47 protein-coding genes (1 of these 47 running past the window's edge) are annotated in these 57,671 nt (G+C 57.2%); 37 read left to right on the forward strand and 10 right to left on the reverse strand.

Translation table 11 applies throughout. From position 1 onward, the window contains the following. Positions 1-194: 194 nt before the first annotated feature. The 3 genes from J122_RS16025 to dnaA are packed head-to-tail and all read right to left on the reverse strand — an operon-like array spanning position 195 to position 4,110. Positions 195-1,466, reverse strand: coding sequence for an ABC1 kinase family protein (locus tag J122_RS16025; RefSeq protein WP_061333174.1), 1,272 nt, complete (start codon positions 1,464-1,466; stop codon positions 195-197). A gap of 18 nt (positions 1,467-1,484) precedes the next feature. Continuing rightward, positions 1,485-2,588, reverse strand: coding sequence for a DNA polymerase III subunit beta (gene dnaN / locus J122_RS16030; RefSeq protein ID WP_058090925.1), 1,104 nt, complete (start codon positions 2,586-2,588; stop codon positions 1,485-1,487). Positions 2,589-2,643: 55 nt separating this feature from the next. Then, positions 2,644-4,110 carry a chromosomal replication initiator protein DnaA gene (gene dnaA, locus J122_RS16035; RefSeq protein WP_061333175.1) on the reverse strand — a complete coding sequence of 489 codons (1,467 nt, stop codon included), beginning with the start codon at positions 4,108-4,110 and terminating at the stop codon, positions 2,644-2,646. A 642-nt stretch (positions 4,111-4,752) separates the two neighbouring features. On the opposite strand from dnaA, the gene rpmH reads away from it, so the two are divergent. The 7 genes from rpmH (at position 4,753) to J122_RS16060 (ending at position 11,943) form a co-directional block, all read left to right on the forward strand. Next, positions 4,753-4,887: a 50S ribosomal protein L34 gene (rpmH, locus tag J122_RS21260; protein ID WP_008172542.1), complete on the forward strand. Its 135-nt coding sequence runs from the start codon at positions 4,753-4,755 to the stop codon at positions 4,885-4,887. Positions 4,888-4,902: 15 nt separating this feature from the next. After that, positions 4,903-5,301, forward strand: coding sequence for a ribonuclease P protein component (gene rnpA / locus J122_RS21265; RefSeq protein WP_072675874.1), 399 nt, complete (start codon positions 4,903-4,905; stop codon positions 5,299-5,301). Further along, entirely contained in the window at positions 5,301-5,555 is a 255-nt protein-coding gene (gene yidD, locus J122_RS21270; protein ID WP_082780614.1) for a membrane protein insertion efficiency factor YidD, read from the forward strand. Before rnpA ends, yidD begins: the two co-directional genes overlap by 1 nt. 5 nt (positions 5,556-5,560) lie before the next feature. Beyond that, positions 5,561-7,255, forward strand: a complete 1,695-nt coding sequence (gene yidC / locus J122_RS16045) for a membrane protein insertase YidC (RefSeq protein WP_061333177.1) — start codon at positions 5,561-5,563, stop codon at positions 7,253-7,255. Positions 7,256-7,328: 73 nt separating this feature from the next. Continuing rightward, positions 7,329-8,699: a tRNA uridine-5-carboxymethylaminomethyl(34) synthesis GTPase MnmE gene (gene mnmE, locus J122_RS16050; RefSeq protein WP_061333178.1), complete on the forward strand. Its 1,371-nt coding sequence runs from the start codon at positions 7,329-7,331 to the stop codon at positions 8,697-8,699. Between the two features lie 119 nt (positions 8,700-8,818). Then, positions 8,819-11,011, forward strand: a complete 2,193-nt coding sequence (locus J122_RS16055; protein WP_061333179.1) for a TonB-dependent receptor domain-containing protein — start codon at positions 8,819-8,821, stop codon at positions 11,009-11,011. A 182-nt stretch (positions 11,012-11,193) separates the two neighbouring features. After that, entirely contained in the window at positions 11,194-11,943 is a 750-nt protein-coding gene (locus J122_RS16060; protein ID WP_061333180.1) for a substrate-binding periplasmic protein, read from the forward strand. Between the two features lie 67 nt (positions 11,944-12,010). Here the strand turns inward: J122_RS16060 and J122_RS16065 are convergent, their stop codons facing one another. Continuing rightward, complete coding sequence (locus J122_RS16065; protein ID WP_061333181.1) at positions 12,011-13,831, reverse strand: acyl-CoA dehydrogenase C-terminal domain-containing protein; 1,821 nt, start codon at positions 13,829-13,831, stop codon at positions 12,011-12,013. Between the two features lie 298 nt (positions 13,832-14,129). Between J122_RS16065 and J122_RS16070 the strand changes: the two genes are divergently transcribed. From J122_RS16070 to glmS, 19 genes are all read left to right on the forward strand, one after another. Next, positions 14,130-14,645 carry a DUF3833 domain-containing protein gene (locus J122_RS16070; protein ID WP_264753584.1) on the forward strand — a complete coding sequence of 172 codons (516 nt, stop codon included), beginning with the start codon at positions 14,130-14,132 and terminating at the stop codon, positions 14,643-14,645. Between the two features lie 29 nt (positions 14,646-14,674). Beyond that, positions 14,675-15,769: an efflux RND transporter periplasmic adaptor subunit gene (locus J122_RS16075; RefSeq protein WP_061333183.1), complete on the forward strand. Its 1,095-nt coding sequence runs from the start codon at positions 14,675-14,677 to the stop codon at positions 15,767-15,769. Positions 15,770-15,772: 3 nt separating this feature from the next. After that, positions 15,773-18,919: an efflux RND transporter permease subunit gene (locus J122_RS16080; protein ID WP_061333184.1), complete on the forward strand. Its 3,147-nt coding sequence runs from the start codon at positions 15,773-15,775 to the stop codon at positions 18,917-18,919. A 97-nt stretch (positions 18,920-19,016) separates the two neighbouring features. Further along, positions 19,017-20,312 carry an MFS transporter gene (locus J122_RS16085; RefSeq protein ID WP_061333185.1) on the forward strand — a complete coding sequence of 432 codons (1,296 nt, stop codon included), beginning with the start codon at positions 19,017-19,019 and terminating at the stop codon, positions 20,310-20,312. Between the two features lie 351 nt (positions 20,313-20,663). Continuing rightward, positions 20,664-22,550, forward strand: a complete 1,887-nt coding sequence (gene mnmG, locus J122_RS16090) for a tRNA uridine-5-carboxymethylaminomethyl(34) synthesis enzyme MnmG (RefSeq protein ID WP_061333186.1) — start codon at positions 20,664-20,666, stop codon at positions 22,548-22,550. 1 nt (position 22,551) lies between these two features. Beyond that, complete coding sequence (rsmG, locus tag J122_RS16095; protein ID WP_061333187.1) at positions 22,552-23,187, forward strand: 16S rRNA (guanine(527)-N(7))-methyltransferase RsmG; 636 nt, start codon at positions 22,552-22,554, stop codon at positions 23,185-23,187. 31 nt (positions 23,188-23,218) lie between these two features. After that, positions 23,219-24,013, forward strand: a complete 795-nt coding sequence (locus J122_RS16100; protein WP_061333188.1) for a ParA family protein — start codon at positions 23,219-23,221, stop codon at positions 24,011-24,013. A gap of 60 nt (positions 24,014-24,073) precedes the next feature. Continuing rightward, positions 24,074-24,949: a ParB/RepB/Spo0J family partition protein gene (locus J122_RS16105; protein ID WP_061333217.1), complete on the forward strand. Its 876-nt coding sequence runs from the start codon at positions 24,074-24,076 to the stop codon at positions 24,947-24,949. A 203-nt stretch (positions 24,950-25,152) separates the two neighbouring features. Continuing rightward, positions 25,153-25,560 (forward strand): ATP synthase subunit I, encoded by a 408-nt coding sequence (locus tag J122_RS16110; RefSeq protein WP_082780615.1) that lies wholly within the window; start codon positions 25,153-25,155, stop codon positions 25,558-25,560. Positions 25,561-25,578: 18 nt separating this feature from the next. After that, a complete protein-coding gene (atpB, locus tag J122_RS16115; protein WP_061333190.1) occupies positions 25,579-26,448 on the forward strand; it encodes a F0F1 ATP synthase subunit A in 870 nt (289 codons plus the stop codon). An 85-nt stretch (positions 26,449-26,533) separates the two neighbouring features. Continuing rightward, the gene (gene atpE / locus J122_RS16120; protein WP_058090906.1) at positions 26,534-26,761 is read left to right on the forward strand and encodes a F0F1 ATP synthase subunit C; all 228 of its coding nucleotides are present in this window, start codon (positions 26,534-26,536) and stop codon (positions 26,759-26,761) included. A 96-nt stretch (positions 26,762-26,857) separates the two neighbouring features. Next, complete coding sequence (locus tag J122_RS16125) at positions 26,858-27,328, forward strand: F0F1 ATP synthase subunit B (protein ID WP_058090905.1); 471 nt, start codon at positions 26,858-26,860, stop codon at positions 27,326-27,328. Positions 27,329-27,340: 12 nt separating this feature from the next. After that, on the forward strand, positions 27,341-27,877 hold the full coding sequence (locus J122_RS16130; RefSeq protein ID WP_058090904.1) for a F0F1 ATP synthase subunit delta: 537 nt from the start codon (positions 27,341-27,343) through the stop codon (positions 27,875-27,877). Between the two features lie 28 nt (positions 27,878-27,905). Further along, complete coding sequence (gene atpA, locus J122_RS16135) at positions 27,906-29,450, forward strand: F0F1 ATP synthase subunit alpha (RefSeq protein WP_058090903.1); 1,545 nt, start codon at positions 27,906-27,908, stop codon at positions 29,448-29,450. 70 nt (positions 29,451-29,520) lie between these two features. Further along, positions 29,521-30,381, forward strand: coding sequence for a F0F1 ATP synthase subunit gamma (atpG, locus tag J122_RS16140; RefSeq protein WP_061333191.1), 861 nt, complete (start codon positions 29,521-29,523; stop codon positions 30,379-30,381). Positions 30,382-30,435: 54 nt separating this feature from the next. Continuing rightward, positions 30,436-31,830: a F0F1 ATP synthase subunit beta gene (gene atpD / locus J122_RS16145; RefSeq protein WP_058090901.1), complete on the forward strand. Its 1,395-nt coding sequence runs from the start codon at positions 30,436-30,438 to the stop codon at positions 31,828-31,830. Between the two features lie 38 nt (positions 31,831-31,868). Further along, positions 31,869-32,291 (forward strand): F0F1 ATP synthase subunit epsilon, encoded by a 423-nt coding sequence (locus J122_RS16150; protein ID WP_061333192.1) that lies wholly within the window; start codon positions 31,869-31,871, stop codon positions 32,289-32,291. Between the two features lie 150 nt (positions 32,292-32,441). Continuing rightward, a complete protein-coding gene (gene glmU, locus J122_RS16155) occupies positions 32,442-33,806 on the forward strand; it encodes a bifunctional UDP-N-acetylglucosamine diphosphorylase/glucosamine-1-phosphate N-acetyltransferase GlmU (RefSeq protein ID WP_058090899.1) in 1,365 nt (454 codons plus the stop codon). Positions 33,807-33,836: 30 nt separating this feature from the next. Next, a complete protein-coding gene (gene glmS, locus J122_RS16160; protein ID WP_061333193.1) occupies positions 33,837-35,669 on the forward strand; it encodes a glutamine--fructose-6-phosphate transaminase (isomerizing) in 1,833 nt (610 codons plus the stop codon). Positions 35,670-35,701: 32 nt separating this feature from the next. Here glmS and J122_RS16165 read toward each other — a convergent pair whose 3' ends face one another. The 3 genes from J122_RS16165 to J122_RS16175 all read right to left on the reverse strand — a co-directional run bounded on the left by J122_RS16165 (position 35,702) and on the right by J122_RS16175 (position 40,932). Then, on the reverse strand, positions 35,702-37,846 hold the full coding sequence (locus J122_RS16165; RefSeq protein ID WP_061333194.1) for a TonB-dependent siderophore receptor: 2,145 nt from the start codon (positions 37,844-37,846) through the stop codon (positions 35,702-35,704). Positions 37,847-37,918: 72 nt separating this feature from the next. Then, the gene (locus tag J122_RS16170) at positions 37,919-38,830 is read right to left on the reverse strand and encodes a helix-turn-helix domain-containing protein (RefSeq protein ID WP_061333195.1); all 912 of its coding nucleotides are present in this window, start codon (positions 38,828-38,830) and stop codon (positions 37,919-37,921) included. Between the two features lie 26 nt (positions 38,831-38,856). After that, a complete protein-coding gene (locus tag J122_RS16175; RefSeq protein ID WP_061333196.1) occupies positions 38,857-40,932 on the reverse strand; it encodes a TonB-dependent siderophore receptor in 2,076 nt (691 codons plus the stop codon). Between the two features lie 387 nt (positions 40,933-41,319). Between J122_RS16175 and nhaB the strand changes: the two genes are divergently transcribed. After that, positions 41,320-42,825, forward strand: coding sequence for a sodium/proton antiporter NhaB (nhaB, locus tag J122_RS16180; protein ID WP_061333197.1), 1,506 nt, complete (start codon positions 41,320-41,322; stop codon positions 42,823-42,825). A gap of 83 nt (positions 42,826-42,908) precedes the next feature. Continuing rightward, on the forward strand, positions 42,909-43,745 hold the full coding sequence (locus J122_RS16185; protein ID WP_058090889.1) for a substrate-binding periplasmic protein: 837 nt from the start codon (positions 42,909-42,911) through the stop codon (positions 43,743-43,745). Between the two features lie 17 nt (positions 43,746-43,762). On the opposite strand, the gene J122_RS16190 is transcribed toward J122_RS16185, so the two are convergent. Further along, positions 43,763-44,668: a response regulator gene (locus J122_RS16190; protein WP_061333198.1), complete on the reverse strand. Its 906-nt coding sequence runs from the start codon at positions 44,666-44,668 to the stop codon at positions 43,763-43,765. Further along, a complete protein-coding gene (locus J122_RS16195) occupies positions 44,655-48,038 on the reverse strand; it encodes an ATP-binding protein (protein ID WP_061333199.1) in 3,384 nt (1,127 codons plus the stop codon). Before J122_RS16195 ends, J122_RS16190 begins: the two co-directional genes overlap by 14 nt. Positions 48,039-48,348: 310 nt before the next feature. Between J122_RS16195 and urtA the strand changes: the two genes are divergently transcribed. The 9 genes from urtA to J122_RS16240 all read left to right on the forward strand — a co-directional run bounded on the left by urtA (position 48,349) and on the right by J122_RS16240 (position 57,257). Next, a complete protein-coding gene (gene urtA, locus J122_RS16200) occupies positions 48,349-49,617 on the forward strand; it encodes an urea ABC transporter substrate-binding protein (protein ID WP_061333200.1) in 1,269 nt (422 codons plus the stop codon). 80 nt (positions 49,618-49,697) lie between these two features. Beyond that, positions 49,698-50,624, forward strand: coding sequence for an urea ABC transporter permease subunit UrtB (gene urtB, locus J122_RS16205; RefSeq protein WP_061333201.1), 927 nt, complete (start codon positions 49,698-49,700; stop codon positions 50,622-50,624). Positions 50,625-50,633: 9 nt separating this feature from the next. Next, a complete protein-coding gene (gene urtC / locus J122_RS16210; protein WP_061333202.1) occupies positions 50,634-51,839 on the forward strand; it encodes an urea ABC transporter permease subunit UrtC in 1,206 nt (401 codons plus the stop codon). Continuing rightward, positions 51,839-52,597: an urea ABC transporter ATP-binding protein UrtD gene (gene urtD, locus J122_RS16215; protein ID WP_061333203.1), complete on the forward strand. Its 759-nt coding sequence runs from the start codon at positions 51,839-51,841 to the stop codon at positions 52,595-52,597. The genes urtC and urtD overlap by 1 nt, the downstream gene beginning before the upstream one ends. Before the next feature lie 2 nt (positions 52,598-52,599). After that, positions 52,600-53,289 carry an urea ABC transporter ATP-binding subunit UrtE gene (gene urtE, locus J122_RS16220; RefSeq protein ID WP_061333204.1) on the forward strand — a complete coding sequence of 230 codons (690 nt, stop codon included), beginning with the start codon at positions 52,600-52,602 and terminating at the stop codon, positions 53,287-53,289. Between the two features lie 169 nt (positions 53,290-53,458). Further along, the gene (locus tag J122_RS16225) at positions 53,459-54,505 is read left to right on the forward strand and encodes an aliphatic amidase (protein ID WP_061333205.1); all 1,047 of its coding nucleotides are present in this window, start codon (positions 53,459-53,461) and stop codon (positions 54,503-54,505) included. Between the two features lie 15 nt (positions 54,506-54,520). Continuing rightward, a complete protein-coding gene (locus J122_RS16230) occupies positions 54,521-55,564 on the forward strand; it encodes an AAA family ATPase (RefSeq protein ID WP_061333206.1) in 1,044 nt (347 codons plus the stop codon). A gap of 101 nt (positions 55,565-55,665) precedes the next feature. Then, a complete protein-coding gene (fmdA, locus tag J122_RS16235) occupies positions 55,666-56,898 on the forward strand; it encodes a formamidase (RefSeq protein WP_061333207.1) in 1,233 nt (410 codons plus the stop codon). 5 nt (positions 56,899-56,903) lie between these two features. Then, complete coding sequence (locus J122_RS16240; protein ID WP_061333208.1) at positions 56,904-57,257, forward strand: FmdB family zinc ribbon protein; 354 nt, start codon at positions 56,904-56,906, stop codon at positions 57,255-57,257. A 60-nt stretch (positions 57,258-57,317) separates the two neighbouring features. Here the strand turns inward: J122_RS16240 and J122_RS16245 are convergent, their stop codons facing one another. Then, a protein-coding gene (locus J122_RS16245; protein ID WP_061333209.1) for a DUF3047 domain-containing protein crosses the window boundary here: on the reverse strand, positions 57,318-57,671 show its final stretch. The gene runs 372 nt beyond the window's last position; the window shows 354 of its 726 coding nt (coding positions 373-726); its start codon lies beyond the right edge, outside the window — the gene reads right to left on this strand; the stop codon is at positions 57,318-57,320.

Below are 57,671 nucleotides of genomic sequence, written 5' to 3' on the forward strand. Positions count from 1 at the left end.
CCCTTGCCGTCCGGCTAGTGGTTCCCCTTGCCGGGCCCACAGGGGACTTGCACCCCCAAGTCATCCGGCCAGCACCACCTGTACCGGAACAGCGCCCGTCAAGGCGCTACGCGCCATGCCTGGCGCACCAAAAAAAAGGCAATGCCGGAACGCGACATTGCCTTAGTGTACAAGATGCGTGGCGGCGACGCTCGTCAATGAAGCATGGTCAACCGCTCATCCATAAACACATCCATCTCCGGTGCGAGAATATGCACATACCGATCAAAATAGAGGAACTGTTTCAGCAACAGCGCAAATTCCCGCGGAAAGTGCAGGCCATGACTTTCGCCCACCTTCACCATATCCATAAGAATGTTGTTGACGTCATCTTCCGCCTGACCCATTTCATAGGGAACGTCGTCCGGAACCATTCGATCCATCTGACGATACAGGCGTTGCAGATCGGCAGAGAGCTCATCCACCCTTACCGTGCGACGGGTGACACCAATCCGGATCATGGCATCAGCCATACCGTCGAAGTTACCGACCATGATCGCGGAGATGAAATCGCTCACCGCCTGCCAGGTGTCCGGCCTGATGCGCCCGACAATACCAAAATCGATAAACCCGACGCGCCCGTCCTTCAGCACCATCAGGTTGCCAGCATGCACATCCGCGTGGAAAAACTCACACTGGGTCAGGCTGGCGAACCAGGTGTTCATGGCGGTAATCAGGGTACGTTCGGGATCCTTCGAAAAACCGCGAATGCTTTCGAGATCCGTCAGCGGAACGCCATAGAAACGTTCCATGGTCAGGATCCTGCGAGTACTACATTGCTCATATACCCGGGGCACGGTCGCGTCGTCGTTATGGGTATTCAGCAAGAATTCCCGGAACACCTTCAGATTATTGGCTTCCTTGATGAAGTCACATTCTTCCATCATGGTCTGCTGAATTTCTTCAACAATGCCAGACAGGGATGTCCACGACAGCTTCGGCGCCAGGGTTTCCAGAATCCGCGCCGACAGGTACAGAAAGTTCAGGTCCGTCAGCAGAATATTTTCCACGCCAGGCTTCTGAACCTTGATAACCACGTCTTCGCCAGTCACCAGTTTCGCCGCATGAACCTGCGCAATAGATGCCGACGCCAGAGCCACCGGATCGATTTCCGAGTACACCTGATCAATCGGCCGCCCGAGTTCCTCACGAATAATGCGCTTGATCACGCCAAATGGAAGACTGGGGGTTTTATCAAGACAATACTGAAACTCTTCCACGTACTCTTTTGGAAAGAACGTGGGGGAGCTCGCTATAAACTGACCAAGCTTGATATAGGTGGCCCCAAGATTCTCAAACGTCTGGCGCAGCAGTTTCGGGGTAGGGGGGCGATCGCCCCGAACCCAGTTCAGACCGGTACGGCCAAGCACCGACAGTGTTTGACCAACCCTGAAAGCACCTTTGATTCCGTTCGTTACGGCACCCATTAAATTCCTCCGGAAAGGTTACAGCCGCATCGGCATGACCACATACAGGCAGCTGTTATCGTTCTCTGCTTCGATCAATGCGCTGCTGTTGGGATTGGACAGGGTAATCTTCACCTGCGCCTCATCCAGCGCATTCATCACGTCAATCAGATAACCTACATTAAAACCGATCTGAAGGGATTCGCCCTGATAGTCCACCGGCAGCGCATCTTCGGCCTGTTCCTGGTCCGGGTTGTTGGCGAACACCTGCAGCTCTCCCGGCGCCAGGTTCAGGCGCACACCGCGGATATTCTCATGAGACAGAATACCGGCCCGCTGCAAGGTGTTCTTCAGCGTTGCCCTGTCAGCGAGCACCACCTTATCGCCACCCCTGGGGATAACCCGGTTGTAATCCGGGAACTTGCCTTCAATCAGCTTGGAAGTGAAGGTATACGCACCCACCGTCGCACGCAGATGATTGTCGCCAATCACCAGGGTCACCGGCGATTCCACGTCGTCCAGCAGGCGGGCGAGCTCCAACACGCCTTTTCTCGGCACAATCACCTGCCGGGGTTCCGGGCACCCGGTCTGCAGATCGGAATGTGCCATCGCCAGGCGGTGACCATCGGTTGCTACTACCCGTACATGGCCGCTGTCGACTTCCAGTAGCAGACCATTGAGGTAATAACGAACATCCTGCTGTGCCATGGCAAACGCCGTCGCGTCCAGCATGCGACCGAGTTCTTTCTGCGGAAGCTCCAGGCGGAAGCTTTCCGGCTCGTCTTCCACATTGGGGAAGTGCTCGGCCGGCAGGGTCGACAAGGTAAAATGGGAGTTGCCTGCACGCACGTGCAGACGGTCGCCTTCAAGCGCCAGATCAATCGGGGCTTCGTCACCCAGTGCCCGACAGATATCAGACAGCTTCCTGGCCGGTACCGTGATCCTGCCCGGTTGGTCCACGTGGACCGGCGTAACCCGCCCGACCAGCTCAACTTCCATATTGGTACCGGTGAGTGTCAATGTGTTGTCTTCAGCTTCCAGCAACACGTTGGACAAAACCGGCATGGTCTGTTTCTTTTCCACAACGCCAGCAATGCTTTGCAGAGGAGTAAGAAGGGATTCACGGCTTATGGTCAGTTTCATGGCACTCGGCTTCAGTTGTCGGAAGTGAATGTTGTTGGTTGATCGCCACCCGGGGTCAGGTGGTCAGCAATCGCATAAAGTTCTGGTAGTCCTCGCGGATTCCAGGGTCCGTTTCCTGGAGTTCCACAATCTTCTTACAAGCATGCAACACCGTGGTGTGGTCACGGCCACCAAAGGCGTCGCCGATTTCTGGCAGGCTGTGATTGGTCAACTCCTTGGCCAGGGACATGGCCACCTGACGGGGCCGGGTCACCGTCCGGGTGCGGCGTTTGGACAATAGATCGGCCACCTTGATCTTGTAGTACTCCGCCACCGTGCGCTGGATGTTATCGATACTGACCTGCTTTTCATGCAGCGCCAGCAGATCCTTCAGGCTTTCCCGGATAAATGGAGGGGTAATCTCAGACCCGGTGAAGTGAGCATTCGCTATCACCAAACGAAGCGCGCCTTCTAACTCTCGAACGTTTGATCGAATCTTCTGAGCAATAAAGAATGCCGCCTCGCTGCTCAGTTTCACATTAGCCTGCTCGGCCTTTTTCATCAGAATCGCCACCCGGGTTTCCAGCTCCGGCGGCTCCACCATTACCGTCAGACCCCAGCCAAACCTGGATTTCAATCGCTCTTCCATATCGACGATTTCTTTCGGAAACCGATCACAGGTCACGATGACCTGCTGGCCACCTTCAAGCAGCGCATTAAAGGTATGGAAAAATTCTTCCTGTGAGCGCTCTTTCCGGGCGAAGAACTGAATATCGTCAATCAGCAACGCATCCACAGATCGATAGTAACGTTTGAACTCGTTGATGGCGTTCAGCTGCAGAGCCTTGACCATATCCGCAACAAACCGTTCAGATCGAAGGTAAGCGACTTTCGCCTTGGGATTACGGCGGACGATTTCATTACCGATGGCATGCATCAGGTGGGTTTTACCAAGACCGACACCGCCGTACAGGAACAGCGGGTTATAGGCTCCGCCGGGGTTCTCAGCCACCTGCATTGAGGCCGCGCGGGCCAGCTGGTTGGACTTACCCTCAACAAAGGTCTCGAAGGTGAAAGTCTCATTCAGAAAGCTCTGGTGCTTGATGTCACCTTCCACTTGAACCGGACGGCGCTCGCCATTGATTTTCTGCGCACTGCGGCTAACACCGGCAGAGGTAGAACCCGCGACAGTTGCCGCGACACTCTTCTCTTCCTCGGTTACCCGCTGCCCGATTTCGTCTGCCAGACTAGCCGGCTTCCGCTCAGCCACCGAGCGCACCACCGGTTCACTTTCCCGGGGCGCCGACCCTACTTTCATCTGAACCCGCGGCGCCTGGCCACCGTTGAGGTCCTTCAGAACTTCCTCTATACGGCGCAGATACTTTTCATTAACCCAGTCCATCACAAAACGGTTCGGCGCAAACAGCATCAGCTGGCCCTCTCGGAGATCCGACTGGAGGGGTCTCAACCAGGTATTGAACTGTTGCGCGGGAAACTCATCCCGGAGTACTTCAAGACATTGATGCCACATACTGTTAGGCACGACCGCCTGCTCCCGAAACCTGACTGTTCTCACATCGGAAAAGGCTTTTCCCGACGCTCAAGGTGACCCCGGATTCTACCCCGCCGTGGCCCACAGTAAAAGGCCAACAATCACTGTCATAAACAGCCTGTGGAAACATTTCTCCTCATCTTTCAGAAAGTTCCAGACCTATCTACAGGCTTGTGTACAGAAATGCCCTGAAAAAAAGTTACCCACAGGTCCTTGTGCACAGACCGCCCCCAACCCTGTGTGAAAGCCTTGGACCAAACCATGAATAACTCGGGCCTTCCTCGAAACACCGGGTTATTCACAATTCCACACCCTCTCGTCCACAGAGCTTACGGCCACCTGTCACCGTACTTGTCATTAATTCAAGCATTTGTTGTTGAAGGAAAAAACAGACTTTCCCACAGATATCAAGGTGCCTAATAACAGTAATAAATAATCTTTGAAAGAATTTAAAAAAGACCTATAGATTTTATTAGTCAGGCCTTCGGCTTGTACCCATACCGAAAAATTCACTTCCCCGATGCACAGTCATTGAACTTGCTAGCAGATTTGACTAGAATGCCGCTCCTGTTTTGGCTGTCTATTTTCCAGCCAACGACCAATGTCCATTGACGAATTTGTGAGAACATCACCATGAAAAGAACATTCCAACCGAGCGTCCTGAAGCGCAAGCGTGTTCACGGCTTCCGTGCCCGTATGGCGACTGCTAACGGCCGTAAGGTAATCTCTCGTCGCCGTGCCAAGGGCCGCGCACGCCTGTCAGCGTAACCTGATGTTTGCCTCATGAAGGCCTTGACGTTTCCGAAGTCACACAGACTGTTGCGGCCTTCGGACTACAGCAAGGTCTTCGATGATGTGCAGCTGAAAGTTCCGCACAGGAATTTTCTGATCCTGGCAGCTCCAAATAATCTGGGCCACGCCAGGGTCGGACTCATTTTCTCCAAAAAGAATCTCAAACTGGCGGTCCAGAGAAATCGGATAAAACGCCAGGTTCGAGAAACTTTCAGGCATCAGACGGATCTACCGGACCTCGACATTATTGTTCTTGGTCGGCAAGGACTCGCTCAACTGGATAACGCCTCAGTCATATCGTCGCTTAACGATCTTTGGCGCCGTCTCAGAAAGAAGTACCATCAGTCCTCAGTTGATCAAACGACTGTGAATTCAAAAGGTACGGGTTAATGCGACAGATTCTGTTACTGCCTATCCGGTTCTATCAGTACGCTATCAGTCCCATGATGGCCAGCCATTGCCGGCATTTCCCAACCTGCTCCCAGTACGCGGTTGAAGCTATTCAACACCACGGAGCAGCCAAAGGCTCGTATCTGGCAACCCGCCGATTATTAAGGTGTCATCCCTGGGCCGAAGGCGGTTATGATCCCGTACCGGGCACAGAGACCCAATATTCTCCGACCAACACTCAAACCAGAAACTAACGTTTATGGATATTCAACGCATCGTTTTGTTTGCCGGCCTGGCTATTGTCAGTTATCTGATGGTGCTTGCCTGGAATGAGGACTACAACCAGCCCCGTACTGAACAGGTCACCCAGGTAGAAACCTCGGGGTCGGACGGATCTGTTGATGACATGGTTCTGCCGGAAAGTGCTTCCCGGACAGACGATGAGTTTGTCACGCCGGAAACCGGCGAACTCCGGTCCACCTCCTCTGACGGCGAACAAAGTGTCGGCGACCAGTTCATCACGGTAGTGACCGACGTACTGGAACTGACCATCGACCGTGTTGGTGGCAATGTCATTGCCAGTTCCCTGCTTCAGTACGATGAATCGCTCGACAGCGAACAACCCCTGACTCTTCTGACCAACACCCAGAACCGTACCTATATTCTGGAAAGTGGCTTGATCGGGCGCAACGGCCCCGATGGTCGCAGTGCCGGTCAGGCACCGGTTTACCAGGCAGAAGCATCCCGTTTCGAGCTGACCGATGGCCAGGATGAACTGATCATTGACCTAAAACTGACCACAGACGATGGCGTTGATATCACCAAACGCTACCGTCTTGCCCGGGACAGCTATGAGATTGATATCCGTTACCTGATCAACAACCAGTCCGATACCGACTGGCAAGGTAACTTCACCGGCAAAATCGTAAGGGACGAGGCTCCTGACCCAACCTCCCAGACCACTATGGGTATCAAGGCCTACCTTGGCCTGGTCATCAGCACGCCTGACGATCCCTATGAAAAATACGATTTCAGCGACCTGGGCAAACAACGGGTTAACGAACCGGTCACTAATGGCTGGCTGGCGTTCCTGCAGCACTACTTCATTACCGCCTGGGTTCCGGACCGTGATAAAACAGCCCAGTTCCAGACCACCCGCCGGGATCAGTTGCATGTGATGGGTTTTGTCTATCCAGCAACCGCGGTTGCCCCCGGGCAGACTGTTGAGGTAGGTGCCACTGCTTACGTGGGCCCCAAAATCATTGATCGTCTGGAAGCCCTGGCTCCTAACCTGGACCGTACCGTTGACTTTGGCTGGCTGTTCTTCATCTCCCTGCCGCTGTTCTACATCCTGGAATGGTTCTATGGCCTGGTGGGTAACTGGGGTGTGGCCATTATTCTGCTGACCGTTCTGGTAAAAGCCGTGTTCTTCCACCTGTCAGCAACCAGCTATCGCTCCATGGCAAAAATGCGGGCCGTCGCGCCACAACTCACGCGCCTGAAAGAACTCTATGGTGACGATCGCCAGCGGATGTCCCAGGAGATGATGGCCCTGTACAAGCGGGAAAAGATCAATCCGCTGGGTGGCTGTTTGCCGATACTGGTACAGATGCCGGTGTTCATTTCGCTCTATTGGGTACTGTTCGAGAGTGTGCAGCTGCGCCATGCGCCGTTCATGTTGTGGATAAACGATCTGTCCCAGATGGATCCGTACTTTATCCTGCCAATTCTGATGGGCATCAGTATGTTCATCCAGATGAGCCTGAACCCGACACCACCAGACCCCATGCAGGCGAAGATCATGAAGCTGATGCCACCAGTCTTTACGGTGTTCTTCCTGTGGTTCCCGGCTGGTCTGGTACTGTACTGGCTGGTGAACAACATTCTTTCGATCTCCCAGCAGTGGTACATTACCCGCAAGATTGAAGTGGAAATGGCAGGCAAGAAACACTGAGTGATCAGTTGCACTGACCTGACAAAGGCTCCCCTGTGGAGCCTTTGTCATTTCTAATCAGGATAAACACACCATGCAGGCAACCACAGACACCATCGCAGCCATTGCCACCGCACCAGGCCAGGCGGGTGTGGGTATTGTTCGGGTTTCAGGGCCAAAAGCCGTTGAGATTGCCCGGAACATGCTCGGTTTTGAGCCCCGGCCCCGCTACGCCCATTATGGACCTTTTCACGATAGCCGGGGCGAACTGATCGACGAGGGCATCGGGCTGTATTTTCCGAACCCTCATTCGTTCACCGGTGAAGACGTGTTTGAGCTGCAGGGGCACGGCGGTACCGTGATCCTCGATATGCTGTTGCGGGAAGTCTGTAGTCAGGGCGCCCGTCTGGCACGGCCTGGTGAGTTTTCTGAGCGGGCGTTTCTGAATGACAAACTCGACCTGGCCCAGGCTGAAGCCATTGCCGACCTGATTGAAAGCAGCTCAGAGCAGGCAGCCCGTTGCGCCGTGCGCTCCATGCAAGGTGTGTTTTCCAGACGGATTGATGAACTGGTCGATGCGGTTACCCACTTGCGTATCTACGTGGAAGCGGCCATCGACTTTCCGGAGGAAGAAATCGATTTTCTCGCCGACGGCAAAGTGGCGGTTGATCTGCAAGGCCTGTTGCAACAGGTGGAACAGATCCTGTCGGAAGCCCAGCAGGGCACCATTCTGCGGGATGGCATGAAGGTGGTGATCGCCGGTCGTCCCAATGCCGGAAAATCCAGCCTGCTCAATGCCCTGGCCGGCCGCGAAGCGGCCATTGTCACCGCCATTGAAGGCACCACCCGGGATGTCCTGCGGGAACATATCCACATTGATGGCATGCCGTTGCACATCATCGACACCGCCGGCCTCCGGGACAGCCCGGACGAGGTGGAACAGATCGGTATTGCCCGGGCCTGGGATGAAATACGCCAGGCGGATCGCATTCTGTTGATGGTGGATGCCACCACCACCGATAAAACCGAACCCCATGAAATCTGGCCAGATTTTATTGACCAGCTCCCGGCCAGTGCCCCGGTCACGGTTATCCGTAACAAAGTGGATTTGTCGGGTGAGCCGGTGGGCATCAGTGCCGAACCCCACCAGACCGCGCCGGTTATTCGCCTGGCGGCCAAAGGGTCGGAAGGCCTGGACACCCTCCGTACGCACCTCAAGGAATGCATTGGCTTTGCCAGTACCACCGAAGGCGGCTTTCTGGCCCGCCGACGCCACCTGGATGCCCTGGAACGCGCTCGGGATTCCCTTCTTCAGGGACAGACCCAACTGGAAGGCTATGGCGCCGGGGAACTCCTGGCTGAGGATCTTCGGGCGGCCCAGGACGCCTTGGGTGAAATCACCGGCCATCTCACGCCCGATGACCTGCTGGGCAAGATCTTCAGCAGCTTTTGCATCGGCAAGTAGCCCCGGTCAAGGGTTCCATCTTCCGGGACACATCGTCCCGGTTAAATCGTTGTAATTATCAAATGAGAAATAATATCATTCGCTCCTGATTTTCAGTCTTGATCTTCAAGGAGTGACTCATGGTATTCAGGCCCTCAATTCTGGCCGCGTCTGTTGCGGCTGTTAGCAGCACCTTTTCTCTACACAGTGTTGCCCAACCGACGCAACTGGATGAGCTGGTTGTTTCGGCATCGGGCTTTGAGCAGAAGGTGACCGATGCTCCGGCCAGCATCAGTGTGATCAGCCAGCAGAACCTGCAACAAAGCCAGTTCTCCAATCTGGCGGAAGCCCTGGAAACCGTGGAAGGCGTGGATGTACGCCAGAGCACCGGCAAGACCGGTGGGCTGAACATCAGTATTCGAGGCCTACCGAGTGAATATACCCTGATACTGATTGACGGCCGCCGCCAGAATCCTCCGGGCAACGTCACTCCCAATGGCTTTGGTGATACCTCCACCAGCTTCATTCCGCCTTTGTCGGCGATTGAACGTATCGAAGTAATCCGCGGGCCCATGTCAACGCTATACGGTTCCGATGCCATTGGTGGCGTGGTGAATATCATTACCAAGAAGGTGTCCGATGAGTGGATTGGCTCGGTCACGCTCGAGCACACCTTCCAGCAACACCGGGAATACGGCGATAACGGTAAAGCCAGTTTCTACACCAGTGGACCGCTGATCGACAATCTGCTCGGGCTTGCGGTACGCGGCAGCGTGTTTGATCGATCGGCGGCGGATCTGAGTTTCGACGACGGTAGCGAGGCGCCCAAGCGGGGTGTTGCACCGGTGGATGGTCGTAACCATAACCTTGGTGCAAGGTTGACGCTGGTGCCGGTTCAGGGCCATGAGTTCTATCTGGATGCCGAACAGGGGCGCCAGGTGTACAACAATGACAGTTGCCAACTGGGTACCCTGGATGGGCAGAACCGGGCCTGCAACGCTGACACCAACACCGCCAATGGCTATCGGGACGAGCTACGGTTCAACCGTGACCAGATTGCCCTGGGCCATGCCAGCCAGCTGGGCTTTGGCACCTGGAGCAGTGATCTGACGTACAACGTGACCGAAACCAAAGGCCGGACCATTCCGGGTACCATAGGTACGCCTTACGATGCGCCCTATCAGAATCTGATTGGTGGCCAGGATCGCAAGCTGGAATCGGAAGATACCGTGTTTGATACCCGGTTGGTTGCGCCCGTCACCGCCAACCACATCGTGACGCTGGGGGCACAGTACCGTGATACCCGACTGGAAGACAGCGTTGCCAACACCACCTTCAAACAGGAATCCTGGGCGGTGTTTGCCGAGGATGAATGGTATCTGAGAGACGATCTGGCCCTGACGCTGGGAGGGCGTTACGAAGATCATGACGCTTTCTCCGGCCATTTTACGCCCCGGGCTTATCTGGTGTGGAACACGTCACCCAGCTGGACCCTCAAGGGTGGTGTCAGTCAGGGTTATAAAACCCCTGACATCAATGATTTGCACAATGGCATCAACGGTGTCACCAGCCAGGGTGAGGTGCTGACCATAGGCACACCGGACCTGGAACCGGAAAAAAGCACCAACTACGAGGTAGGCGCCTACTTTGACAACCTGCAAGGTTTCAAAGCCAACGCCACGGTATTCTTCACCCAGTTCAAGGACAAGATCGACAGCGGAGCGCCGGTGACCATCAGTGGTGACCCTAGGATTCCGGACGGCACCTACGACCAGCTGGATAACATCGGCAAGGCTGAGACCCGGGGTATCGAGCTGGCGTCCAGCTGGCGCTTTGCTCCGGACTGGAGTATTCGCGGCAACTATACCTATACCGACACTGAGCAGAAGAGTGGTGACAACAAAGGGGCACCTTTGACCAACACGCCGGAGCATGTGGTGCATGCGCGCCTGAACTGGCAGGCGTCTCCGCAGCTGGATCTATGGTTGTCCGGCGAATACCGAGGTGAGCGTACCCGCTACCTGAAGAACCGTGAGAATTTCACCGCAGAAGAAGCAGCGGTGTTTGACCAGGTGGGTGACCTGAGCGCCTATGCGCTCTTCCACCTGGGCGGCGCTTACCAGGCCAGCGAGCGGGTAAAACTCACCGCCACCGTTTACAACCTGTTCGACAAGGAGTTCCTGTCTGGCAGTGAGTACTCGTATGTGGATAACAATGGCAACCAGGTGGATGCCTGGGCTTCGGATTATGTGTATATCTTCCGTGGCATGGCCAGCGGCGGAACGGTAGAAGAAGGTCGCCGTTTGTGGCTCTCCGCAACCGTCGATTTCTGAGTTATCCACAGTTATCCACAACCCCAGGCCGCCGGCATTCGCCCGGCGGCCTGACGAATTCCCTTACGAAAACAAACAGTTTAGTTGTAAAACAACGTCAAAGCGTCGGGTAAACTCCGCCTACGTCTATTGGTGCCGCCAGTTTGGCGGTTTCATGCCATTCGAGTTAAAGGAGATAACCTGTGCGTAACCTGCTGTGCGTTACTGCGGTCGTTTTTGCCCTGTTTACGGCATCATTGCCGGCCGTGGCGTCTGAGCGTATCTATATCTATACCGAGAACTTCCCTCCCTACAACATGAGTGCCACGGGGCGTGCCTTCGAGCATAACGAAGATGGCATTGATGGTCTGTGCACAGAAATGGTCAAGGCCATTCTCGAGCACTCCGGGCTGGATTACGTGATCAAGCTGCGCAACTGGGATTTTGGCTATAACCGTGCGCTGAACAAGAAGAATCATGGCATCTACTGCACCACCTACACGGAAAACCGGGCTTCCCAGTTCAAATGGGTAGGGCCACTGACCACCAACCTGTGGACCATTTTTGCACCCCCCGGTACGGACTTGCAGATTGACAGCCTGGAAGATACCCGAGGCATGCTGTACGCCGGATACCGTGGTGATGTGATGACCGAGTACCTGCTGGAGCGCGATTTCCGGGTATCGGCCATGGACAGCGATGACCTTAACCCCAAACGTCTGGAACTGGGCCAGGTTGACCTGTGGATTGCAGACCGGCTGGCAGGACCTTACTTCGCCTCCCAACAGGACGTTGAAGGCCTGGAACCGGTGTTTTCGTTCAATAACACCGAACTGTACCTGGCGATGAACCTCGAGACTTCAGAGGAAGTGATTCGCAAGCTACGCCAGGGACTGGAGACCATTCGCAACAACGGGATGTACGAGGCCATAGAGACCAAGTGGGGGCTGTGAGCGGCGGTTACTGCTGATACAAAGAAAAAGTCCCGGGCAAGGCCCGGGACATAAAGTTACCGGGTAATCACCCGGTAAAGGCCATATTTTCCGGCTCCACCTGCATCAGGTTGCGAGTCGGGCTGAGCATGCTGGTGGCGTGGGCCTGGGCCCGTGGCAGCAGACGCTCGTAGTAGAACTCGGCGGTTGCCAACTTGGTCTGGTAGAAGGCGTCGGATTCGTCGCCGCTATTTTCCAGCTTGTCGGCGGCCACCGCAGACTGGCGCAACCACATATAGGCCATGGTGACGTAACCGCTGTACATCAGGAAGTCGTGGGCCGCAGCACTGACTACGTCGCGGTCTTTGCGGGCCGCCAGCATCACCCGGACAGTCAGCAGGTTCCACTGGGCCGTCAGTTTCAGCAGCTCGATGGCCATTGGGCGCAGCTGTTTGTTGGTCAGGTGCTTGCGGGCGAAGTTGGCAATCTTCAGGGTGAATTCCCTGACTGCGCCGCCCTGGGTCATCAGCAACACCTTGCGGCCCAGCAGGTCCAGTGCCTGGATGCCGGTGGTGCCCTCGTAAAGCGTGGCAATGCGGGTATCACGAACGATCTGTTCCATGCCGTGCTCGCGGATGTATCCGTGGCCACCGAACACCTGCACACCCAGATTAGCGGCTTCGTTGCCCAGCTCGGTCAGGAAACCTTTCAAGATCGGGGTCAGGAAACCCAGTTTGTCGTCGTATTTTTCGGCGTTTTCGGCGTCGCCCACGGTGTGTGCCTCAACCATATGGTCGGCCAGCCTGGCAGAGTAATACAGCATGGCGCGGCCACCTTCGGCGATGGCTTTCTGTGTCAGCAGCATGCGCCTTACATCCGCGTGGTGAATCAGGCTGTCGGCCACCTGGTCTGGCTCTTTCTTGCCAGACAGCGCGCGCATGGAACGGCGCTCTTTGGCGTAGTCCAGCGCCCACTGGTACGACAGTTCAGCCGGGCCAACGCCCTGAATGGCAGTGCCGATACGGGCCGTGTTCATAAAGGTGAACATGCACTCCAGGCCCTCATTTTCCGGGCCGATCAGGTAGCCGGTGGCGCCGTCGAAGTTCATCACGCAGGTGGCCGAGGCCTTGATGCCCATTTTCTTTTCCAGGCTGCCGCAGTTCACGCCATTGCGTTCGCCCACGCTGCCATCCGCAGCCGGCAGGAACTTGGGCACGATAAACAGGCTGATGCCACGGGTACCCTTGGGCGCATCCGGCAGGCGCGCCAACACAATGTGGACAATGTTCTCGGTCAGATCGTGCTCACCGGAGGAAATGAAAATCTTGGTGCCGGTCAGCTTGTAGCTGCCGTCCGCCTGTGGTTCGGCCTTGGTCTTCACCTGGCCCAGGTCGGTGCCGCATTGGGGCTCGGTCAGGCACATGGTGCCGCCCCAGCGGCCCTCGGTCAGAGGCACCAGGTAAGTCTGTTTCTGGTCTTCCGAGCCGTGCAGGAAGATGGTGTTCATGGCACCGAGTGACAGCCCCGGATACATGGAGAACGACCAGTTGGCGGTGCCCATCATTTCCTGTTTGAACAGACCCATGGACGCCGGCAGGCCCTGGCCGCCATATTCTTCCGGGGCTGACAACCCCTGCCAGCCGCCCATCACGTACTGGTTGTAGGCATCTTTGTAGCCTTTGGGCGTGGTGACTTCGCCGTTTTCCAGGCGGCAGCCTTCTTCATCACCGCTCTGGTAGATTGGGCTCAGCACTTCCTCACAGAAGCGCCCGCACTCGGTCAGAATGGCGTCTACAATATCCGGTGTTGCGTTCTCTCCAGAGGCCAGGGTCTGGTAGTGGCCCGGGTAGTCGAATACGTCGTTCAGCAGAAATTTCATGTCACGCAATGGCGCTTTGTACACTGGCATAACCCATCCTCACAGTCTGTTATCGCAATCCGGTCGGGCCCGAGGCCCGTTATGACTGCTGTTTTACGGCATTCACTTGCGGCTGCCATTGACGGAAAGCGCTTGTCTGCATGTCAGAATGGACAATTGGCTCAAATGACGCATTTCATATCTGCCTGATCGGATCTTGCTCCTGGCCCGTAAATCACAACTCGACGACGCCTTAGCCAAGGCCATCTAGCGGAGTGTAAAAGTCATGCAAAACAGGGAAATTCGACTTAAAGCCGGTGGTGTCTGGTCAGTTGCTCTTATACTGTTGATGGTATCTGTGCTGGCAGGCTGTGCTGGCCCTTCACTGGACGATTATCGCGACGCACAACCGGAGCTGATCCCCCGGGAATTTTTCCAGGGCGAACTTTCTGCCCGTGGAGTAGTCAAGAACTTCTCCGGTAAGGTCATTCGTACCTTTGACGCCGATATTGTGGCCACCTGGAGCGATGAGGGCGTTGGCACCCTGGATGAAGTATTCCGGTTCGACGACGGAGAGGTTCAAACCCGGGTCTGGACGCTGACCCCGGCCGGCGACAGCTACCATGCCGAGGCTGGCGACGTAGTCAAACCCGGCACCATGCGCTGGCAGGGCAACGCCATCCATATGAATTATGTACTAAGGGTGTCATACGGCGATGGCACCATAGACGTCCGGATGGACGACTGGATGTACCTGATCACACCAGACACCCTGATCAACCAGACCACTATGAGCAAATGGGGTGTCGAGGTTGGTGAGGTGGTGCTGGTTATCCAGAAACTGGGGTACGGGGACGACTCGTAACATTTATATCTGAAAGGTTAGCAAAACCCATGTGGAAACAATGGCTGATCGCTGTGGTTCTGGTTGCGGTGGTAGCTGCAGGGGCTGGTATTTACCTGAACCTGGAGTCAGGAGACAGTGGCCAGAGCGGTGGCGAGGCTCAGGCCAGTGCCGTCAATGTGGTAACACCGGAACGGCAACGGGTTCGTGACACCGTTGGCGCCGTGGCAAATCTGCGAGCCCTGAACTCGGTAGAGTTGACCACTGAGGTGAGCGGTCGAGTGATGGAACTGAATCTGCAGCCAGGCGCTGCGGTAGCCCAAGGGGCTGTTCTGCTCCGGTTGGATGATCGCCAGGCCCGGGCTGACCTTGCCGTTATTGAGGCACAGCTGGCTGATGCCCGGCGCCAGTATGAACGGGCCCAGAGGCTGCGAGCCAATAACAGTATCTCTCAGTCCCAGGTCGATGAACTCAGAACCGCCGTCGACGTTGCCATTGCTCAGCGAGAGGCTGCGAGGGTCCGGTTACAGAACCATCGGATCGAAGCGCCGTTCGCCGGTGTGGTCGGGCTTTCGGATATCAGCGTTGGGGCATTTCTCCAGGCAGGCACCACCATCACCACCCTGGATACCAATGACAAGATGGAACTGAACTTCGCTGTTCCCGAGCGATTCATTGGTCAGGTCAGGATTGGGCAACGAGTTCGGGCTACCTCCCCTGCGTTTCCGGGCGAAGTTTTTGAGGGGGAGCTGATAGAACTGGCTACCCGGATCAATGAGCTGAGCCGGACACTGTCTGTTCGGGCATTGATCGACAACTCTGAGGGCCGCCTGCGACCCGGCCAATTCATGTCCGCGTCTCTGACGTTGCAGGAACGAGAAGGCCTGGTCATACCGGAACAGGCGGTCATGATCCGGGGTGATCAGAAATATGTATTTGTGGCAGAAGATGGTGTTGCCCGCCGGGTGTCGGTGCGCACGGGCTCGCGAATGCCTGGCCTGGTTGAGGTGGTGGAAGGCCTGGAGGTCGAGGACCAGGTGGTGGTCACCGGCCAGGATCGCCTGAGTACCGGTGACCGGCTCAGGCTGCTGGAGTCTGATCTGGCAATACCGGATAACCGGTTTATTTCCAGCCGGGAGTCCTGATCTATGGTCCTCTCCGATATTTCCATCAAGCGCCCGGTATTCGCTACGGTTCTCAGCCTGCTGATTGTGGTGTTCGGGGTGGCGGCACTGATGGAACTGCCCGTTCGGGAGTATCCTGACATTGACCCACCCATTGTGTCGGTGTCCACCGACTACACTGGTGCTGCGGCTGAAGTGGTCGATACCCAGATCACCCAGGTGATTGAAGGTGCGATCAGTGGCATTGAGGGTATTCGTTCCATCGAGTCATCCACTGAGCAAGGTGAATCCCGAACGTCCATCGAATTCAACACTTCTCGCGATATCGATGTTGCAGCGAACGATGTCCGCGATGCAGTTGCCCGTGTGGCCAACCAGTTACCCGATGAAGCAGATGCCCCCAGGGTTCGTAAGGCGGACTCCGATGCCCGGCCGATGATGTGGGTAACGCTGCTCAGTGATGTATGGGACAGCGCAGAACTCAGCGATTTCGCCGATCGGGTGCTGGTCGACCGGTTGTCGGTGCTCGATGGTGTAGCCGATGTTCGAATTGGTGGCGAGCGCCGATACGCCATTCGGGTGTGGCTCGACCGGGAGCGCCTGGCGGCCAGAAACATCACGGTGGCGGAGGTAGAGCGCGCACTCCGGGACAACAACGTTGAATTACCGGCGGGGCAGGTGGATTCGTCTACCCGCAACTTCACGGTAAGGGCGGAAGGTCGCTTGTCCAGTGTTGAAGAGTTCCGCAACCTGGTGGTGCGCCGTGACGGCAATGATTTGCTGCGGTTGGGCGAAGTCGCCAATATCCAGATGGGTGTGGAATCTGACATCAGTCGGTTGCGGGCCAACGGGAAAACCGCCATTGGCCTGGGCATTATCCGGCAATCCAAAGCCAATACCGTGGCGGTATCGGATGCGGTGCGTGCCGAACTTGAGCGGATTCGGGACACGCTTCCACCGGAAGTCTCACTTGCGGAAAGCTACGACGAATCCATCTTTATCCGTGCCTCCATCAAAGAGGTGTTGATCACCCTGGGCATCGCCGTGTCTCTGGTGATTCTGGTGATTTTCCTGTTCCTGAGATCCTGGCGGGCCACGTTGATACCGGCCGTGACCATACCGGTGGCGGTGATCGGGGCGTTTATCGGCCTGGGTTTCCTGGGGTTTTCCATCAACGTGCTTACGTTGCTGGCGATTATCCTTGCCATCGGCCTGGTGGTGGATGATGCCATCGTGATGCTGGAAAACATCCAGCGGCGCATTGATGAAGGAGAACCACCGCTGTTGGCAGCCTATCGCGGTGCCAAGCAGGTGGCTTTCGCGATCATTGCCACCACACTGACACTGATTGCTGTGTTCGTGCCCATTTCGTTTATGGGCGGCAACGTTGGCCGGCTGTTCGCCGAGTTTGGCTTCACCCTGGCGGCTGCCGTGATCTTTTCAAGCCTGGTTGCGCTGACGCTGGCCCCGATGCTGTGCTCGAAATGGCTCCAGCACAGCCCGGAATCCGAAGAAGGCCACCGCCTGTGGGCATTCAGCGAGAAAGTGCTCAATGGCCTGACCAATGGCTATAAAAAACTGCTGACATTCTCCCTGAATCAGCCGGGTTTGTTGTTGGGCCTGGGTGTGGCTGGCCTGATCATCGCCACCGTCATTTTCCCGCGCCTGCCGCAGGAACTTGCGCCTACGGAAGACCGGGGGGTAATCATCATGCCCACCAGCGCCCCGAGGGGGTCGACCGTTGAATACACCGACCACTTTGTCCGCCAGGCGGAGACGCAATTACTGCCGTACCTGGACGAAGGCATTGCTGCCCGCTTCCTGTCGATTGTCGGTTTCCGGGAGGAAGAAGATAACGCCTTTATGATCATGGGCCTGACCCATTGGGATAACCGCGACATCAAACAGCAGCAGGTAACCAGTGACATCCGGCAGAAGCTGGCGGATATTTCCGGTGTACGGATTAACGTGATCAACCCGCCGGGCCTTGGCCAGCGAGGCTTCAATCAGCCTGTTGAATTTGTGGTGGCCGGGCCGGATTACGAATCGGTACAGGCCTGGAGTGAAGAGATCGTCGAACGGGCGAAAGAGAACCCGAACCTGATCAATGTGGATACCGATTTTGAGCTGACCCGGCCGGAGCTGCGGTTGAATATTGATCGGGACAGGGCGGCGGACCTGGACATTACCGTTCAGGATGTTGGTCTGACCCTGCAAACCATGCTGGCTTCCCGGAATGTGACCACCTATGTGGATCGGGGTCGCGAGTACGATGTCATCATTCAGGCTGACGACGCCAACAGGGCAACGCCGGGGGATCTTGAGCAGATCTTTCTGCGGCCGCGAGAGGGCGGCGAGCTGATTCCAATCAAGGCTCTGGTATCGGTGGAAGAAATCGGCGCCAATCCGGATCTGCGGCGTATTGATCGACTGCCGGCGGTGGTTATCAGTGCTTCCCTGGCGGATGGTTACGATCTGGGCTCGGCGCTGACCTACTTGAATAATCTGGCTGTGGATAACCTGCCGCCGGAGGCCCGGCTCAGCTACAAGGGCCTGTCCCGGGAGTTTCAGGATTCGTCCGCCGCTATCTATCTGACCTTCGGCCTGGCGTTTATCATCGTGTTCCTGGTGCTGGCGGCCCAGTTCGAGAGCTGGATTCACCCGTTGATCATCATGTTGTCCGTGCCGCTGGCCGTGACCGGGGCGCTCATTGCGTTGGCCTGGTCTGGGATCAGTCTGAACATTTACAGCCAGATCGGCATTATCATGTTGCTTGGGTTGATGGCCAAGAACGGCATATTGATTGTGGAGTTTGCCAACCAGTTGCGGGACAAGGGTTACGAGGTGCGAGACGCGATTCTTGAGGGTGCCACCCTGCGTTTCCGTCCTGTTTTGATGACCACTATTTCCACAGTGTTCGGCGCCGTACCACTGGTCATTGCTACCGGCGCCGGTGCGGAAAGCCGGGCGGCCATCGGTATGGTGATTCTCGGTGGGCTGGTGTTCGCCACGACGCTGACGCTGTTCATCATTCCGGTGTTGTACAACCTCCTGGCGCGATTCGCCAAGTCGTCCAACGCGGTGGAAAAGGAGCTGGAGCGCCTGGCGTCCGGGTCCGCCGGAGGGTCCGGATTGGCGGCAAACCCCGGCAAGCGGGCTGACGACTTCTGAACCAGGGGCGGCCGGGTGTTATCCGGCCGCCCCTCTGGTATAACAGGCTTTTTAGCCTTAGAAGCGTCGACAAACTTGTGCCAGGGAAGCAGCTCGTATGGGTCAACACAGTCAGTTCCGGTTATTGGGCCAACGGCGGTTTTTGCCGTTCTACCTGACCCAGTTCTCCGGCGCCTTTAACGACAACCTCTACAAAAACGCCCTGTTGCTTCTGATTACCTTTCAGGCCGGTGGTCTGATGGGGTTGTCTGTGAATGTGGTGGTCAACATCGCTGCGTTCCTGTTCATCCTGCCGTTCTTCCTGTTTTCCGGTATCGCCGGCCAGATGGCTGACCGCTATGAAAAGGCCGTGATCATCCGCAACGTTAAAGCCGCGGAAATTGGCATCATGCTGGTGGCCGCCACGGGCCTCTGGTTTGGCTGGTACGAGTTGCTGCTGGTGTTGTTGTTCCTGATGGGGGTGCAGTCCACCTTCTTCGGTCCGGTCAAGTATTCGATTCTGCCCCGAGTGCTGACCGATGACGAACTGGTTGGCGGCAATGGCCTGGTCAGCATGGGCACCTTTGTCGCGATCTTGCTGGGCACCATTGCTGCGGGCTTGATCATGGGGGCTGACCAGGCGGCGAAAGTCACCGCCGTTGGTGTGGTGGTAATGGCGGTGCTCGGATATCTTGCGGCCCGGCAAGTACCCAATACCCGGGATGAATCGCCAGGTGTTCGGGTCCGGTTCCGGCCGCTGCTGGAAACCTGGCGGCTGATGTCGGTGGCGGCGGAACGTCGCCAGGTACTGTGGGCGATTCTGGCCATCTCCTGGTTCTGGTTTCTGGGCGCCGCCTACCTGACCCAGTTCCCCAACTTCGCCAAAACCTGGCTGGCCGGGGATGAAACCGTGGTTACCCTGTTGCTGGCGATGTTTATCGTGGGTATTTCCATCGGCTCCATGCTGTGTGAGCGGCTGACCAAACACCGGATCACCCTGTCGCCGGTACCCTGGGGGGCGCTGGGCCTGACGCTGCTGGGCATCGACCTGTTCTTCGCGGTACCCGCAGACCCCAGCCCCTCTACCTGGCTGAGTCTGATCACCGAGCCTGTGTATATCCGGGTATTGCTGGATCTGGTGGGGATTGGCATCTGTGGCGGGCTGTTTATCGTGCCCCTGTACGCCTTTATCCAGCACGAAACCCCGGATCACAAGCGGGCGCGCATCATCGCTGCCCTGAACGTGATCAACTCCCTGTTCATGGTGTGCAGTGCCCTGGCAGGCATCGTGGTTCTGGGTGTGTTTGAGCTGGGAATCCCCGGGTTTTTCCTGATGTTGTCACTGACTAACGGGTTGGTGTGGGTGAGTGTGTTGGGGCTGAGGCGCCGGGCCGAAAAATCTGTGGATAATTAATTGGAAAACCTACGGATAAGCCCGGAATAAAACTTTTTATTGCTATAAAAAACAGATAGTTGCCATCATTTTTAAGCGTTGAAAAAGTGATCAGGTATGTGGATAACTTTCTTGAAAACTTTTCTGAGAAGCTGCTGACAACTGACTGAAAAGCAAAAAGTTTCGGTTTTTACCTAGCCTAAGCCCCGGGTTTATCCACCGGAATTCTGGGCTCCCGCCGCCGGGATGCTTTTCGCCGGGGCGATATCTGGTTAAAATTTGCACATTCAGACTGCAATTTCGCCGGCGAGGCGTTATACTCGCCGCCCTGTTTTCATACCCTTTTTTAAAGCCCGATTTCCGAGGTGTAGTGTGGAGTTTCCGACCCGTTTCGATGTCATTGTCATTGGTGGTGGCCATGCCGGTACTGAAGCCGCCCTGGCAGCCGCGCGCATGGGTTCGCAAACCCTGCTGCTGACCCACAACATTGAGACTCTGGGGCAGATGTCCTGTAACCCCGCCATCGGGGGGATCGGCAAGAGCCACCTGGTGAAGGAAATCGACGCCTTGGGCGGGGCCATGGCCCGGGCTACCGATAAAGCCGGTATCCAGTTTCGTGTGCTGAACAGCCGTAAGGGCCCGGCGGTGCGTGCCACCCGCGCCCAGGCTGACCGGATTCTGTACAAGGCGGCGATTCGCCATACCCTGGAAAACCAGCCCAACCTGACCCTGTTCCAGCAGGCCGCCGATGACCTGATTGTGGAAAACGACCAGGTGGTGGGCGTGGTTACCCAGACCGGTATTCGCTTCAACGCCAAAACCGTCGTGCTGACCACCGGTACCTTCCTCGGCGGCGTTATCCACATCGGTATGCAGCACCACGCCGGTGGCCGCGCCGGCGATGCGCCGGCCAATGCGCTGGCCAAACGCCTGCGGGAGTTGCCGTTCAACGTTGGCCGCCTGAAAACCGGTACCCCGCCGCGCATCGATGCCCGTACCGTGGATTTTTCAGTGATGCAGCAGCAGTGGGGCGACGACCCGACACCGGTGATGTCTTTCATCGGCAGCCGTGACGAGCACCCTGAGCAAATCTGTTGTTATGTCACCCGCACCACCGAAGAAACCCACGACATTATCCGCAGTGGTTTTGACCGCTCGCCCATGTTCGCCGGTAATATCGAGGGCGTGGGCCCGCGCTACTGCCCGTCCATTGAAGACAAGGTCAACCGCTTCGCCGACAAGGATTCGCACCAGATTTTTGTCGAGCCCGAGGGCCTGACCACCAACGAGTTGTACCCGAACGGCATTTCCACCAGCCTGCCGTTTGATATCCAGCTCAAGGCCGTGCGCTCCATTCCCGGTTTTGAAAACGCCCACATCCTGCGCCCGGGTTATGCCATCGAGTATGACTACCTGAACCCCCAGGATCTGCGCCATACCCTGGAAACCAAATTTATCCAGGGCCTGTACTTCGCTGGCCAGATCAACGGCACCACCGGCTATGAAGAAGCCGGCGCCCAGGGCTTGCTGGCGGGCATCAACGCCGCCTTGCGAGCTCAGGAGAAAGCCGAATGGTATCCGCGCCGGGACGAAGCCTACCTCGGCGTACTGGTGGACGACCTGATCACCATGGGGACCAGCGAGCCCTACCGCATGTTCACCAGCCGTGCCGAATACCGGCTGATCCTGCGGGAAGACAACGCCGACCTGCGCCTGACTGAAACCGGCCGCAAGCTGGGGCTGGTGGACGACGAACGCTGGCAGAAGTTCAGTGACAAGTGCGAAGGCATCACCAAAGAGCGCAGCCGCCTGGAAAGCACCCGCATTCACCCGAACACCGAGGCCGGTGAACGTGCCAATGGCTACCTGAAACAGCCGATGACCCGGGACCAGTCCCTGGCCGAGCTGCTGCGCCGCCCGGAAATCGCCTATCAGCACATTGCCGAGATCGGTGCCGATCAGGCAGACGATCCGAATGTGGCTGAGCAGGTAGAGATCGAGATCAAGTACGAAGGCTACATCTCCCGCCAGGCCGATGAAATCGAGCGCCTGCGCCGGAATGAGAACACCGCATTGCCGGTGGATCTGGACTATGAGGTGATTGGGGGCTTGTCGAACGAGATCAAGCAGAAGCTGCAAACCGTAAGACCGGAAACCGTCGCCCAGGCCTCACGCATCCAGGGTGTCACGCCGGCCGCGGTGAGCCAGATTCTGGTGCACCTGAAAAAGCGGGACCTGCTGAGAAAGCAGAGCGCCTGAGATGACTTATCCACAATGGCCAGGCCAGCTGAGCGACGGCCTGGCGGCGATGAATCTGTCCCTCAGCGAAAGCCAGCAGCAACAGTTGCTGGCTTTTCTCGCATTGCTGAATAAATGGAACAAGGCCTACAACCTGACCGCCGTGCGGGATGAGCGGGTGATGGTGTCACGGCAATTGCTTGACAGCCTGAGCATTCTGCCATGGGTGACCACCGACCACCTGCTGGATGTTGGCGCCGGGGGTGGCCTGCCCGGTATCCCTCTGGCCATTGTGTTCCCGGAAAAACGCTTTACCCTGCTTGACAGCAATGGCAAGAAAACCCGGTTCCTGAACCAGTGTGTGCTTGAACTGGGGCTAGGCAACGTTGAGGTAATTCATGGCCGGGCGGAAGACTGCCAGCCGGATCAGCCATTCACCCAGATCAGCAGCCGGGCCTTTACCGCCCTGGAGAACCTGGTGACCTGGTGTGGCCAGTTGCTTGCGAGTGAGGGTGAGTTCCTTGCCATGAAAGGCCAGTATCCGGATGATGAAGTAGCTGCCCTTCCGGCCGGCTGGCAGGTAGAATCCAGCCATTCCCTGAAGGTGCCCGGTGCAGATGGCGAGAGGCACTTGCTGATCGTCACCCGGGCTGAGTAAACCCGCTAACCCCAAGAGCAGGAGGCAAAGCATGGCGCGCGTGATTGCTGTGACCAATCAGAAAGGCGGTGTGGGCAAAACCACCACCTGCGTCAATCTTGCCGCGTCTCTTGCCGCCACCAAACGCCGGGTGCTGCTGGTGGATATGGACCCCCAGGGTAACGCCACCATGGGCAGCGGTGTCGACAAGAATAGCCTGCAGTTGTCCGGTTACGACGTGCTCACCAAACGTGCCAGCGCTGCCGAAGTGATTGTCAGGGCTGAGGCCTCCGGTTTTGACATACTGCCCGCCAACGGCGACCTGACCGCGGCGGAAGTGGAACTAATGAACGAAATCGGTCGGGAGCACCGGCTGCGCCTGACCCTTAACACCGTTCGCGAGAATTACGAATACATCCTCATCGATTGCCCGCCGTCCCTGAACCTGCTGACCGTCAATGCCCTGTCGGCGTCGGATTCAGTGCTCATCCCCATGCAATGCGAATACTACGCACTGGAAGGCCTGGCTGCGTTGATGAACACCGTGGAGCAGATAAAGGAAACGGTGAACCCGAATCTTGAGGTCGAAGGCATCCTGCGCACCATGTACGACCCGCGCAACAGCCTGACCCTGGATGTCTCCGGTCAGCTTAACGAGTATTTTGGTGACAAGGTCTACCGGGCGGTTATCCCACGCAACGTGCGCCTGGCTGAAGCACCGAGTTACGGTATGCCGGCGCTGGCCTACGACCGGGCCTCCAAAGGCGCCATTGCCTATCTGGCCCTGGCCGGAGAAATGGTGCGCCGGCACGGATCGAAAAAGACATCCGCCGCGGTTGCGGTGTAACATAGATCGCCGTCAGGCGACCATGCATCCACCATTTCAACAGGAAGAATGACAACCACCATGGCGGCGAAGAAACGAGGTTTGGGCGAACGCGGTTTGGGGGCACTGCTTCAGGGTTCCAAAGTAAACCTGAACCAGGAACCCGGTAATCACGATGGAGAACTGCGGGACATTCCCGTGGATCTGATCCAGCGCGGACGTTATCAGCCCCGCCGTGACATGGACCCGGCCGCCCTGCAGGAACTGGCCGACTCCATTCGCCAACAGGGCGTGATGCAGCCGGTGGTGGTTCGCCCCATCGCGGAAGGCCGTTATGAACTGATTGCCGGTGAACGCCGCTGGCGCGCTACCCAGATAGCCGAACTGGACCGTATTCCCGCCATTATCCGCGATGTGCCCGATGAGGCCGCCATTGCCATGGCGCTGATCGAGAACATCCAGCGGGAAAACCTCAATCCGATCGAAGAAGCCTTCGCCCTGCAACGCCTGCAGGAAGAATTCGGCCTGACCCAGGCCCAGGTGGCAGAAGCGGTGGGTAAATCCCGCACCACCATCACCAACCTGTTGCGCCTGATTGGCCTCACCGAAGATGTCCGGACCATGCTGGAACACGGTGACCTGGAAATGGGCCATGGCCGCGCCATGCTCACCCTGCCGCCAGAGCAGCAGATGCAGGTGGCCCGCCAGGTGGTGGCCAAGTCGCTGTCGGTACGCCAGACCGAAGCCCTGGTGCGTCGGATTCAGCAGGAGAAGCCCGCGGCCGAAGAAACCGAAAGCAAGGGCCTCGACCCCAATATTCGCGCCCTGCAGGACGACCTTTCAGACCGCCTTGGTGCCCGGGTTGCGATCAACCATGGCAAACGGGGAAAGGGCAAAGTGGTGATCGAATACAGTTCACTGGATGAGTTGGATGGTATTCTGGGCCATATCCGCTAAGTCAGCCGGATAATCGGGAAAAATCATCCTAAAGTCCCGCTTTTCGCATTAAACACCACATGTGGTTGCTCCGGAGGTTGCAGAACACAACTTGTGTTATCTGCTATCAAATCTTGAATCGATCTGGTTAAAACTTGGCCAATTTTTCGGCCGAGTTGTGTTGAACAGCTATCGGTTAACACATATAATTCCGCGCGCTTGGAATGACAGCTGGTGACATGACACGTTCGAAGAAAGCCATCATGCGTTTGCCGCTCCTGAAGTGGCTGGTTATCGAGATGGCGGCTCTGGTCACTATCAGTCTGTTGTGGTTGTTTGAAAGTCGTTTGGCCGGGTATTCCGCGTTTATCGGCGGTCTTATTTTTGTCATACCAAACGCGTATTTTGCTCACCGGATGTACCGGTACCAAGGCGCCCGACACGCGCGCCTGATGGTGGGCAACATGTTCAGGGCAGAAGGCATCAAGCTTGCCCTTACCGCAGTGGGTTTTGCGGCAGTTTTCATCTTGATGGAGCCAGTACATGTGCCGGCTCTGTTATTCACTTTTGCTGTAATGGTTGTTCTCAGTGGCGTGCTGCGCTTCCTGATTCAACCTCAAAGACAGCTATAGACTGGACGTGAGAGCAGTATGGCAGCTGATACCCCAGTAGAATATATACAACACCACCTTCAGAACCTCACTTACGGCAAGCTCCCCGCCGGTTATGAGAGGGTCGATCCCTACACCAATGATGTCACCGTGTTGCAGGAGGCCTCCTGGACGTTTGCGCGTACTTCGGCCGAAGCAACCGATATGGGCTTCATGGCGTTCCACGTGGACACCCTGGGCTGGTCCATCTTTATGGGCATCCTGTTCCTGACCATTTTCCGTATGGTTGCCAAGCGGGCCACCAGCGGCGTGCCCTCCGGGCTCCAGAACGTGGTCGAAATGACCGTCGAATTTGTTCAGACCATCGTTCGTGATGGCTTCCACGGCAGGAACCCGGTCATCGCGCCGCTGGCCCTGACCATGTTTGTCTGGATCTTCCTGATGAACAGCCTGAAGCTGATTCCGGTGGACTTTATCCCCCAGATTGCCCACGCGCTGGGTCTTGAATACTTTAAGATTGTACCGACCACCGATCCCAATGGTACCTTCGGTATCTCCATCGGTGTGTTCCTGCTGATCATCTTCTACAGCATCAAGGTAAAAGGTGCTGGCGGCTTCGCCAAGGAACTGTCCTTCACACCGTTCAACCACTGGGCGCTGGTACCCTTTAACCTGGTACTGGAAATCCTGGGCCTGCTGACCAAGCCGCTGAGTCTTGCGCTGCGTCTGTTTGGTAACATGTACGCCGGTGAGGTAGTGTTCATTCTTATCGCGATTCTGCCGTTCTGGGTGCAGTGGACGCTGAACGTGCCCTGGGCGATTTTCCACATCCTGGTGGTAACGCTGCAGGCCTTTATCTTCACAACGCTGGCGGTGGTTTATCTGAGTCAGGCACACGAAGATCATTAACGGACAGTACAGAAGAAGTTTCGTAAAACCTGGATTGTGAAATCCCAAATTAACCTTTAATAAACTGAAAGCTAAGGAGTTTTAAATGGAAATCGTATTCATCGCAGCTGCTATCATCCTGGGTTCTGGCGCTCTGGCCACCGGTATTGGCTTCGCTCTGCTGGGCGGCAAACTGCTCGAGTCTTCTGCTCGTCAGCCTGAAATGGCTCCGCAGCTGCAAACCAAGACCTTCATCATGGCTGGTCTGCTTGACGCTGTTCCGATGATCGGTGTTGGTATCGCGATGTACCTGATCTTCGTTGTAGCTGGTTAATTACACCCGAGAAGCCAGGGCGCTGCTCACTTGAGTTGAGGACGCGCCCGGTTTTCCGGAAACCAGGACGCAACGAATAGCAAGAGGTATATTGCCGTGAATATAAACCTTACGTTGATAGGGCAAGCGATTGCCTTCGCTATTTTCGTCTGGTTCTGCGTCAAATATGTGTGGCCGCCCATCACGGCTGCCATGGAAGCGCGCCAGAAGAAAATTGCCGACGGCCTTTCTGCCGCAGATCGGGCATCCCTCGATCTGGAACTCGCGCAGGAAAAAGCCTCCAAAGAATTGCAAAAAGCAAAACAGGAAGCTGCAGCCCTGATTGACCAGGCCAACAAGCGTGCCGCCCAGATTGTGGAAGCGTCTAAAGACGATGCCCGCAAAGAAGGCGAAAAGCTTATTGAGCAGGCCAGGGCCGAAATTCAACAGGAGCGTGTTCAGGCTCGCGACGCACTGCGCAAAGAAGTAGCGGTTCTTGCCGTTGCCGGTGCCGAGAAGATCCTGGAAACCTCTGTAGATGCCAAAGCTCACAGCGAGATGCTGGACAAGCTGGCCGCAGAACTCTAAACGAGGGTCATCATGGCACAACTGACTACGTTAGCCCGACCCTACGCGAAAGCCGTATTCGATGCCGCTAAAGAACAGAATGCCGTTGATCAGTGGGATCAGGCACTGGCTTTTGCAGGTCTGGTCGCGGCTGACCAAGAGGTAGCGAACATCCTGGCCAATCCCGGCCTGTCTGAGCAACGCAAGGCGGAACTCTTCGCCGATTGTTTCGAAGAGCCCCTGCCTGAAGCACTCAGAAATTTCCTGTTGATTCTTGCTGAAAACAAGCGTCTGGCGCTGTTGCCGGAAGTTGCTACGCTGTTCAGTCTGTATCGCGCGGATCTCGAGCGCACCGTCAAACTGGCGGTGAACACAGCGTTCGAACTGTCTGCCGACGAACAGCAGAAGTTGATCAAAGCACTGTCCGAAAAGCTGGAGCGCAAGGTTGAGCTTGAAACCGCGGTGGATCAGTCCCTGATCGGCGGCGTGGTAGTACGCACAGGCGACCTGGTTATCGACGCTTCAGTCCGTGGCAAGCTGGCCAGAATGGCCAAGGCTCTGGGCTCCTGATTTCAGCACAAGGTTTGAGGACAAAGGCATGCAGCAACTGAATCCATCCGAGATCAGTGACATCATCAAGAAGAGAATCGAGAAACTCGACATCTCTTCCGAAGCAAAGAACGAAGGTACGATCCTGTCGGTATCTGACGGCATCGTATTGATCCACGGTCTGGCCGACGTTATGTACGGCGAGATGATTGAATTTGCCAACGGCACCTACGGCATGGCTCTGAACCTGGAGCGTGATTCTGTTGGTGCGGTGGTACTGGGCGACTTCGAAGGTCTGGCCGAAGGTCAGAAAGTTCGTTGTACCGGCCGTATCCTGGAAGTGCCGGTTGGTAACGAACTGCTGGGCCGTGTGGTTGACTCTCTGGGTAACCCGATCGACGGTAAGGGCGAGCTGGGTAACAGCCTGACCTCTCCGGTTGAGAAGGTTGCACCTGGCGTTATCGCCCGTCAGTCCGTTGATGAGCCGGTACAGACTGGCTTGAAAGCCATCGACACCATGGTTCCCATCGGTCGTGGCCAGCGTGAGCTGATCATCGGTGACCGTCAGATCGGTAAGACCGCTGTAGCGATTGACGCGATCATCAACCAGAAGAACACCGGCATCAAGTGTATCTACGTTGCCGTCGGCCAGAAGCAGTCTTCCATTGCCGCGGTTGTGCGCAAGCTGGAAGAGCACGGCGCCATGGACCACACCATCGTGGTTGCCGCCGGTGCCGCTGATCCTGCCGCCATGCAGTTCCTGGCTCCGTACTCCGGTACGTCCATGGGTGAATTCTTCCGTGACCGCGGTGAAGACGCTCTGATCGTATACGACGACCTGTCCAAGCAGGCTGTTGCTTACCGTCAGATCTCCCTGCTGCTGCGTCGTCCGCCAGGACGTGAAGCATTCCCGGGTGACGTTTTCTATCTGCACTCCCGTCTGCTGGAGCGCGCTTCCCGCGTTAACGCTGACTACGTTGAGCAGTTCACCAACGGTGAAGTGAAAGGCAAGACCGGTTCTCTGACCGCGCTGCCGATCATCGAAACCCAGGCTGGTGACGTTTCTGCGTTCGTACCGACCAACGTGATCTCCATCACCGATGGTCAGATCTTCCTGGAAACCAACCTGTTCAACTCCGGTATCCGTCCGGCCATGAACGCCGGTATCTCCGTATCCCGGGTAGGTGGTGCAGCCCAGACCAAGATCATGAAGAAGCTCGGCGGTAACATCCGTCTGGCCCTGGCCCAGTATCGGGAACTGGCGGCATTCGCCCAGTTCGCTTCCGATCTTGACGAAGCAACCCGTCGTCAGCTGGAGCACGGTCAGCGCGTTACCGAGCTGATGAAGCAGAACCAGTACAGCCCGATGACCGTTGCGGAAATGGGTACCGTACTGTTCGCAGCAAACGAAGGCTTCCTGGACGATGTTGATGTAAACAAGGTTGTGAAGTTTGAAGCACAGCTGCTGGACTGGATGCGTTCCGAGCAGAAAGAGCTTCTCGACAAGATCGGCCCCGAGGGCAACTTCAACGACGACATCACCGCTGGCCTGAAAGCTGCTCTGGAGAAATTCAAGACCACTCAGAGCTGGTAAATCCACTGGGCCCGCCATTGTGCGGGCCTGCTGGTCCCTTTGAGTGTCTAACTTGAAAAGGCAGTGACTTATGGCCGTCGGAAAAGAAATACGTAACCAGATCGGAAGCATCAAGAGCACGCAGAAGATCACCTCCGCCATGGAAATGGTGGCGGCGAGTAAAATGCGTAAAGCTCAGGACCGTATGCAGGCAACTCGCCCATACGCCGAAAAGATGCTGCAGGTAATCGGACACATTGCCAAGTCCAACAAGGATTACCGTCATCCGTTCATGCAGGAGCGTGAGGTCAAGCGGGTAGGCTACATTGTAGTTTCCTCCGACCGTGGCCTTTGTGGTGGTTTGAACACCAACCTGTTCAAACTGCTCGTTCGCGAAATGCGTGAATGGAAACAAAAGGGTGTTGAGACCGACATCTGCGCCATTGGGCAAAAAGGCGCGTCTTTCTTCCGTAACTACGGTGGCAACGTTGTAGCGGCGGTTACCCATATGGGTGACAACCCGTCTGCAAGTGAGCTGATTGGTAGCGTCAAGGTGATGCTCGATGGTTTCGAGCAGGGCAAGATTGATCGCCTGTACCTTGTGAGCAACGAGTTTGTGAATACCATGACTCAGAGCCCGCATTCGCTGCAGCTGCTGCCATTGCCGGAAGGTGATGACGAGGATGTAGGTCACCAGTGGGATTATCTCTATGAGCCGGATTCACGTCCGATTCTTGACGGGCTACTGCCACGTTATATCGAATCCCAGGTGTATCAGGGTGTGGTAGAGAATCTGGCCTGTGAACAGGCTGCCCGGATGATTGCCATGAAGAGCGCGACAGACAACGCCGGTGGCATCATCGATGAGCTTCAGCTGGCCTATAACAAGGCCCGCCAGGCAGCCATCACCCAAGAGATTTCGGAGATTGTGAGCGGCGCGGCATCTGTTTGATAACGCTCACAAACCTACTGGTTTTATTGACTACTAGATAACGAGGAACCGAGCATGAGTAGCGGACACATCGTTCAGATCATTGGCGCGGTTATCGACGTGGAATTCCCACGTGACTCCGTGCCAAGCGTTTATGACGCACTGCTGCTTGAAGGTGGCGAAACAACTCTGGAAGTCCAGCAGCAGCTGGGTGACGGCATTGTTCGTACCATCGCAATGGGCAGCACCGAAGGCCTCAAGCGTGGCCTGAAAGCTGAGAATACCGGCAAGCCGATTTCAGTACCCGTGGGCACCCAGACTCTGGGCCGCATCATGGACGTATTGGGCCGTCCGATCGACGAGCAGGGCGACATCGGTGAAGAAGAGCGTTGGGCTATCCACCGCAAAGCACCGGGCTACGCCGACCAGGCAGCGTCTGCTGACCTGCTGGAAACCGGCATCAAGGTTATCGACCTGATCTGCCCGTTCGCCAAGGGTGGTAAGGTTGGCCTGTTCGGTGGTGCCGGTGTAGGCAAAACCGTAAACATGATGGAATTGATCAACAACATCGCGAAAGAGCACTCCGGTCTCTCCGTATTCGCCGGTGTTGGTGAGCGTACCCGTGAGGGTAACGACTTCTACTACGAAATGAAGGAGTCTAACGTTCTGGATAAGGTTGCCATGGTTTACGGCCAGATGAACGAGCCCCCAGGAAACCGTCTGCGTGTGGCCCTGACCGGTCTCACCATGGCCGAGAAGTTCCGTGACGAAGGCCGTGACGTTCTGTTGTTCGTTGACAACATCTACCGTTACACCCTGGCCGGTACCGAAGTATCTGCACTGCTGGGCCGTATGCCTTCAGCGGTAGGTTACCAGCCGACTCTGGCGGAAGAGATGGGTCAGCTGCAGGAGCGGATCACCTCTACCAAGAACGGTTCTATCACCTCTATCCAGGCGGTCTACGTACCGGCGGATGACTTGACTGACCCGTCTCCGGCCACCACCTTCTCGCACCTTGACGCGACCGTGGTACTGAGCCGTGACATCGCCTCCAAGGGTATCTACCCGGCGATCGATCCGCTCGACTCCACCTCCCGTCAGCTGGACCCGCTGGTGATCGGCGAGCAGCACTACAACGTTGCCCGTGGTGTTCAGAACGTTCTGCAGCGTTACAAGGAACTGAAAGACATCATCGCGATCCTGGGTATGGACGAGCTGTCTGAAGAAGACAAGCTGACCGTGGCCCGTGCCCGTAAGATCGAGCGCTTCCTGTCTCAGCCGTTCCACGTAGCGGAAGTATTTACCGGTTCCCCGGGTAAGTACGTGTCTCTGAAGGAAACCATCGCCAGCTTCGAAGGCATCCTGAACGGTGACTACGACGACATGCCGGAGCAGGCCTTCTACATGTGCGGTGGCATCGAAGAGGCAATCGAGAAGGCTAAGGCAATGAAAGCGAAAGAAGGCAAGTAAATTACCTTCTTCCCTTTCTGACCCAAGAGGCGTAAGAAATGGCTATGACCGTACATTGTGACGTCGTAAGTGCCGAAGAAAAAATCTACTCGGGCCTGGTGGAGATGCTGATCGCCACCGGAACCGAGGGTGAGCTAGGCATCCAGCTTGGCCATGCTCCGCTGCTGACCGAGCTCAAGCCCGGCTCAGTGCGGATCATCAAGCAGGGTGGCGCCGAGGAGATTCTGTACGTATCCGGTGGTTATCTGGAAGTACAGCCGAACCTGGTGACCCTGATGGCTGATACCGCAGTTCGTGCCAAGGATGTGGACGAAGCGGCAGCCCTGGAGGCCCAGAAGCAAGCCGAGAAGGCACTGGCGAACAAGACAGGCGAGTTCGAGTACTCCCGTGCTGCCGCCGAGCTGGCAGAAGCCGCCGCTCAGCTGCGCACCATCCAGAAACTGCGCAAGCACCTGCGCTAAGCAGGGTTTGTGTCAGGGCCCGGACTGGCCTGACCGTGAACCGCATCCGCAGGTGGATAACCAGCCACACCCGCAAGGGCAAGGCCGGTTATTCACCGGGACGCGGTTTTTTATTTTGAGATTCACCACCAGATTGGAGCGTACCGCCCCATGAGCCCATTACACGTTGTGATCCTGGCGGCCGGCCAGGGCTCCCGAATGAAATCGGCGCTACCCAAGGTATTACACCCGGTGGCCGGCAAGGCCATGCTGCATCACGTGATTGATACCGCAAAGCAGCTGGGGGCGGAGAAAATTCACACGGTAATCGGCCACGGTGCAGATCGGGTGCGGGCATCACTGCACGAACCCTCGGTGAACTGGGTGATGCAGACCGAGCAACTGGGTACCGGCCATGCCGTGGCCCAGGCCTTGCCGGATCTGCCGGACGACGCCCGGGTACTGGTGCTCTACGGCGATGTGCCGTTGACCCGCAAAGACACCCTCGACGCCATGGTCAGTGACCTGGACGATGGCAATCTGGCCCTGCTGACTGTGGATATGGACAACCCTCACGGCTATGGCCGGATCGTTCGTAACGCCGAGGGCCAGGTGCAGGCGATTGTGGAGCAGAAAGACGCCACCGCCGAGCAGCAAGATATCCAGGAGGTAAACACCGGTATCCTGGCCGTTTCTGCCCGGCACCTGAAAAGCTGGCTACCCACGCTATCCAACAGCAACGCCCAGGGTGAATACTACCTGACCGACATCATCGCTATGGCTGTTGACCATGGCTTGTCCGTCACGGTGTCTCAGCCCCTGAACCCGTTTGAAGTGCAGGGCGTGAATAACCGCCTGCAACTGGCGGAGCTGGAGCGTTGGTACCAGCGCCAGCAGGCAGAAAGGCTGATGACCGAGGGAGCTACCCTGGCAGACCCGGCCCGGGTGGATGTACGCGGTGAGCTGACCATTGGTAACGACCTGTGGATTGATGTGAACGCGGTGTTTGAGGGTAAAGTCAGCCTTGGCAGCAACGTGGTGATCGGTCCGAACTGTGTGATCAAGGATTCCACCATTGCTGATGGCGCTGAAATCAAAGCCAACAGCGTGCTTGAAGGTGCGATTGTAGGCGCCAATGCCCAGATTGGCCCGTTCGCCCGCCTGCGCCCGGGTACCGAACTGGCCGCCAATACCAAGGTGGGCAACTTTGTCGAAACCAAGAAAGCGGTAGTAGGTGAGGGCAGCAAGATCAATCACCTGAGCTACGTGGGCGATGCCTCACTGGGTCGTAATGTGAATGTGGGTGCAGGCACCATCACCTGCAATTATGATGGGGTGAACAAGTTCAAAACCGAGATCGGCGACGGTGTGTTTGTGGGTTCCAACACCTCGCTGGTGGCGCCGGTGACAGTGGCGGCCGAGGCCACCATTGGTGCAGGTTCGACCATTACCCGCAACGTCGCTGAAAGCGAACTGGCGGTAGCCCGCGGCAAACAACGGAATATCGCAGGCTGGGAACGGCCCAAGAAAGCGTAACAACCGAATTAACTGACAGGTGATAACAGCATGTGTGGGATTGTAGGAGCGGTTTCCGAACGGGACGTCCAGGGTATTCTGCTGGAGGGGCTCCGCCGCCTTGAATACCGGGGTTACGACTCCGCCGGCATGGCCGTGATCAACGGCAAGCCGGAAGTGCAGCGTGCCCGGGAAGTCGGCAAGGTTGCCGCCCTGGCCGATGCCATCAGTGCCAATCCCCTGGCCGGGCATCTCGGTATCGCCCATACCCGCTGGGCCACCCACGGCGAGCCATCCCAGGTGAACGCCCACCCGCACATGTCTGGCGATCGCCTGGCCATTGTCCACAATGGCATCATCGAGAACTATCAGGAACTGCGGGAAGAGCTGAAAGCCGAAGGCTTTGAGTTCACCTCCCAGACCGACACCGAAGTCGTTGCCCATCTGATCGGCAAGAACTACAAGGCGGGCGGAAGCCTCTATAACGCCGTCAAGACTGCCATTAGCCGCCTGCGCGGCGCCTTTGCCCTGGCCGTGGTCCATGCCGACGAGCCGGACCACATGGTGGTGTGCCGTGAAGGCAGCCCGCTGGTGGTGGGTGTGGGTATCGGCGAAAACTTCATCGCCTCTGACCAGCTGGCGCTGCTGCCGGTCACCGACCGGTTCATGTTCCTGGAAGAAGGCGACATCGCCGATATCCGCAAGGACAAGATCGAGATTCACGATCGCGAAGGCCAGGCGGTTGAGCGCGCCATCAACCGTTTCGAACACGGTGCCGATTCCGCCGACAAGGGCGAGTACCGCCATTACATGCTCAAGGAAATCTACGAGCAGCCGAAAGTGATCAAGGCCACCATGGAAGGCCGGATTACCGCTACCCGGGTGCTGGAGCAAGCCCTGGGTACCGATGCCGAAAACCTGCTGGAGAACGTGCGCCACGTCCAGATCATCGCCTGTGGAACCTCTTATCATGCCGGCATGGTGGCCCGTTACTGGATTGAAGACCTGGCCGGCGTACCCTGTTCCGTGGAAGTAGCCTCCGAGTTCCGCTACCGCAAGCATGTGATCCAGCCGGATACCCTGTTCCTGTGCATTTCCCAGTCCGGCGAAACCGCCGATACCCTGGCGGCTTTGCGCCAGGCCAAGAAAGCAGGTTTCCGCGCGGCATTGGCGATCTGCAACGTACCGGGCAGTTCGCTGGTGCGGGAATCCGACCTGGTGATCATGACCCAGGCCGGCCCTGAAATCGGCGTGGCGTCCACCAAGGCGTTCACCACCCAGCTGACCGCCCTGCTGATCTTCACCCTGGCCCTGGCCCGCCACAACGGCCTGAATGCCGAGCGGGAAGCCGACATCGTGAAGGCCATTCACCTGTTGCCGGGCCAGGTCAACGATGTGCTGGCCCTGGATGGCGAAATCGAGGAGATGTCCAAGGCCTTCATGGACAAGAACCACAGCCTGTTCCTGGGCCGGGGTTCCCAGTACCCGGTCGCCATGGAAGGAGCTCTCAAGCTCAAGGAAATTTCCTACATCCACGCCGAAGCCTATCCGGCTGGCGAGTTGAAGCACGGCCCCCTGGCTCTGGTAGACAGCGAAATGCCCGTGGTGACCGTGGCCCCCAACAACGACCTGGTGGAAAAGCTGAAATCCAACCTGGAAGAAGTGCGGGCCCGCGGTGGCGAACTGTTTGTGTTCGCCGACAAGGCTGCAGACGTGAAGCCGGAAGAGGGCCTGCACGTGATGCAGATTCCCTCGGTGCACGAAATCACCGCGCCCATCGTCTACACCGTGCCACTACAGTTGCTCTCCTATCACGTGGCGGTACTCAAGGGCACCGACGTGGATCAGCCGAGGAATCTGGCCAAGAGTGTGACGGTCGAGTAGCCCCGACCGCCTGGACGGCTGGGCACCGAGAATCAGAACGTGTAGGAAACGGAAGCTTCCACCGTGCGCTCCTCACCAAACCAGCAGTTGTTGGCGTCAAAGCAGCTGTAGTAGCGCTCGTCGGTAAGGTTGTTCACGGACAGGCCCAGTTCGGCACCGCGGAGGCTGTGAGAGACGCGTCCCAGGTTGTAGCGCAGTGCGATATCGACCAGTGTGGCGTCCGGCACGTTCCCCTCGTTCGTCGCTGCGTTGTATTCCGCCTCGCCGATGTAGCGGGCGCCAATGCCTGCCACCAGGCCATCCAGTGGGCCGTTATAGAAGCCATAGTCCGCCCAGACCGACAGCAACTGGTCGGGCACCCACACGGGCGTCTGGCCTTTCAGGCCGGTGTTGTCCTTGGTCACCTCCACACTCTGCAGCGTGTAGCTGGCGGTCACCAGCAGACTGTCGATGGGCTGGGCCTGAGCCTCCAGCTCGATGCCCTGGGAGCGCACTTCCCCCGCCTGGACCTGGTCCAGAGGTCCGCCATTGGGGTCGCGGGTGGGCACGTTGTCCTTGGTGATCTGGTAGAACGCCAGGTTGAGTGAAGTGCGTTGATCCTGGGACTGGTATTTTACCCCCAGCTCCCACTGGTCCCCCTTGGAAGGGTCGAATTCGTTGCCGTTGCGATCACTACCGCTTTGCGGCTCGAAACTCTCGGCGTAGTTGAGGTAGGGCGAGAGACCGTTGGCGCCGCGATACATCACGCCGGCACGTGTAGAGACGTTGTCCTGGTCCAGTTTGCTGTTCACAGGCGCGCCGTATTTGCGGCCGGACTCTTCCCCGGTGAAGTCGTCCCAGCGCACGCCGCCGATCACCACGAAGCGGCCCAGCTCAATCTGGTCCTGCAGGTACACGCCAAGCTGCTTCTTGCGGATGTTGAAGTCCGAGGACAGAGCCGTATTCTCGATGTTTATGGTGCTTCTGGATATCTGATAGTAGTCCGGATAGAACAGATCGATGGCCGGTGCGGCAGTGTCTTCATAGATAACGTCGGAATCGAGACTCAGGTAGTCCACGCCAACCAGAATGTTGTGCCGGGCCCGGCCGGTCTGGAAGCGCCCCGAGAACTGGTTGTCCACCGTAAACCCGGTGGTTGCCTCGTCGGTCAGGTAGGCCTGGCGTTGCAGGGTGCGTCCGTCCTGGCTGAACGGGTCGTTGGGGAATCGGTAGGTGTAGGTATTGGTCTGGAATGCCTCGGCATCGGTATATCGGAAGTTCTGCAGGAAGTTCCAGTTGTCATTGATGTTGTGGTTGACCTTGTAGCCGACCAGCAACACCTCTTTATCAAATTCGTTCCAGTTGGCGTCGCCGGAGAAGGCATCCTGCGGGAGGTCTCCATTCGGGTTGGGCAAGAACAGGCCGGAAGCGGGCAGGGTGGTGTAAATGCCCATAGCCGGATCTTTCTGGTAGTAGAGGTTGAAGTTCACCAGGGTGTTGTCACTGACCTGCCAATCCACGGAAGGCGCGATCATGTGGCGCTCTTCCTCAGAGGTTGCGGCCTGGCCATCCCGGGTGCGGGTCAGGCCAACAAGGCTGTAGGACAGGTTGGAATCGCCCAGTTGACCGCGGCTTTCAATGGACGCCTCGGCCAGATTGCGGGAACCGCTGGCAACCTCAATTTTGTTGAAGTGCTCTGAGGACGGCTGTTTGCCGATCAGATTCACCATACCACCGGGCGGCATGGACCCATACAGAGTGGAGGTGGGGCCACGAAACACCTCAACCTGCTCCACGGCTTTCAGATCAATCTGGGGCTGCAGATTCCAGTCGTTGTACAGCAGCTGCAGGCCATCGTAATAGTTCTGGTAATTGATGAAGCCGCGGATGCTGAACAGGTCCAGCCGGCCGACGGCGCCTCCGCGAAGTTCGGTGTTCACGCCCGGTGCATAGCGCAGTGCAGTGGCCACGGAATCGGCATCGCGCATTTCCAGGGCCTGTTGATCCAGTACTGAGATACTCTGGGGAGTGTCGCCCGGCGCCAGTGCCGTCTTGGTGGCAGTGTTCCTGTAGGTTTCGCCGTAAACCGTCATGGTGTCCAGCTCCATGGGTTCATCGGTTTGAGCGACGGCCAACGGGCTGCCAGAGAGACTAACGGCAATAGCAAGTAATGACGGTTTGATCACGTGTGAGGGCATGTCGGGTCCTGTTTAACGTGGGAACGATTAAGTGCGAATCATTCCCATTATATTTATCTGGCTGAACAGGACTTAACCGATTGGTGCATGCCGGGCAATGAATGGCTCGTTGAGGGTGACCGGAATCCAGTATTCCATGGCCACCTCGGGCGCGTTGGCGTCAAAGTCAGGCGGGTACACTTCCAGGTCGTAACCGTAGACGGCATTGCAACCTGCGTGCGGAAGCCAGGCCGTGAAGAACCACTTCAGGATTTCCGAGAGGGACTGGATTGGTCCCTGGAAGGAGATCACCACGTAGTTCTGGGCGGGTACTTTAAGGGTCTCGGTGTCGGCGTCTTGGATCTCTGTCTGAACGCCAGCCAGATAGCGGAATTCGGACTCCGGCCCCCGGGAGAGATCGAGAACACCGAACCTTGGCTGTTCAGCCGGCAGCCTCTCACTCTCTATGAGTGATGCCCAGAGGGCGGGAACCTTGGTGCCGAAATCAGGGTTGGATGAGAACAGCCCCCGGATCCTGTCGGAGCGGCCTGATACGCTAAACGCCGGTTTCGAATCCAGCCGTATGGCGGGCACCCGTGCCCTCCACGCGGCGTCTGGAAGCTTAGCCGGGTCAAGGCACAGTGGCGTGGTGAGCAGGCAGGGCAGGCCGCGCCGGCGATATTGAGCCGGCGGGCAGCCAAAATGCTGTTTGAAGCTGCGGGTAAAGCTGATGTCAGAACTGAAACCGCAGGCCAGGCCGATATCGATAATCCGCTGTTCGGTGAAAAGCAGCATTTCCGCCGCCAGGCTCAGCCGCAGCTCCCGGACGTATCGACCTACGGACTGTCCGGTCTGTTCCGAGAACACGCGGTTGAACTGCCAGCGGGACCAACCGCCTATCCTGGCAAGGCTGGCCACGGCCAGAGGCTTGTCCAGGTTCAGGTGAATGTGTCTGAGAACCTGCTCGATCCTGCCAAGCTGGCCATACCGGCTTGAAATCGTCATCACAGGTCCCCGCCGGGCAGTGCCGGTTACCAGCGATAGCTGAGGCTGGCTACTACGCTTCTCTCGGCGCCGTAATAGCACCAGTAGTCACAGCTGGCCACGTATTCACGGTCGGCCAGGTTGCTGACGTTCAACTGGGCTTGCCACTGGGGCGCGAAGGCATACTGGGCCATCAGGTCGAACACGGTGTACGAGGGCACTTCCGTGTTGCCGTCTTTGGTTTCGCCCACAAACCGGGCGCCGGCACCGACCTTCAGGCCCGGGGCCAGGTCGGTGAAGCTGTAGTCCAGCCACGCCGAGGCCTGGTGGCGTGGAATCAAGGGGGCCTGGCGTTCGCTACCGGCCGTGGCCTGGTCGCGAACCTTGGCGCTGTTGTAAGTGTAGGCGGCGGTCAGCTCGAGCTGCTCGGTGAGGTAGCTGACGCTCTCCAGCTCGAAGCCTTCATTGGTACGCTCGCGGTCCTGGATCTGGAAGCCACCCTGGCTGGTGCCCAGGGAGTTCTTCTCTTCAATGCGGTACACCGCTGCGGTCACGTAACCGTCCAGATTGCGGGGGGCAATTTTCACGCCCAGCTCAATCTGCTCGCCGGTGCGCGGCTCATACAGGTCGCCGTTGCCGTCGGTACCGGCAATGGGTTGGAAGGATTCGGTATAGGATATATAGGGACTGACGCCGTTTTCGGCCAGGTACATCACACCGCCGGAAAGCGACAGCTGGTCATCGTCTGCCTTCTGGCGGGTATTGGCATCGCGGTTGATGTTGTCCACCTTCGCTTGGTCATAGCGTGCGCCGGCCAGGAATACCCAGCGGTCGTCCAGACGCAGCTGGTGCTGGAGGTAGTAGCCGGTCTGCCGCTTGTCGATCTCGGTAACGATCAGGTCGGCGGCCGTGACTGGTGTGAAGTTACCGTACTGCGGATTGAAAAGGTCAATGGGGCCGCCGAATATTGAGAACCCACCCGCACCATTCTGTTGTCCCTTGTTATTCAGATCCTGGTAATCGACACCTGCCAGGAACGTATGCTCGGTACGATCGGTGTACCAGTTGCCGACCACACGGTTATCCACCGTCCAGCTGTCGATCTTGCCGTCACGATAGGTGAGGTAACGCTGGCCCTCCCGCGGACCTGTCTGGAAAAAGATGTAGCTGCTGCGCAACAGCAGATCCAGCTCGCTGTAGCGGAAATCCTGTTCGAACCGCCAGATATCGTTGATCTGGTGGCTGAGGGCATAGCCCAGAGAGGTCTGGGTGCGTTCGTTGGTGTCGTAACCAGGTTCACTGTAATTGGTGGAGGGATCCACCTTGCCAAACGGTGTGTCCTGCACGGTGCCATAGGCCAGCTTGAACGGGTTGGTCGGGATGGCGTCGTCTTTCTGAAAGCTGGCCAGAACGGTCAAGCTGGTGTCTTCGGTGATGTCCCAGGCCAGACTGGGCGCGATGTAGTAGCGTTCGTTTTCGGTGAAGTCCAGGTCGCCTTCGCCGTCGCGATAAAGGCCCACCAACCGGTAGCGGACGTTATCGGTTCCGGCGACCGGGCCGGAGGTGTCAACCCCAAGCTGGCGGTGCTTGTCGGTACCTGCCTGTACCAGCACCTCGCCCTGCGTGTTATCGGTTGGGCGCTTGCTGATGGCGTTGATCACTCCGCCCGGAGGCGCTTCACCGTAAAGGATGGAGGCCGGTCCCTTCAGCAGTTCGACCCGCTCCAGGCCGTAGGTTTCAGGCAGCCACTGGTAGAAGCCCTCGCGATAGATTCGCAGGCCGTCCTGGTACGTGGCCTGGTCAAAGCCGCGGATTTTCAGCCAGTCGGTGTCGTTGTCATCACCGTAGTGACCCGACACCACACCGGCGCGGTACTGGAAGGCCTCATCAAGGGACTGAACATTACGCTCCCTGAGTTCCTCTTCCTCCACTACCGACGCTGGTCGTGGGGTTTCCACCAGCGGTGTCTCCACCTTGAGTGCTGTGGCCGAGACCACCAGGGCCTCCAGGCTGGCGGGTTCGGCATCCTGTGCCAGAAGCGGGGCCGAGGTGGTTGCCATACCAACGGCCAGGGTCAGTCGTATGGCTTGCGTCAACGGCTTGGTCAGGAAAACGGCGGGCATAAGGCACCTTTGTAACGGCTGTAAGTAACATGAATGGGGTGAAACATCACCGAAATTCGCCGAATATTATTCCTTAAATAATCTTAATGCAAACCAATATCATTCACGTTTATGGTCGGTTGCCGGGGATGATGGGTTAAATTTTCATGAAACCACCTTATCCGACCGAAAATCGGTTAAAATGCCGTCGCCCGTCCAGGGATAATTAAGTAGTATTACGAAAATTATTGTGAAGCCCGAGCGTATACTCTCTCCTTTTTATTATTAAGACCAAAAGCGGTCTTACGTTTGTACCTTTGGACCATACCCCGGTACGCAAATATCAAGGAAGATTCTGATCCTCCGGCGCACTATTCCAATAACCCGCTTTCTCAGAAGACCATCGCAATGCCCAACACCGTCCTGTCTGGCTTTACCCATAATTTTCTTGGCAAAGCGCCTGTCTGGTACAAACAGGTAATTCTGTTGTTTCTGATTGCCAATCCCATCGTGATGTACGTGTTCGGGCCGGGTGTGACTGGCTGGTTGCTGATCGGTGAGTTCATCTTCACCCTGGCCATGGCGCTGAAGTGTTATCCGCTGTTGCCGGGCGGTTTGCTGGCGGTGGAGGCGTTGCTGATCGGGCTGACCACGGCAGACGCCGTGTATCACGAGGTTCTGGTGAACTTCCCGGTGATTCTGCTGCTGATGTTCATGGTGGCGGGCATCTACTTCATGAAAGACCTGCTGCTGGTTACCTTCACCCAGATTTTGGTGGGGGTTCGCTCCAAGTCGGCTTTGTCGTTGTTATTCTGCAGTGCGGCCGCGCTGCTCTCAGCGTTTCTGGATGCGTTAACGGTGACCGCCGTGATTATCAGCGTGGCGGTGGGCTTTTTCTCGGTTTACCACAAAGTGGCTTCTGGCAAAGGTTATCAACAGAAAGACCACAACGCCGGCAGCGATGAAGAAGTGATCGAGCTGCACCGGGAAGACCTGGAAAACTTCCGGGCGTTTCTGCGCAGCCTGTTGATGCACGGGGCCATCGGTACCGCTCTTGGTGGGGTCGCCACCATGGTGGGTGAACCCCAGAACCTGCTGATCGCCAAAGTGGTCGGTTGGGATTTCGTGGGCTTTTTCCTGCACATGGCGCCGGTGAGTATCCCGGTGCTGTTCGCCGGCCTGGCGACCTGCTGGGCGCTGGAGAAACTACGCTGGTTCGGCTACGGCGGCCGACTGCCCAAGCCGGTTCGCCAGGTGCTGGAAGAGTTCGCCAAGAACGAGCGTGCCCGCCGCACCAAAGCCGACCAGGCATCCCTGTGGATTCAGGCCATCGCTGCCGCCATCCTGGTGATCGGCCTAGCGTTTCACATTGCTGAAGTTGGCCTGATTGGCCTGTTGGTGATCATCCTGATTACCTCGTTTACCGGCGTCACAGACGAGCACCAGATTGGCAAAGCCTTCCAGGAATCCCTGCCGTTCACTTCTCTGCTGGTAGTGTTCTTCGCCGTGGTGGCGGTGATTCATGAGCAGCATCTGTTCAAACCGATCATCGATTACGTACTCAGCCTGCCGGAGCACCAGCAGCCGGGCATGTTCTTTATTGCCAACGGCCTGTTGTCGATGATCAGTGATAACGTGTTCGTGGCGACGGTGTACATCAGCGAGGTCAAGCAGGCGCTGGATGCCGGCGCCATCAGCTATGAGCACTTCCAGACCCTGGCGGTTTCCATCAACACCGGCACTAACCTGCCCAGCGTGGCAACTCCTAATGGCCAGGCGGCGTTTCTGTTTCTGCTGACTTCCGCCATCGCGCCATTGGTGCGGCTGTCGTACGGCAAAATGGTGATCATGGCGTTTCCGTACACCATCGTGATGGGGGGAGTGGGTCTGTACATGGTGACCCATTCATTCTGAGTACACGTTTTTTAACGTTTGGCCCCACAGTGTTTCGCCTATCTGTTACTCTCTAGGGAAACAGATAACGATAAGCGGTATACATGCGCAGTTGCCAACGTTACTCCACTGATCTGCCTCGTGGCGCCTGGGCGCTGACGGGGCTTTTTGTTGTTCTGGTCGGACTTTTCTATACCGCTCTGGTTCATGCTGACGACCAGAATCCATATAGCATGAAGGCCGTGCGAGTTGCCTATGTGGAGTTTCCGCCCATCACCTACCGCACAGCTGAGGGTGAACCAGCGGGTGAGTTTGTGGAGATTACCAGGAAGGTTGCCGCTGAGGCCGGCTACGAGCTGGAATTCATCTATCTGCCTGTGGCACGTACCTACCTCTACCTGAAAGACGGCACCGTTGACCTCTGGTTGGGATTATCTGCCACGCCAGTATTGAAAGAGGCGGTTCTGGAAAGCTGGATCAGCCCGATTCCCGTGGAGTTGAGTGCCTGGTATCGCCAAGACACAGAACCGCTTGAACACATGGACCAGTTGCATGGCAGCATGGTGATATTGATCGGTGGCTACACCTATGGAGGCCTTAGGTACTGGTTAGAAGACCAGCCAGACATTCGCATCACCGAGGCGCCGAACCATCGCTCGGCGGTGGACATGCTGAAACGAAAGCGGGGTGATTACCTGCTCGATTACCGCCAACCGGTGCGAGAAATCCTGACCCACCCCTCAGATGCCATTATCCGGGAATCGGAAGTACGAAGCCGCAACAGCGCCTGGATGTTCTCGCTGGCCAGCTCCCGGGCCGCCATTCTTCGAGAGGCGTTTGATGATGCCTATCTGCGGTTGGCCGAGCGTGGTGAGGTGCCGCCGGTGCGCCGATTCGAGAAAACCTTTGTATTGCCGGGGTTTCCTGACGAGTATCGTTGAGTGATTAAGACGGGACACTAGCTGATGGCCAGCACCCGTATCGCGTTTGCAGCTGCGGCCGTCCGGTTTTCCACGCCCATTTTCCGAAAAACCTGTTCCAGGTGTTTGTTCACCGTGCGTGGGCTCATGTCCAGAATCTGACCGATTTCCCGATTGGTTTTGCCGTTGGCAATCCACAACAGTACATCGGATTCTCTGAGTGTGAGTTCGAAGGCCTCTCGTAGTGCCGTCGCCGAACTGTGCGGGTTCTGAGGTGTTTTGATCCGCAGCAGGTATTCTCTCTCATCAATCAGCGCCAGGAACTCGATGGAACGCGGGGTATCCGCAAGCCGGATGGGGAGGGCATGCCCCGGTTCCGGTTGGCGAGTAAGCCAGACTTCAATCTGTTTTCGCAGGGACTCCTGTTCCGGGTCTTCGTTGCCCGGCAGTATTCGGTAAACCTGGGGCGTTCCCCAGAGCAATTCACCGCTGGCATTGACGGAAAACAGATTCTGGCCGGCCCGGTCCAGTGCTGAGCGAGCACTTCGTGTCATGCGTGCGTTCGCCAGATGCACTTGCATACGGGCCAGCAATTCGGTGGTATTGATGGGTTTGGTAATGTAGTCGACGCCGCCGGAACCAAGCCCCATCACTACGTGTTCGGTATCGCTGAGACCGGTCATGAACACGATCGGAATGTCGGCGAACGCCGGATTTTCCTTCAGCCTGCGACAGGTCTCAAAGCCGTCCATGTGGGGCATCAGGGCGTCCATAAGAACGATGTCTGGCACGATGTTCTGACTGATAGTAAGTGCCTGCCCACCTTCCAACGCTACAAGAACCGTCATGCCTGCTTCCTCCAGGGCGTCACTGATCATCCGGATCGAATCGACGGCATCATCCACGACCATGACCACGGTTTTTTTCTGTTCAGGCAGACTCATGTTCGGGTACCTCGAGTAACGCAAGAATTTTCTCAAACTGAAATTCGTTGGTGAGTTTTGTCAGTTCGGTTGTGAAGTGGCTGTCGGCTTTGCCGCTGTGTTTAAGCTTGTTCAAGGCCTCAAGCAGCCCCTTGCGGTGGCCGATTCGGGCCAGCGACATCAGAGCCTGGCATTCCTCGAATCCTGGTAACGTCAGTTCAGCTTGCGCCGGAGGCTCAAGTGCAGCGAGCGGGTCCGGGCTGGGTTTGAAGCGCCATGCGATGTTTAGCACTTTGCCGATAGTATCCAGCAGCAGATTCAGGCGAACCGGCTTGATGATGTAGCCATCATGCAGGTGGGGCGAACCCGGTGAGTGCTGGCCTTCGTTGGCGTCGGCGGAGATCATGATGACTGGCATGTGGTGTTGGGCATCTCTGAGTTGTTGAAGGATCTCCCAACCGTTAAGCCCAGGCATGGATACATCAAGCAGGATCAGATCCGGTCGGTCGCTGCTGACCTGTTGCGAGACCAGCAGAGAATTCCCCATGTCGCCAACGTCAAATCCAAGGGGCGACAGCATGGCTCGAATGACCTGGCGGTGCGACAGATCATCATCCACGATGAGCACTTTACGACGGGTGCCGTGGTAGCCGTAGATCCGCCGGGCAGGTGCGGTTATGGAGCGGGGGGTAACCTCATGCAGGCTGGATAGCATCAGGCTGACCTTGAAGGTGCTGCCTTTTCCGGGGGTGCTGGTAACCGATATGTCTCCCCCCATGATTTCGGTCAGCAATCGGGTAATGGTCAGCCCCAGCCCTGTTCCTATCCGGCTCTGCCCCGCGGAACGAACCCGTTCGAACGGACGGAAGATCCGTTCGATGTCAGCTTCGGCAATGCCTTCACCGGTATCCTGCACGGTGAACTCGGCCACCTGGCTCCGATAGCGGAGTGTCAGGCACACCCGGCCGTGATCCGTGTATTTGATGGCATTCGACAGCAGATTGATCAGGATCTGGCGGAGACGTTTCTCATCGGCGGTTACCCGCTCAGGAAGTGGCAACGGGCAATGGTATTCAAAGGCTAGTCCTTTTTCCTCGGCCTGCAAACGGAACATCGTGACCAACTGCTCCATCAGAACTTCAATCCGCACCTGGTCCCGGTGCAAGTCCAGGCGGCCCGCCTCGATTTTGGAGATATCCAGCAGACCCTCGATCAGATCGGCAAGGTGTTCGCCGTTACGATGAATCACACCCAGTGCCTCCTTGCGGTGGGCGGGGATGTCGTCGTCGTTCGCCATCAGTTGGGCATAACCCAGAATGGCATTGAGCGGAGAGCGCAACTCATGGCTGATGCCCGTGAGGTAACGGCTTTTCGCCAGGTTGGCCGCATCGGCCTGTTCCTTGGCCTGCTGCAGAGCCTGATCGGTTCTCTCGTGCGCGACAATTTCTTCGGTCAGCAATCGGGTTTGGCGCCGGGATTCCTCCTCTGCGACCACCCGGCTTTCGTGGGCCAGAACGAACAGCCAACAAATCACACCGGTCACGATGACCAGAATGAAAAAGACCTTCCAGAGGGTTACCGACAGCAGGATGCCTTCCGCGCTCGTCGCGACTGGGGTCTTGAAATAGATCAGAGATAGCAGCAGGCCGGACAAGCCATTGATCAATAGCAACAAACTCAGAAAATGACCGAGGCGTGATCGCAGGCGAACCAGCAGGTAATCGGGAACGAATTTGCCCAGGAACAGCTGAAGCTGTTCCTTATAGCCCCCGCCGGGTTTGCAGACATCGTCGCATCGTGCGTCGAGGGAGCAACACAGGGAGCAGATGGTGCCCGCGTAAGCCGGGCAGTGGGTTACGTCTTCCGGCTCAAAGGCGTGCTCGCAGATGCTGCACTGCACCAGCTGGTGATCGGTAGCGATCGGTGTGAATGGGCGCGCGGTATAGAAACGGCCGCCGGTTCGCCAGGCAATAACCGGGGCCATGACCAGGGCGACCGCCAGGGCGATGAAATGCGAGAGTGCCTGGGCATAAAGGCCAATCGCGCCGGAGTGGCAGACAACACCTACCAGGGAGGCGGTGATCATCGCCCCGACACCCACCGGATTGATATCGTAAAGGTGTGCCCGTTTGAACTCGATGTGGGCGGGGCTTAGCCCAAGCGGTTTGTTGATCGCCAGATCGGCCACCAGAGCACCTACCCAGGCAATGGCGACGATGCCGTAGAACCCCAGCGTCTCTTCCAGTGCCTGGTACACCCCCAGTTCCATCACCAGCAGCGCGATAGCCACATTGAACACCAGCCAGACCACGCGGCCGGGGTGGCTGTGGGTGAGCCGGGAGAAGAAATTCGACCAGGCAATGGAGCCGGCGTAGGCGTTGGTTACGTTGATCTTGATCTGACACAGAATGACGAAAATACCCGCGAACGCCAGGGAGATTTCCGGGGAATGGGTCACGTAACTGAACGCGACCAGGTACATGTGGGTAGGATCGGCGGCTTCGCTGGCGGGAATGCCCTGATTCAGTGCCAATACGGCCAAAAAAGAGCCTGCCAGGATTTTTATCATCCCGATCACAACCCAGCCAGGACCTCCGGCCATCACCGCTATCCACCAGCGGCGTTTATCCTTTGGCGTCTGGGGCTCGGGAATAAAACGCAGGAAATCAACCTGCTCGCCAATCTGGGCAATCAGCGAGAAAACCACGGCGGCGGCAGCGCCAAACATGAGCACATTGAAACCCTGACCTTCCGATACACCGACACCGCCAAACTGGGTCCAGTCACTGACCGATGACGCATCGGCATAAATGATGAAAACAAAGGGCAACAGTTGCAGCACGATAAAGGCGGGCTGAGTCCAGACCTGGAACCGGCTGATGGTAGTTATGCCATGGGTAACCAAAGGAATGATCACCACCGAACAGATCAGGTAGCCCAGCACCAGAGGAATGCCGAATAGCATTTTCAGGGCCATGGCCATAATGGCCGCTTCGATGGCAAAAAAGATGAAGGTGAAGCTGGCGTAGATCAACGAGGTAATGGTGGAGCCAATGTAGCCGAAGCCGGCGCCACGGGTGAGCAGGTCTATGTCGACGCCATATCGGGCTGCGTAGTAGCTGATGGGTATGGCGGTCAGAAAGATCACCAGGCTGACCGCCAGGATGGCCGCAACGGCATTGTCGAAGCCGTAGTGCAGTGTAATGGCACCGCCGATCGCTTCCATGGCCAGAAAGGATATGGCACCCAGGGCGGTATGACTGACCCTGGCAGCCGACCAGCGGCGGGCGCTCTTGGCGGTGAAGCGAAGCGCGTAGTCCTCCAGGGTCTGGTTGGCAACCCACTGGTTGTAACGTCGCCGGACCCGAAAAATATTCTGTCTTGCGGCCATAGTGCCTTGCCTTCTGGTACAGAGCGCGACTTTTTGGTGCAACTACCGGGTTGGCAGCACCGTCTTTGACAGCTGGAACAAGATCCATGCCATGTGATGGTGCGGATAAGGAATCGCGCCTGACATTATTGCTTTCGTATTCGCGTTTTAGCCTGCTGAGCCCGTGACAGGAATGCGTCAAATGACGTAGGCCGCTGGGGTGATTGCCGAATGGGCTCTGTGTCAGTGCCTGAGCAGAATGTGTGTCGTGGGCGCTGTGCTTCGTTTGTTGAAGTGCGGTACCGGCATACCAACACTGCGAGGAATAACCATGGGCACGACAGATTCAACCGCCAACGGGCGGTCATTCGGCAAGGGAACCGGGCTTCGCAAGAAGCTCATGACGCTGGCAGCATCCATGATGCTGGCTACATCGGCACAGGCGGCCACACCCCCCACCTCCGAGGTGAATACCACCGGGCTTGCGGTGACAGACGACACCGTCAAGGTTGGCATACTGCACTCCATCACCGGCACCATGGCGATCAGTGAAATCGGTTCAGTACAGGCCGAGAAACTGGCTATTGAACAGATCAACGCCTCCGGCGGTGTGCTGGGCCGGCAGATCGAGTTCGTGCAGGAAGACGGCGCCAGTGACTGGCCCACCTTCGCGGAGAAATCCCGCAAGCTGCTGCGCCAGGACAAGGTTGCGGCCATTTTTGGTGCCTGGACCTCCGCTTCCCGGAAAGCCATCCTGCCGGTAATCGAACAGTTCAATGGCATGCTGTACTACCCCACGTTCTACGAGGGCCTGGAGCAATCACCGAACGTGATCTACACCGGGCAGGAAGCCACTCAGCAAATCCTGGCCAGTATCGATTGGGCGGTTGAAGAGAAGGGCGCCAAAACCTTCTACCTGCTGGGTTCGGACTACATCTGGCCCCGCACCTCCAACAAGATCGCTCGCAAACACATCGACAAGCTGGGTTTGAAGGTGGTTGGTGAGGAGTATTACCCACTGGGCCATACCCAGTTCAACTCGGTGATCAACAAGATCAAGTTGCGCAAACCGGACGTTATTTTCGCCTCGGTTGTGGGCGGCTCCAACGTGGCCTTCTACAAGCAGATGAAAGCCGCTGGCATTGATTTCACCAAGGAAAGCCCGCTGTTGCTGACCATCTCTGTGACCGAAGACGAAATCCGGGGCATCGGTGGTGAAAACGTAGAGGGCATCTATGCCTCTATGAAGTACTTCCAGAGCCTGGATAACCCCAACAACAAGGAGTTTGTGGCCGCGTTCAAAGAAGCCTGGGGTGATGACATGGTCATCGGTGATGTTACCCAGGCTGCCTACCTTGGCCCCTGGCTGTGGAAGATGGCTGTCGAGAAGGCCGGCTCTTTCGATGTCGACAAAGTGCGTGAAGCCTCACCGGGCATTGAGTTCACCAAAGCCCCGGAAGGTTATGTCCGCATCCACGAAAACCATCACCTCTGGTCCAAGACCCGTATTGGCAACGCCCAGCGCAATGGCCAGTACAAAGTGGTCTACGAAACAGAAGACCTGATGGAGCCAGATCCTTTCCCGGAAGGTTACCAGTAAGCACGGCTGGCCGGTGCCAAGGGGCGCCGGCCGCCGGTTTTCCGAACGGTTGGGTGCGTTATCTCTAGGGAGTAAGGGTCATGTTTGATGGCTACACCACCAGTGAATTGATGTCGATATTTGCCATGCAGGGGTTTGCCGGGCTGTCCCTGTTTTCAGTGTTTGTGCTGATGGCACTCGGCCTGGCGATCATTTTTGGTCAGATGGGGGTGATCAATATGGCTCACGGGGAATTCATGATCCTCGGTGCCTATACCACCTACCTGACCTCCAGTGCTTTTCAGAGTTATCTGCCCGGTTTGTTCGGGGGCTATTTCTTCGTCGCCATGCTCTTTGCCTTTCTGGTGTGCGCGGCGCTGGGGGCCTTTGTCGAATGGGCCATGGTCAGGCATCTGTACAGGCGGCCGCTGGATACGTTGTTGGCGACCTGGGGCCTGAGCCTGATTCTCCAGCAAGCCTACCGCACGATTTTCGGTGCCCGGGAAGTAGGGGTCACCCTGCCGGATTGGATGATGGGATCAATCCAGGTCACCGACATGGTGGATCTGCCCATTAACGGGCTGTTTGTGATGATCATCGCGCTGTCCATCGCCATAGCCGTTTACTTCCTGATGTACCGATCCGGTTGGGGCAAAAAGGTAAGGGCCGTGGTCCAGAACCGGCCCATGGCCGAAGCCGTGGGCATCAACAGTGCCGGTGTCGACAGGGCCACGTTTGCCCTGGGCTGCGGGATTGCGGGTATTGCCGGCGCGGCCTTCACCATGATCGGCTCGACTGGCCCATCGTCCGGCCAGGCCTACATCGTGGACACCTTCCTGGTGGTGGTCTTTGGCGGTGCACAGAGCCTGATTGGCACCATTGTGTCTGCGTTTGGCATCTCTCAGGCCCAGTCCACCCTCGAGTTCTTCCTGAGTGGTTCGATGGCCAAGGTACTCACGCTTCTGGTGGTTGTCGGCATTCTCATGCTGCGCCCGGAAGGACTTATGGCCCTGAAGATTCGTCGCTAGGAGACCGTCATGAAAGACTCACCCGTTGTGAAATGGTTTGCCTCCCGAGAGGGGCTGTACTATCTGGCGTTGGCGCTGTTACTGGTGGTTGTTTTGCCGGTCATGCTCGATGCCTTCCGATTGAATATGGTCGGCAAGTACCTGACCTACGCCTTTGTGGCCATTGGCCTGGTGATGTGTTGGGGTAAAGCAGGCATTCTCAGCCTGGGACAGGGCGTTTTTTTCGGGCTTGGCGGCTACTGCATGGCGATGTACCTCAAGCTTGAGGCCTCAACGCCGGAAGCGACGGCCATACAGTCAACGCCCGGCATCCCAGACTTCATGGACTGGAACCAGATCACCGCTTTGCCCTGGTTCTGGGAGCCGTTCAACAGCTTCGCCTTCACCCTGATTGCCGTGATCGGGGTTCCGGTTCTGCTGGCTCTCATTATCGGCGTTGCCATGTTCACCCGGCGTGTGGGTGGCGTCTACTTTGCCATCATCACCCAGGCCATCGCCGCCATCCTGACCATCCTGATCATTGGTCAGCAGGGTTACACCGGCGGCATCAACGGCATCACCGACCTTAGAACCCTGATGGGTTGGGACATCCGTACCGATGAAGCGAAAACGGCCCTCTACTTCGTAACGCTTGCGCTGTTGTTCGTCTGCCTGTTCGCTGCCCGCCTGATCCAGAAGCGCAAACTCGGGCGCATCCTGGTGGCGATGAATACCCAGGAAAATCGCGTCAGATTTTCCGGCTACGACGTGGCCGCCTTCAAAATCTTCGTGTTTTGCCTGGCTGCGGCTTTTGCGGGCATCGGCGGCGCGCTGTTTACCTTGAGTGTCGGCTTCATGTCGCCCTCGTTCATCGGCATCGTGGCTTCGATCGAGATGGTGATCTTCTGTGCCCTGGGTGGCCGTCTTTCCATCCTTGGAGCCGTCTACGGTGCGCTACTGGTCAACGCCGCCAAGAGTGGGTTTTCCGAATCCTTTCCAGAACTGTGGCCCTTTGCCATGGGTGCGCTGTTTATTGGCGTTGTTCTGGCCTTCCCCAATGGTCTTGCAGGCCTGTACCAGACTTACGTGATGCCTCTGGAGGAGCGTTTGTTCAGACGCAAGCCAAAGACCGATGGTAGCCAGAAAGCCAAGGCAACAGCGCCGGCCCAAACCCCTGGGGAACGGGGCAAGGAATACGACCCGCTCATTGACCAGTACAGCCCGGAGAAATCCTGATGAAAGCAGCCAAAAGCAAAAGTAAGGACTTTTTGTTGGCGGTAGAGGGACTGACCGTATCGTTCGACGGCTTTAAAGCGGTAGACGACCTGTCCTTCTACCTGGACCCAAACGAAATCCGGGTGATCATCGGCCCCAATGGTGCGGGTAAAACCACGGTGCTGGACCTGATCTGTGGGAAAACCCGGGCCACGTCAGGCTCCATTCGCTTCCAGGGGCGGGAGCTGACAAAGATGAAAGAGCACCAGATTGTGCATTCTGGGGTTGGGCGTAAATTCCAGACCCCCTCGGTGTTTGAAGACCTCACCGTGTTCGAGAATCTCGAAGTGTCTTACCCCCAGGGCCACTCGGTGATGGGCGCCCTGGCGTTCAAGCGGGATCTTGCGGTGGTGGAGGAAATTGAATCGGTTGCCCGGACCATTTTTCTTGAAGACATGCTTGAGCAGCCGGCGTCTCTGCTCAGTCATGGTCAGAAGCAGTGGCTTGAAATCGGCATGCTGCTGATTCAGAAGCCGAAGCTGATCATGCTGGATGAACCGGTAGCGGGTATGTCGGTGGTGGAGCGCAAGAAAACCGCCGAATTGCTCAAGGTGATTACCCGTGAACACACGGTTCTGGTGATCGAACACGACATGCAGTTCGTGGGTGACATTGCTGACCGGGTAACGGTGATGCACCAGGGCAAGGTGTTGTCAGAGGGGTCCATCGAACACGTGAAATCGGACCCGAAAGTCATCGAAGTCTACCTGGGGCATTGATCATGCTGAGCGTCAAACAACATTCGGTGGCCTATGGCCAGAGCAACATCATCGAGAACCTGGACCTTGAGATTGGTAGGAATGAGATCGTTGCCGTGGTTGGCCGCAATGGTATGGGCAAGACCACGTTGATGAAGTCCCTGGTGGGTATGACGCCGACCAGAGGTGGGCAGCTCCTGCTGGATGGTGCGGATCTTTCCAACCTTAAGAGTTTCCAGCGGGTGAGGGCAGGGATCGGCTTTGTGCCCCAGGGCCGGATGATTTTTCCGACCCTGACCGTGAAGGAGAACATTGAGACCGGCCTGGCTGCGGTCGGGGAGAAGAAGATTCCTGAGGACCTTTATGAGCTGTTTCCGGTGCTGAAGGAAATGCTGCATCGCCGGGGCGGCAACCTGTCTGGTGGACAGCAGCAACAGCTGGCGATCGCCCGGGCGCTGGCTACCCGGCCCAAGGTGTTGCTGCTGGATGAACCGACTGAGGGTATTCAGCCCAACATCATCAAGGACATTGCCAAGACTCTTCGGCGGATTCGCGATGAGCGGGGGTTGTCGATTGTGGTGTCGGAGCAGGTGTTGAGTTTTGTGATGGATGCGGCGGATCGGATTCTGGTGATCGAGAAGGGGGAGATTGTTCACGAGGAGCTTCGGGAGGAGGCGGATCAGGACAAGATTGCCAGTTATCTGGCTGTTTAATTCATTTGGGGGAGGTCGAGTCGATGGGGAGGTCCTTTCGGGACACGCCGTGAATACGTCCGTGTAGGCTCGGATGCGCCATCCCTGGCGCATACGGTCCCGAAAGGACCTCCCCACCGCCTCTCCCCGAACCTGTTTGGTAAACGTTCAGCATTGATGGGTGATTAATATGAGACACGGTGATATTTCCAGCAGTAACGATACCGTCGGTGTAGCGGTGGTGAACTACAAGATGCCTCGGCTGCACAGCAAGGCCGAGGTGTTGGATAACGCGCGTAAGATTGCGGACATGATCAAGGGTATGAAGGTGGGGCTGCCGGGTATGGATCTGGTGGTGTTTCCGGAGTACAGCACCATGGGGATCATGTACGACAACGACGAGATGATGGACACCGCTGCAGCCATCCCGGGTGACGAGACGGCGATTTTCTCGGCGGCGTGTCGTGAGGCCAATACCTGGGGGGTGTTTTCCCTGACCGGGGAGCGGCATGAGGATCACCCGAACAAGGCGCCCTACAACACGCTGGTGTTGATCAACAATGAAGGCGAGATTGTTCAGAAGTACCGCAAGTGCATTCCCTGGTGTCCGATTGAGGGCTGGTATCCCGGCGACACCACCTATGTGACCGAGGGGCCCAAGGGGATGAAGATCAGTCTGATCATCTGTGACGATGGCAATTATCCGGAGATCTGGCGGGATTGCGCCATGAAGGGTGCGGAGCTGATTGTGCGCTGCCAGGGCTATATGTACCCGGCCAAGGAGCAGCAGATCATGATGGCCAAGAGCATGGCCTGGGCCAATAACTGCTATGTGGCAGTGGCCAACGCCAGTGGTTTTGATGGCGTTTACTCCTACTTCGGGCACTCCGCGATCATCGGCTTTGATGGTCGCACTCTGGGTGAGTGCGGTGAGGAGGATATGGGGGTGCAGTACGCCCAGCTCTCGGTCAGTCAGATTCGTGATGCCCGCCAGAATGATCAGTCCCAGAACCATTTGTTTAAGCTGCTGCATCGCGGTTACACCGGCGTGCATGCCTCCGGCGATGGCGACAAGGGCATTGCGGATTGTCCGTTTGAGTTCTACCGCACCTGGGTGATGGATGCGCAGAAGGCGCAGGAGAATGTCGAAGCCATGACCCGCAAAACCGTGGGCACGGCTGAGTGCCCGGTGGGCGAGCTGCCGTTTGACGGCAAGGAAAAATCCGCTGGGGCTTAAGCCCGGGAGGCACAGATGCCGTTTATCAACGAACGGCTGGAAGCCAACCGGGAGACCAATGACAAGAACCGGGCCGCCTCAGGCCCGGTTCGTGCTTCCCGGTTTCGCTTCGAGCCTGAGGCTGTGATGGCCCGTTTGCGAGCAAACATTGTGGGCCAGGATGAGGCGCTCACGGCGATGGAGTCGATGCTGGTGCGGGTGAAAGCCGACATAGGTGAGGACAACCGGCCGCTGGCGGTGCACCTGTTTCTTGGCCCGACCGGTGTGGGCAAAACCGAAACGGTAAGGCTGATTGCCGAGGCCATTCATGGCCACCGCGATGGCCTGTGCCGCATCGATATGAATACCCTGGCACAGGAACATTATTCGGCGGCGCTCACCGGCGCACCGCCGGGTTACGTGGGCAGCAAGGAAGGCCATAGCCTGTTCGATCTGGACAAGGTTCAGGGCTCATTCAGCAAGCCCGGCATCGTGTTGTTCGACGAGATTGAAAAGGCCAGCAAGGAAGTAGTCCGTACCCTGTTGAACGTGCTGGATACTGGCCGGTTGGTATTCCCCTCCGGCAATCGAGAAATCGACTTCCGCAATACCCTGATCTTCATGACCAGTAACGCCGGCGCATTGGATGCGGAGGCTCACCATCACCGCTATCAGCGAGGCTGGCGCCGGTGGCTGGGGCTGTCACCCGGCTCTGGCGAAACCATTCGGGATGCCGCGCTTCGGCGCCATTTTGATCCGGAGTTTCTCAACCGGATTGACCAGATCCTGAACTACAACACCCTCACCGACAACTGGCTGGACGCGCTGCTGGATATCGAGTTGGCGGGGCTGAACAAGCGCCTGGCCCGCAAAAAAGCAGAACTGACTCTGTCCGAGAATCTGCGCCGGGAGCTCTGCCGAGGCTACGACAGCCGTTATGGCGCACGGGAGATGTTACGGGCATTTCGCCAGCGCCTGGAGCCGGCGGTTGCGCGGGCGTTGCTGGCCCATCCGGAGAGCCAGCGCTTTGAAGCCGATGTGATTAAACACGCGGTCAGCGTTCGCCAATACGTCGAATGACGTAGGCGCCGGGGGTATTTGGCGAATACCCCCGAAATGCCGTGCAGCCGATAGTAGAGGCGTTATTCAAACAGACAAGCCAATGTACAGGAGCGCCCGCTATGGCTGAAACCATCATCAAGATCGATCTGAATAAATCGGCCTACGAGAACGACAAAGTCCACAACCGCTGGCACCCGGATATTCCGTTGGTGGCCACCGTCAAACCCGGTGACGATTTTATCGTGGAGTGTTACGACTGGACCGGCGGCCAGATCAAGAACAACGACAGTGCCGACGACGTGCGTGATGTCGACCTCAGCCAGGTGCATTTCCTGTCCGGCCCCATTGGCGTCGAAGGCGCAGAGCCGGGTGACCTGCTGGAAGTCGACATTCTGGACATAGGTACGTTTGAGGAGAGCCAGTGGGGCTTCAACGGTTTCTTCTCCAAGCAGAACGGCGGTGGCTTTCTGACGGAACATTTTCCCGAAGCCCAGAAATCGATCTGGGACTTCAACGGTATGTTCACCAAGTCCCGGCATATTCCTAACGTGGAGTTTGCCGGGTTGATCCACCCCGGACTGATTGGTTGCCTGCCTTCCAAGGAACTTCTGGATACATGGAACAAGCGGGAAGCGGGCCTGGTAGCAACGGACCCTGACCGTGTGCCGGAGTTGGCTACTCTGCCTAACGGTGAAACGGCCCACATGGGCCAGATGAGAGGGGACGCAGCCAAGGCGGCTGGCGCTGAGGCCGCGCGAACCGTGCCACCCAGGGAGCATGGCGGCAACTGCGACATCAAGGATCTTTCCCGTGGCTCCAAAGTGTATTTTCCGGTCTACGTAGATGGCGCAGGACTGTCTGTAGGCGACCTGCACTTCAGCCAGGGTGATGGTGAGATTACGTTCTGTGGGGCCATCGAAATGGCTGGCTGGATTCACTTGCGGGTGAACCTGATCAAAGACGGCGTGCGTAAATACGGCATCAAGAACCCGGTGTTCAAGCCCAGCCCCATCAAGCCCCGCTATGACGATTATGTGATCTTTGAAGGCATCTCGGTGGATGAAGAGGGCGGCCAGCACTATCTGGACGTGCATGTGGCCTATCGCCAGGCCTGCCTGAATGCCATCGAATACATGACCAAGTTCGGCTACAGCAGGGCACAGGCTTACGCGATCCTTGGGTGTGCGCCGGTGGAGGGGCATATCAGCGGCGTGGTGGATATTCCCAATGCCTGTGCAACGCTCTGGCTGCCAACCGGCATCTTTGATTTCGACATCAACCCGTCAGCTGATGGCCCACAGAAGAAAGTCAGTGGCGGTATGGACGTGCCCCTTTCGAAAGACAAGGAGTAAGCACCATGCCTGTGTATGACTACAAATGTCGGGAACACGGGTTGTTCCACCAGCTGGCCACCATGGAAGACTGCGCCAAGCCGGCGGAGTGCCCGACCTGCCAGGCACTGTCACCCCGTGTCATAGTGCTGCCTCCGGAGATTGCCGCCATGGACCCGGCCAAACGATCGGCTCAGGACCGGAACGAGCGCTCAAAACACGAGCCAGTGTTCTCGACTGCCGATCGCAGGGCACACGACAAGGAACACAGCCGAAGTTGTGGTTGCGGCTCACCGAAGCCGGGCAAATCCATGCTGTTCTATACCGCGGACGGTAAAAAAATGTTTCCCTCGATGCGCCCGTGGATGATCAGCCACTGACAGCCGATTCGACGTTTCACGTGTTTGGCCCCGATACGGGGCCTTTTTTCGATCCACAATTCACGGCTTCTCAAGCACCAGATCCCGATACCACGCTGTTGCCCGTTCACCGGTATTATCCGCATCCGACATGATGGCCACGCCAACAATGCGCGGGGGATTCTCCCCGAACGCTTCCCGGTAATCTGCCACAATATCCCGTTCCACCGTGACCCACTCACCGGTTTGCTCCGGGCCGGAATTGACCGCCACCATCATGGTCTGGTCGGTGAAGGCGTTGGCGACAATGGATTGCTCCGGCAACCGGTTGGCCCAGATGTAGTTCAGGGCATTACCCGGCAGGGACTCGCCAAACATCACCTCCACGGTTTTGCGCTTGGCCCGTTCAAAGAATCCTGCCTTGTCGGGCTGGAA

It is taken from the genome of Marinobacter excellens LAMA 842, from assembly GCF_001574445.1.
GTDB lineage: Bacteria > Pseudomonadota > Gammaproteobacteria > Pseudomonadales > Oleiphilaceae > Marinobacter > Marinobacter shengliensis.

What these genes read in the sequence shown, in the direction of transcription:
- J122_RS16075 (WP_061333183.1), top strand. Translation starts at nt 14,675, where the DNA reads ATGTGGAAACAATGGCTGATCGCTGTGGTTCTGGTTGCGGTGGTAGCT.
- glmU (WP_058090899.1), top strand. Translation starts at nt 32,442, where the DNA reads ATGAGCCCATTACACGTTGTGATCCTGGCGGCCGGCCAGGGCTCCCGA.
- fmdA (WP_061333207.1), top strand. Translation starts at nt 55,666, where the DNA reads ATGGCTGAAACCATCATCAAGATCGATCTGAATAAATCGGCCTACGAG.
- nhaB (WP_061333197.1), top strand. Translation starts at nt 41,320, where the DNA reads ATGCCCAACACCGTCCTGTCTGGCTTTACCCATAATTTTCTTGGCAAA.
- J122_RS16230 (WP_061333206.1), top strand. Translation starts at nt 54,521, where the DNA reads ATGCCGTTTATCAACGAACGGCTGGAAGCCAACCGGGAGACCAATGAC.
- J122_RS16065 (WP_061333181.1), bottom strand. Translation starts at nt 13,831, where the DNA reads ATGCCAGTGTACAAAGCGCCATTGCGTGACATGAAATTTCTGCTGAAC.
- yidD (WP_082780614.1), top strand. Translation starts at nt 5,301, where the DNA reads ATGCGACAGATTCTGTTACTGCCTATCCGGTTCTATCAGTACGCTATC.
- yidC (WP_061333177.1), top strand. Translation starts at nt 5,561, where the DNA reads ATGGATATTCAACGCATCGTTTTGTTTGCCGGCCTGGCTATTGTCAGT.
- atpD (WP_058090901.1), top strand. Translation starts at nt 30,436, where the DNA reads ATGAGTAGCGGACACATCGTTCAGATCATTGGCGCGGTTATCGACGTG.
- urtC (WP_061333202.1), top strand. Translation starts at nt 50,634, where the DNA reads ATGAAAGACTCACCCGTTGTGAAATGGTTTGCCTCCCGAGAGGGGCTG.
- J122_RS16170 (WP_061333195.1), bottom strand. Translation starts at nt 38,830, where the DNA reads ATGACGATTTCAAGCCGGTATGGCCAGCTTGGCAGGATCGAGCAGGTT.
- J122_RS16165 (WP_061333194.1), bottom strand. Translation starts at nt 37,846, where the DNA reads ATGCCCTCACACGTGATCAAACCGTCATTACTTGCTATTGCCGTTAGT.
- J122_RS16070 (WP_264753584.1), top strand. Translation starts at nt 14,130, where the DNA reads ATGGTATCTGTGCTGGCAGGCTGTGCTGGCCCTTCACTGGACGATTAT.
- J122_RS16130 (WP_058090904.1), top strand. Translation starts at nt 27,341, where the DNA reads ATGGCACAACTGACTACGTTAGCCCGACCCTACGCGAAAGCCGTATTC.
- J122_RS16240 (WP_061333208.1), top strand. Translation starts at nt 56,904, where the DNA reads ATGCCTGTGTATGACTACAAATGTCGGGAACACGGGTTGTTCCACCAG.
- J122_RS16100 (WP_061333188.1), top strand. Translation starts at nt 23,219, where the DNA reads ATGGCGCGCGTGATTGCTGTGACCAATCAGAAAGGCGGTGTGGGCAAA.
- atpE (WP_058090906.1), top strand. Translation starts at nt 26,534, where the DNA reads ATGGAAATCGTATTCATCGCAGCTGCTATCATCCTGGGTTCTGGCGCT.
- glmS (WP_061333193.1), top strand. Translation starts at nt 33,837, where the DNA reads ATGTGTGGGATTGTAGGAGCGGTTTCCGAACGGGACGTCCAGGGTATT.
- dnaN (WP_058090925.1), bottom strand. Translation starts at nt 2,588, where the DNA reads ATGAAACTGACCATAAGCCGTGAATCCCTTCTTACTCCTCTGCAAAGC.
- J122_RS16190 (WP_061333198.1), bottom strand. Translation starts at nt 44,668, where the DNA reads ATGAGTCTGCCTGAACAGAAAAAAACCGTGGTCATGGTCGTGGATGAT.
- J122_RS16175 (WP_061333196.1), bottom strand. Translation starts at nt 40,932, where the DNA reads ATGCCCGCCGTTTTCCTGACCAAGCCGTTGACGCAAGCCATACGACTG.
- J122_RS16105 (WP_061333217.1), top strand. Translation starts at nt 24,074, where the DNA reads ATGGCGGCGAAGAAACGAGGTTTGGGCGAACGCGGTTTGGGGGCACTG.
- J122_RS16110 (WP_082780615.1), top strand. Translation starts at nt 25,153, where the DNA reads ATGACAGCTGGTGACATGACACGTTCGAAGAAAGCCATCATGCGTTTG.
- urtB (WP_061333201.1), top strand. Translation starts at nt 49,698, where the DNA reads ATGTTTGATGGCTACACCACCAGTGAATTGATGTCGATATTTGCCATG.
- mnmE (WP_061333178.1), top strand. Translation starts at nt 7,329, where the DNA reads ATGCAGGCAACCACAGACACCATCGCAGCCATTGCCACCGCACCAGGC.
- atpG (WP_061333191.1), top strand. Translation starts at nt 29,521, where the DNA reads ATGGCCGTCGGAAAAGAAATACGTAACCAGATCGGAAGCATCAAGAGC.
- rnpA (WP_072675874.1), top strand. Translation starts at nt 4,903, where the DNA reads ATGAAGGCCTTGACGTTTCCGAAGTCACACAGACTGTTGCGGCCTTCG.
- atpB (WP_061333190.1), top strand. Translation starts at nt 25,579, where the DNA reads ATGGCAGCTGATACCCCAGTAGAATATATACAACACCACCTTCAGAAC.
- J122_RS16055 (WP_061333179.1), top strand. Translation starts at nt 8,819, where the DNA reads ATGGTATTCAGGCCCTCAATTCTGGCCGCGTCTGTTGCGGCTGTTAGC.
- J122_RS16150 (WP_061333192.1), top strand. Translation starts at nt 31,869, where the DNA reads ATGGCTATGACCGTACATTGTGACGTCGTAAGTGCCGAAGAAAAAATC.
- J122_RS16225 (WP_061333205.1), top strand. Translation starts at nt 53,459, where the DNA reads ATGAGACACGGTGATATTTCCAGCAGTAACGATACCGTCGGTGTAGCG.
- J122_RS16085 (WP_061333185.1), top strand. Translation starts at nt 19,017, where the DNA reads ATGGGTCAACACAGTCAGTTCCGGTTATTGGGCCAACGGCGGTTTTTG.
- J122_RS16025 (WP_061333174.1), bottom strand. Translation starts at nt 1,466, where the DNA reads ATGGGTGCCGTAACGAACGGAATCAAAGGTGCTTTCAGGGTTGGTCAA.
- urtE (WP_061333204.1), top strand. Translation starts at nt 52,600, where the DNA reads ATGCTGAGCGTCAAACAACATTCGGTGGCCTATGGCCAGAGCAACATC.
- J122_RS16195 (WP_061333199.1), bottom strand. Translation starts at nt 48,038, where the DNA reads ATGGCCGCAAGACAGAATATTTTTCGGGTCCGGCGACGTTACAACCAG.
- urtD (WP_061333203.1), top strand. Translation starts at nt 51,839, where the DNA reads ATGAAAGCAGCCAAAAGCAAAAGTAAGGACTTTTTGTTGGCGGTAGAG.
- J122_RS16185 (WP_058090889.1), top strand. Translation starts at nt 42,909, where the DNA reads ATGCGCAGTTGCCAACGTTACTCCACTGATCTGCCTCGTGGCGCCTGG.
- rsmG (WP_061333187.1), top strand. Translation starts at nt 22,552, where the DNA reads ATGACTTATCCACAATGGCCAGGCCAGCTGAGCGACGGCCTGGCGGCG.
- J122_RS16080 (WP_061333184.1), top strand. Translation starts at nt 15,773, where the DNA reads ATGGTCCTCTCCGATATTTCCATCAAGCGCCCGGTATTCGCTACGGTT.
- atpA (WP_058090903.1), top strand. Translation starts at nt 27,906, where the DNA reads ATGCAGCAACTGAATCCATCCGAGATCAGTGACATCATCAAGAAGAGA.
- urtA (WP_061333200.1), top strand. Translation starts at nt 48,349, where the DNA reads ATGGGCACGACAGATTCAACCGCCAACGGGCGGTCATTCGGCAAGGGA.
- rpmH (WP_008172542.1), top strand. Translation starts at nt 4,753, where the DNA reads ATGAAAAGAACATTCCAACCGAGCGTCCTGAAGCGCAAGCGTGTTCAC.